This window comes from Mycobacterium parmense, assembly GCF_010730575.1.
Classification (GTDB): domain Bacteria; phylum Actinomycetota; class Actinomycetes; order Mycobacteriales; family Mycobacteriaceae; genus Mycobacterium; species Mycobacterium parmense.
Window position 1 is genome coordinate 4,108,265 of record NZ_AP022614.1, and the last position, 57,245, is coordinate 4,165,509.

50 protein-coding genes and 1 pseudogene (2 of these 51 running past the window's edge) are annotated in these 57,245 nt (G+C 68.4%); 19 read left to right on the plus strand and 32 right to left on the minus strand.

The genetic code is table 11. The features are described 5' to 3' along the window. The 3 genes from G6N48_RS18955 to G6N48_RS18965 form a co-directional block, all read right to left on the minus strand. A protein-coding gene (locus G6N48_RS18955; protein ID WP_085268661.1) for a fructose bisphosphate aldolase crosses the window boundary here: on the minus strand, positions 1-791 show its 5' portion. It extends 103 nt beyond the left edge of the window; only the first 791 of its 894 coding nucleotides appear in the window; its start codon is at positions 789-791; its stop codon lies beyond the left edge, outside the window. A gap of 98 nt (positions 792-889) precedes the next feature. Further along, positions 890-1,486 (minus strand): cytochrome b, encoded by a 597-nt coding sequence (locus G6N48_RS18960; RefSeq protein WP_085268501.1) that lies wholly within the window; start codon positions 1,484-1,486, stop codon positions 890-892. Continuing rightward, positions 1,483-2,640, minus strand: coding sequence for a catalase family peroxidase (locus tag G6N48_RS18965; protein ID WP_372511195.1), 1,158 nt, complete (start codon positions 2,638-2,640; stop codon positions 1,483-1,485). The genes G6N48_RS18960 and G6N48_RS18965 overlap by 4 nt, the downstream gene beginning before the upstream one ends. Before the next feature lie 409 nt (positions 2,641-3,049). Between G6N48_RS18965 and G6N48_RS18970 the strand changes: the two genes are divergently transcribed. The 4 genes from G6N48_RS18970 (at position 3,050) to G6N48_RS18985 (ending at position 7,128) form a co-directional block, all read left to right on the plus strand. Beyond that, a complete protein-coding gene (locus G6N48_RS18970) occupies positions 3,050-3,418 on the plus strand; it encodes an STAS domain-containing protein (protein ID WP_085268500.1) in 369 nt (122 codons plus the stop codon). Between the two features lie 192 nt (positions 3,419-3,610). After that, the gene (locus tag G6N48_RS18975) at positions 3,611-5,383 is read left to right on the plus strand and encodes an N-acyl-D-amino-acid deacylase family protein (protein ID WP_085268499.1); all 1,773 of its coding nucleotides are present in this window, start codon (positions 3,611-3,613) and stop codon (positions 5,381-5,383) included. Positions 5,384-5,393: 10 nt separating this feature from the next. After that, positions 5,394-6,683 (plus strand): aromatic ring-hydroxylating oxygenase subunit alpha, encoded by a 1,290-nt coding sequence (locus G6N48_RS18980; RefSeq protein ID WP_085268498.1) that lies wholly within the window; start codon positions 5,394-5,396, stop codon positions 6,681-6,683. Between the two features lie 124 nt (positions 6,684-6,807). After that, positions 6,808-7,128, plus strand: coding sequence for a hypothetical protein (locus G6N48_RS18985; protein WP_085268497.1), 321 nt, complete (start codon positions 6,808-6,810; stop codon positions 7,126-7,128). Positions 7,129-7,226: 98 nt separating this feature from the next. Here G6N48_RS18985 and G6N48_RS18990 read toward each other — a convergent pair whose 3' ends face one another. Next, positions 7,227-8,555: a sensor histidine kinase gene (locus G6N48_RS18990; protein WP_085268659.1), complete on the minus strand. Its 1,329-nt coding sequence runs from the start codon at positions 8,553-8,555 to the stop codon at positions 7,227-7,229. 195 nt (positions 8,556-8,750) lie between these two features. Here G6N48_RS18990 and G6N48_RS18995 point away from each other — a divergent pair, with 195 nt between their 5' ends. From G6N48_RS18995 to ctaD, 5 genes are all read left to right on the plus strand, one after another. After that, the gene (locus tag G6N48_RS18995) at positions 8,751-9,383 is read left to right on the plus strand and encodes a TetR/AcrR family transcriptional regulator (RefSeq protein WP_085268496.1); all 633 of its coding nucleotides are present in this window, start codon (positions 8,751-8,753) and stop codon (positions 9,381-9,383) included. After that, entirely contained in the window at positions 9,380-10,591 is a 1,212-nt protein-coding gene (locus tag G6N48_RS19000; RefSeq protein WP_085268495.1) for an acyl-CoA dehydrogenase family protein, read from the plus strand. The genes G6N48_RS18995 and G6N48_RS19000 overlap by 4 nt, the downstream gene beginning before the upstream one ends. Positions 10,592-10,637: 46 nt before the next feature. Further along, a complete protein-coding gene (locus G6N48_RS19005; RefSeq protein WP_085268494.1) occupies positions 10,638-11,855 on the plus strand; it encodes a GNAT family N-acetyltransferase in 1,218 nt (405 codons plus the stop codon). Positions 11,856-11,877: 22 nt separating this feature from the next. Continuing rightward, positions 11,878-12,825, plus strand: coding sequence for an NAD(P)/FAD-dependent oxidoreductase (locus G6N48_RS19010; RefSeq protein WP_085268493.1), 948 nt, complete (start codon positions 11,878-11,880; stop codon positions 12,823-12,825). A gap of 132 nt (positions 12,826-12,957) precedes the next feature. Next, positions 12,958-14,700, plus strand: a complete 1,743-nt coding sequence (gene ctaD, locus G6N48_RS19015) for an aa3-type cytochrome oxidase subunit I (RefSeq protein WP_085268492.1) — start codon at positions 12,958-12,960, stop codon at positions 14,698-14,700. Positions 14,701-14,776: 76 nt separating this feature from the next. On the opposite strand, the gene G6N48_RS19020 is transcribed toward ctaD, so the two are convergent. From G6N48_RS19020 to G6N48_RS19045, 6 genes are all read right to left on the minus strand, one after another. Then, positions 14,777-15,865 carry an ABC transporter substrate-binding protein gene (locus G6N48_RS19020; protein WP_169718428.1) on the minus strand — a complete coding sequence of 363 codons (1,089 nt, stop codon included), beginning with the start codon at positions 15,863-15,865 and terminating at the stop codon, positions 14,777-14,779. Positions 15,866-15,934: 69 nt separating this feature from the next. Then, complete coding sequence (locus G6N48_RS19025) at positions 15,935-16,732, minus strand: ABC transporter ATP-binding protein (RefSeq protein WP_232066658.1); 798 nt, start codon at positions 16,730-16,732, stop codon at positions 15,935-15,937. Then, positions 16,729-17,553 carry an ABC transporter permease gene (locus G6N48_RS19030; protein WP_085268489.1) on the minus strand — a complete coding sequence of 275 codons (825 nt, stop codon included), beginning with the start codon at positions 17,551-17,553 and terminating at the stop codon, positions 16,729-16,731. Before G6N48_RS19030 ends, G6N48_RS19025 begins: the two co-directional genes overlap by 4 nt. Beyond that, entirely contained in the window at positions 17,550-18,374 is an 825-nt protein-coding gene (locus tag G6N48_RS19035) for an ABC transporter ATP-binding protein (protein ID WP_085268488.1), read from the minus strand. The genes G6N48_RS19030 and G6N48_RS19035 overlap by 4 nt, the downstream gene beginning before the upstream one ends. A 5-nt stretch (positions 18,375-18,379) precedes the next feature. Beyond that, a complete protein-coding gene (locus tag G6N48_RS19040; protein ID WP_085268487.1) occupies positions 18,380-19,243 on the minus strand; it encodes an ABC transporter permease in 864 nt (287 codons plus the stop codon). 207 nt (positions 19,244-19,450) lie between these two features. Then, positions 19,451-19,729, minus strand: coding sequence for a hypothetical protein (locus G6N48_RS19045; protein ID WP_085268486.1), 279 nt, complete (start codon positions 19,727-19,729; stop codon positions 19,451-19,453). A 217-nt stretch (positions 19,730-19,946) separates the two neighbouring features. Here G6N48_RS19045 and G6N48_RS19050 point away from each other — a divergent pair, with 217 nt between their 5' ends. After that, the gene (locus G6N48_RS19050; protein WP_085268485.1) at positions 19,947-21,173 is read left to right on the plus strand and encodes an MFS transporter; all 1,227 of its coding nucleotides are present in this window, start codon (positions 19,947-19,949) and stop codon (positions 21,171-21,173) included. On the opposite strand, the gene G6N48_RS19055 is transcribed toward G6N48_RS19050, so the two are convergent. The 3 genes from G6N48_RS19055 to G6N48_RS19065 all read right to left on the minus strand — a co-directional run bounded on the left by G6N48_RS19055 (position 21,170) and on the right by G6N48_RS19065 (position 23,580). Continuing rightward, the gene (locus tag G6N48_RS19055; RefSeq protein WP_197745596.1) at positions 21,170-21,901 is read right to left on the minus strand and encodes a hypothetical protein; all 732 of its coding nucleotides are present in this window, start codon (positions 21,899-21,901) and stop codon (positions 21,170-21,172) included. The genes G6N48_RS19050 and G6N48_RS19055 overlap by 4 nt on opposite strands. Positions 21,902-22,106: 205 nt before the next feature. Continuing rightward, complete coding sequence (locus G6N48_RS19060) at positions 22,107-23,144, minus strand: LLM class F420-dependent oxidoreductase (RefSeq protein WP_085268483.1); 1,038 nt, start codon at positions 23,142-23,144, stop codon at positions 22,107-22,109. A 7-nt stretch (positions 23,145-23,151) separates the two neighbouring features. Then, positions 23,152-23,580, minus strand: a complete 429-nt coding sequence (locus G6N48_RS19065; protein WP_085268482.1) for a nuclear transport factor 2 family protein — start codon at positions 23,578-23,580, stop codon at positions 23,152-23,154. Positions 23,581-23,698: 118 nt separating this feature from the next. Between G6N48_RS19065 and G6N48_RS19070 the strand changes: the two genes are divergently transcribed. Next, entirely contained in the window at positions 23,699-24,262 is a 564-nt protein-coding gene (locus G6N48_RS19070; RefSeq protein ID WP_085268481.1) for a PadR family transcriptional regulator, read from the plus strand. A 16-nt stretch (positions 24,263-24,278) separates the two neighbouring features. On the opposite strand, the gene G6N48_RS19075 is transcribed toward G6N48_RS19070, so the two are convergent. Together G6N48_RS19075 and G6N48_RS19080 are read right to left on the minus strand one after the other, a co-directional pair. Continuing rightward, positions 24,279-27,200 carry an aminotransferase class I/II-fold pyridoxal phosphate-dependent enzyme gene (locus tag G6N48_RS19075; protein WP_085268480.1) on the minus strand — a complete coding sequence of 974 codons (2,922 nt, stop codon included), beginning with the start codon at positions 27,198-27,200 and terminating at the stop codon, positions 24,279-24,281. Between the two features lie 173 nt (positions 27,201-27,373). Further along, the gene (locus G6N48_RS19080) at positions 27,374-28,456 is read right to left on the minus strand and encodes a ketopantoate reductase family protein (protein WP_232066659.1); all 1,083 of its coding nucleotides are present in this window, start codon (positions 28,454-28,456) and stop codon (positions 27,374-27,376) included. Positions 28,457-28,603: 147 nt separating this feature from the next. Between G6N48_RS19080 and G6N48_RS19085 the strand changes: the two genes are divergently transcribed. Next, complete coding sequence (locus tag G6N48_RS19085) at positions 28,604-29,647, plus strand: amidohydrolase family protein (RefSeq protein ID WP_232066660.1); 1,044 nt, start codon at positions 28,604-28,606, stop codon at positions 29,645-29,647. Between the two features lie 61 nt (positions 29,648-29,708). Then, positions 29,709-30,602: an SCO6745 family protein gene (locus G6N48_RS19090; protein WP_085268658.1), complete on the plus strand. Its 894-nt coding sequence runs from the start codon at positions 29,709-29,711 to the stop codon at positions 30,600-30,602. On the opposite strand, the gene G6N48_RS19095 is transcribed toward G6N48_RS19090, so the two are convergent. From G6N48_RS19095 to G6N48_RS19125, 7 genes and pseudogenes are all read right to left on the minus strand, one after another. Beyond that, entirely contained in the window at positions 30,595-31,215 is a 621-nt protein-coding gene (locus G6N48_RS19095) for a hypothetical protein (RefSeq protein WP_085268477.1), read from the minus strand. The genes G6N48_RS19090 and G6N48_RS19095 overlap by 8 nt on opposite strands. After that, positions 31,212-31,973, minus strand: coding sequence for an ABC transporter ATP-binding protein (locus G6N48_RS19100; RefSeq protein WP_085268476.1), 762 nt, complete (start codon positions 31,971-31,973; stop codon positions 31,212-31,214). Before G6N48_RS19100 ends, G6N48_RS19095 begins: the two co-directional genes overlap by 4 nt. After that, the gene (locus tag G6N48_RS19105; protein ID WP_372511208.1) at positions 31,970-32,815 is read right to left on the minus strand and encodes an ABC transporter permease; all 846 of its coding nucleotides are present in this window, start codon (positions 32,813-32,815) and stop codon (positions 31,970-31,972) included. Before G6N48_RS19105 ends, G6N48_RS19100 begins: the two co-directional genes overlap by 4 nt. Positions 32,816-32,859: 44 nt before the next feature. After that, on the minus strand, positions 32,860-34,275 hold the full coding sequence (locus tag G6N48_RS19110) for an ABC transporter substrate-binding protein (protein WP_085268474.1): 1,416 nt from the start codon (positions 34,273-34,275) through the stop codon (positions 32,860-32,862). Between the two features lie 11 nt (positions 34,276-34,286). After that, positions 34,287-34,514: a 4Fe-4S dicluster domain-containing protein gene (locus tag G6N48_RS19115; protein WP_085268473.1), complete on the minus strand. Its 228-nt coding sequence runs from the start codon at positions 34,512-34,514 to the stop codon at positions 34,287-34,289. A gap of 29 nt (positions 34,515-34,543) precedes the next feature. Next, positions 34,544-37,203, minus strand: a pseudogene (locus G6N48_RS19120) (fumarate reductase/succinate dehydrogenase flavoprotein subunit). After that, complete coding sequence (locus tag G6N48_RS19125; protein WP_085268472.1) at positions 37,181-37,975, minus strand: GntR family transcriptional regulator; 795 nt, start codon at positions 37,973-37,975, stop codon at positions 37,181-37,183. The pseudogene G6N48_RS19120 and the gene G6N48_RS19125 overlap by 23 nt, the downstream one beginning before the upstream one ends. Positions 37,976-38,206: 231 nt before the next feature. On the opposite strand from G6N48_RS19125, the gene G6N48_RS19130 reads away from it, so the two are divergent. Continuing rightward, positions 38,207-38,473, plus strand: a complete 267-nt coding sequence (locus G6N48_RS19130; protein ID WP_085268471.1) for a YdeI/OmpD-associated family protein — start codon at positions 38,207-38,209, stop codon at positions 38,471-38,473. A gap of 27 nt (positions 38,474-38,500) precedes the next feature. Here G6N48_RS19130 and G6N48_RS19135 read toward each other — a convergent pair whose 3' ends face one another. Together G6N48_RS19135 and G6N48_RS19140 are read right to left on the minus strand one after the other, a co-directional pair. Beyond that, positions 38,501-38,992 carry a hypothetical protein gene (locus tag G6N48_RS19135; RefSeq protein ID WP_139825702.1) on the minus strand — a complete coding sequence of 164 codons (492 nt, stop codon included), beginning with the start codon at positions 38,990-38,992 and terminating at the stop codon, positions 38,501-38,503. Positions 38,993-39,135: 143 nt separating this feature from the next. After that, positions 39,136-40,020, minus strand: a complete 885-nt coding sequence (locus G6N48_RS19140) for a cyclopropane mycolic acid synthase family methyltransferase (RefSeq protein ID WP_085268470.1) — start codon at positions 40,018-40,020, stop codon at positions 39,136-39,138. 326 nt (positions 40,021-40,346) lie between these two features. Here G6N48_RS19140 and G6N48_RS19145 point away from each other — a divergent pair, with 326 nt between their 5' ends. Then, complete coding sequence (locus G6N48_RS19145; protein WP_085268656.1) at positions 40,347-40,922, plus strand: hemerythrin domain-containing protein; 576 nt, start codon at positions 40,347-40,349, stop codon at positions 40,920-40,922. 155 nt (positions 40,923-41,077) lie between these two features. Beyond that, entirely contained in the window at positions 41,078-42,397 is a 1,320-nt protein-coding gene (locus tag G6N48_RS19150; protein WP_085268469.1) for an MFS transporter, read from the plus strand. Positions 42,398-42,420: 23 nt separating this feature from the next. Here G6N48_RS19150 and G6N48_RS19155 read toward each other — a convergent pair whose 3' ends face one another. Then, positions 42,421-43,260: a formate/nitrite transporter family protein gene (locus G6N48_RS19155; protein ID WP_085268468.1), complete on the minus strand. Its 840-nt coding sequence runs from the start codon at positions 43,258-43,260 to the stop codon at positions 42,421-42,423. 305 nt (positions 43,261-43,565) lie between these two features. On the opposite strand from G6N48_RS19155, the gene malQ reads away from it, so the two are divergent. Next, positions 43,566-45,551: a 4-alpha-glucanotransferase gene (gene malQ, locus G6N48_RS19160; protein ID WP_085268467.1), complete on the plus strand. Its 1,986-nt coding sequence runs from the start codon at positions 43,566-43,568 to the stop codon at positions 45,549-45,551. A 17-nt stretch (positions 45,552-45,568) separates the two neighbouring features. On the opposite strand, the gene G6N48_RS19165 is transcribed toward malQ, so the two are convergent. Next, positions 45,569-46,324, minus strand: a complete 756-nt coding sequence (locus tag G6N48_RS19165) for a class I SAM-dependent methyltransferase (RefSeq protein ID WP_085268466.1) — start codon at positions 46,322-46,324, stop codon at positions 45,569-45,571. A gap of 49 nt (positions 46,325-46,373) precedes the next feature. Continuing rightward, complete coding sequence (locus G6N48_RS19170) at positions 46,374-47,327, minus strand: methylenetetrahydrofolate reductase (RefSeq protein ID WP_085268465.1); 954 nt, start codon at positions 47,325-47,327, stop codon at positions 46,374-46,376. A gap of 186 nt (positions 47,328-47,513) precedes the next feature. On the opposite strand from G6N48_RS19170, the gene G6N48_RS19175 reads away from it, so the two are divergent. Beyond that, a complete protein-coding gene (locus G6N48_RS19175) occupies positions 47,514-48,872 on the plus strand; it encodes a WS/DGAT/MGAT family O-acyltransferase (protein WP_085268464.1) in 1,359 nt (452 codons plus the stop codon). Here G6N48_RS19175 and G6N48_RS19180 read toward each other — a convergent pair. Continuing rightward, entirely contained in the window at positions 48,869-49,345 is a 477-nt protein-coding gene (locus tag G6N48_RS19180) for an ATP-binding protein (RefSeq protein WP_085268463.1), read from the minus strand. The two genes, G6N48_RS19175 and G6N48_RS19180, sit on opposite strands and share 4 nt — an antisense overlap. 114 nt (positions 49,346-49,459) lie before the next feature. Here G6N48_RS19180 and G6N48_RS19185 point away from each other — a divergent pair, with 114 nt between their 5' ends. Continuing rightward, positions 49,460-50,392, plus strand: coding sequence for an LLM class F420-dependent oxidoreductase (locus G6N48_RS19185; RefSeq protein WP_085268462.1), 933 nt, complete (start codon positions 49,460-49,462; stop codon positions 50,390-50,392). Positions 50,393-50,435: 43 nt separating this feature from the next. Here the strand turns inward: G6N48_RS19185 and eccCa are convergent, their stop codons facing one another. The 4 genes from eccCa to G6N48_RS19205 form a co-directional block, all read right to left on the minus strand. Further along, positions 50,436-54,650 (minus strand): type VII secretion protein EccCa, encoded by a 4,215-nt coding sequence (gene eccCa, locus G6N48_RS19190; RefSeq protein WP_085268461.1) that lies wholly within the window; start codon positions 54,648-54,650, stop codon positions 50,436-50,438. 3 nt (positions 54,651-54,653) lie between these two features. Continuing rightward, positions 54,654-56,141, minus strand: coding sequence for a type VII secretion protein EccB (eccB, locus tag G6N48_RS19195; protein WP_085268460.1), 1,488 nt, complete (start codon positions 56,139-56,141; stop codon positions 54,654-54,656). A 3-nt stretch (positions 56,142-56,144) separates the two neighbouring features. Further along, complete coding sequence (locus G6N48_RS19200; protein ID WP_179969951.1) at positions 56,145-56,912, minus strand: transglycosylase; 768 nt, start codon at positions 56,910-56,912, stop codon at positions 56,145-56,147. 239 nt (positions 56,913-57,151) lie between these two features. Then, a protein-coding gene (locus tag G6N48_RS19205; protein WP_372511207.1) for a hypothetical protein crosses the window boundary here: on the minus strand, positions 57,152-57,245 show its end. Its footprint extends 887 nt past the window's final position; 94 of the gene's 981 nt are visible here — the last part of the coding sequence; the start codon falls outside the window, past its right edge; the stop codon is at positions 57,152-57,154.

A 57,245-nucleotide genomic window follows, 5' to 3' on the forward strand; every position in this document is an offset into this window, starting at 1 on the left:
CGGCTGAAGCTGGCGATCACCCCGGTGTTCTGCGCGAGCAGCTTGTTCGCCTCGTCCCGGGAGTAGCCGCCGGAGAGGGCGAGCACCCGCATCACCTTGGGGTGGTCGACGAACACGCGGTAGTGGTTGGCCTCGGTCGGCAGGCTGAGCTTGAGCATGACGCGCTGCCCGTCGGGCACGGTGTCGAGTTGCTTGGTGATCTCGTCCCGCAGGATGTCCTCGGCCTGCGCCTTGTCCGAGATCGAGATGGTGACCTCGGGTTCGATGATGGGCACCAGGCCGTGCGACAGCACCTGGTGGGCCACCTCGAACTGCTGAGCGACCACCGCGGCGATGCCCCCGCGATTCGCGCCGCCGATCACCGACCGCTCCTTGGTGCCGAAGACGCCCTTACCGACTGCCCGCTCCAGCAGCTCGTCGAGTCCCGGCATCGGCTTCATCAGCTGCACACCGTCGGCCACCTCCGCGAGGCCCTTGTCGATCTTGAGTATCGGCACCACGCCCTTAGTCTCCCACAAGTAGGTGGTCGACGGCTTGCCCTCGATGTCGCGGTCCATCGTCTGCTCGAACAGGATCGCCGCGAGCACCCGGTCCCCCGTGAACGCCGGGGACGTGATGATCCGCGAACGCATCTCGTGGATGAGGTCGAACATGTCCTTCTCGGAGGAGTATGCGTCGTCTTGGATCCCGTACAGCCGCAGCGCCTTGGGCGTCGAGCCACCACTCTGGTCGAGCGCGGCGACGAATCCCTTGCCCGCCGTCATTCGGTCCGCCTGCTTTTCGTTCGGCATGGAACTCTCCACTCCCTCGTGGTCGTCGCACGGCCCGCTGTCAAGCCCGAATCGTGCCCGATCATATTCGGCCGATCGACGCGCGAGCAGGCAGGTCGCTACCGCGGTAGGCCTGGTCGCGGTGGCACGGGCTTGGCGGGCCACACAGCCATGCGGTCGAGAAGACCGTCGCGCAGTACCAGCGTGTGGAAGAGGACCGCGCAGACGTGCGCGGTGAACGTCAGGAAGAGCAGGAAGGCGAAGATCGTGTGGCATTGTCGCAGCACTGCGTAGACGTCGATGTCCTGTGGCACCACGCCGGGCAGGTGAAGCGGCCCGACAAGGGTGGTCGGGAGTCGCGCCGCGGACAGCATCGCCCAGCCGACCAGGGGCTGCACCAGCAGCAACGCGTACAGCAGGTACTCCGACCAGGTCGCGACCCGACGTTCGACCGCGCTCATAGTCGCCAGGAAGGGTGGCAGCCGGTGGGTCAGCCGGTTGGCGAGGCGCACCACGGCGAAGACCAGGATCAGCATCCCCAACGGGCGGTGGATGGCCAGCAGCAATGGATAGTAGGTCAGCGACGCGATCATCGTCACGCCGATGAGCAGCTGGGCGATCACCATCGGCGCCATGAGCCAGTGCAGGATCCGCGACGGCACGGCGAAACGGACCGGGGCGGAGGTGGCGCCGGTGGTCGCGGGATCGGCGGTCATCCGAGCACCCGGCCGACGTTGACCGCGCTGGGCGACGTCGGCTCCTCGGCACGGCGGGTGAAGGACCGCGCGTACACCGCGGATCGGGCCGGCGGCAGGGGATCGTCGGAGGCCGCGATGCCGTCCGGCAACACCAGCGGGTCGAAGTTGACGTCGCGCGCGTTGCCCGCTTCCTCCGTCTGGACCGCGGTGATGGTGACGGCCCCGGCATCGATGGACCGCCGCGACGCGGGCCAGGGTCTGGTGGCGTCGTTCGTCGGATCGCCCGGCTCGCCGATCGTCAGCATCAGCCGCCACGTCAGGGGCCTTCGCGCCAGCGTGCGGATGAGGTCGTCGAACAGGTAGTTCCGATCGGCCGGGGGTCCCGGCGGCGGACCCGGAATCGCGGCCGGGCCGGCGTTCTGCGGGATCACCGACCAGCGCACCGGGACGGTCACGCCGGCGGCGTTGGTGAACAAGAAGGCGTTCAAACCGTAGAACGAGCTGTCCGCAAATCCCGGGCTGGGCGGCGAGGTTCTGATGATCTTCATCGCGGCGGCGGTCTCGGGATGGCGAGCCAGGAACGCCGCCATCTTCTGCGGGTCGGGCCGGCCCGTGCCGGGCAGGGGCTTCGATGCGTAGATGCGTTCGTAGAAGCCCTGCGGCGTGCTGTCGGGAAACACCGGGATGTTGATCATCGCGGTCCGCCACTGCTGGTTGTCGGGCCCCTGGAACAGCAGGCCGAGCCCGCGGACGGTGTCGGGCTTGTCGGGCTGATCGGGCAGACCCCCGGACAACGAGAAACGGCCGATCAGCCCAACGGTGCCCGCGCGGAAAACCGCGGCGCGGCAGACGGCAGAGCCCGCCCCCGAGCTCACGAACGATCCCGTGGCGCTCAGTCCCTTCGCGTGGTTTCGCCGGAACCCGTCATGGTGGCCGTAGACGTCTTCGAAGCGGTCGGCGAACCGCGGCGGGGTCAGGGTGCCCGGCCGCAGCCAGCCGCCGGCGTAGGCGAAGCCGCCCACGTCGACCGCGGCGACACCGGCCACCACACCCATTCCCAGGCCCATCCCCAGCAGCGCGCGCCGCCGCGACAGCGCCGCGGGAAAGGATTTGCCGGGCTCGTCCGCGCGGGGTTCGCCCGCCTCTTCGAAACCACGGTCATCGGGCGTCATGCGCCACCCTCCTGCGTAATTCCGGGGCCGGGCCGCGCACCCTCGGAGAAACTCCGCTGCGAGGATTCACCCACGTCAACAGGGGCCGCGCAAGTTCTGCGGGCAGTCACGCCCCGATCACGTGGCAACGCTGGAATCGGTTCACCGACGATCGGCGACGACGCTCGTGTTGCCACGAGTCGGACGGACAGTAGCGCCGGCACCGACCGGCGCTGCGAAGTTTTCTCGCCCGATGGCCTACGATCGAGTAAACACTTGCGGCCTGCCATCTGCACGAGCGGCGCGGATGACGGAGTGTGCTCCTCCATAGGCAACGTGTTCCGCGGGGTTGAATAAACAGCCTCCGACTCGGCAGTGGCTAATGAAAGCTAGTGGTGTCCCCACCGGGACCGAATGTGAGTGATAGAGCATGGGCGAACAATCAGTCGATCCGACTGCATTTGAAGTAGGTAAGCAACAGATTGATCAGGCGGTCGTGCTGACCGTGTCGGGCGAGGTGGACATGCTCACCTCACCGCAACTGGCTGAGGCGATACACACCGCGCTGGCCGGCCGGCCGGCGGCGCTCATCGTCGACCTGACGAAAGTGGATTTCCTCGCATCCGCCGGGATGACCGTCCTGGTGACCGCGCAGGCCGAGGCCGTCGCGCCCACCCAGTTCGCGGTCGTGGCGAACGGTGCGGCCACCAGTAGGCCGATCAAACTCATGGGAATCGACAGCGTGCTCGCGCTGCACAGCACCCTCGACAGCGCGCTGAGCAGCCTCACCGGCAAATAGGCCTCGGCAGAGTCGAAACGCGGCCGGGGACCACCGACCGCTCTGATCGGCGCACCCTGCAGGGGTCCGTGAAGCTCTCTAACGGTCATTGACTGCGTCCGGCGTGACGAATACGGTCGGAAGATACGCTACTTGAAGTAGCGAAATGCCGCCCGTGTCGTGCCGACACCAATGACGACTAGGAGAGGCAACATGTTCGACCTGAAGATCCTCGGCGGCACGGTCGTCGACGGCACCGGCGCACAGCGGTATCGCGCTGACCTGGGCATCAAGGACGGCAAGATCGTCGACATCGTGCGTCGCAGCGCCCACGGCGAGCCGACGGGCGGCCTGGAGAGCGCCCCGGCCGCCGAGGTCATCGACGCGAGGGGCCGCGTGGTGGCGCCCGGCTTCGTCGACATCCACACCCACTACGACGGCCAGGTGAGCTGGGACAGTCTGCTCGAGCCGTCCAGTGGCCACGGCGTCACGACGATCGTGACAGGCAACTGCGGCGTCGGCTTCGCGCCGGTCCGGCCCGGCAGCGAGCAGTGGCTGATCGAGTTGATGGAAGGTGTCGAGGACATTCCCGGCACCGCGCTCACCGAGGGCATCACCTGGGGCTGGGAGACCTATCCGGAGTATCTCGACGCCATCGACCGGCACAGGTTCGCCGTCGACGTCGGCAGCCAGGTCGCCCACGGCGCGATCCGCGCCTACGCGATGGGCGAGCGCGGCGCCCGCAACGAGCCCGCCACACCGGAGGACATCGCGGCGATGGGCCGCCTGGTCACCGAGGCGATCGAAGCCGGGGCGCTCGGCTTCTCGACGTCCCGCACGATGGGGCATCGCGCGATGGACGGCGAACCGGTACCCGGCACCTTCGCGGCCGAGGAGGAGCTGTTCGGCCTCGGTCGCGCCATGGCCGCCGGTGGACAGGCCGTCTTCGAGCTGGCGCCACAGGGCGCCGCGGGGGAAGACATCATCGGCCCGAAGAAAGAACTCGACTGGATGCGGCGGCTGAGCGCCGAGATCGATCGGCCGGTGTCGTTCGCGTTGATTCAGGTCGACGCCGACCCGAAGCTGTGGCGCGAGATGCTGGACCTGTCCGCCGGCGCCCATGCCGCGGGTGCCCGCCTGTATCCCCAGATCGCCGCCCGCCCGTTCGGGATGATGATCGGCTTCCAGGGACATCACGGTTTCAGCCACCGGCCCACCTACCGCCGGCTGAAAGCCGAACTGAGCCGCGAGGAGCTCACGCAGCGCCTCGCCGACCCGGCGGTAAAAGCCGCGATCCTTTCCGAAGACGACCTGCCCGTCGACCCGACCCTGCTGTTCGACGGGATGTTCGCCCTGGTGCAGCACTCGCTGGGCCGCCTCTACGCGCTCGGCGACCCGCCCGACTACGAGCCGACCCAGGACCGCACCGTCGCCGCCATCGCCGACGCGCGCGGCGAGGACCCGCTGTCGACGCTGTACGACCTCATGCTCGAGCGCAACGCGACGGCGATGCTGATGCTGCCGCTGTTCAACTACGCCGACGGCAACCACGACGCGATCCGGGAGATGATGCTGCACCCCGCCGGCGTGCTCGGGCTGTCCGACGGCGGCGCGCACTGCGGGATGATCTGCGACGCTTCCTATCCCACGTTCCTGCTCACGCATTGGGCGCGGGACCGGCGGCGCGGCGAGAAGCTCTCGCTGGAGTACGTGATCCGCAAGCAGTCCCGGGACACCGCCCACCTGTTCGGCCTCACGGATCGCGGCACGATCGAGCCGGGTAAGAAGGCCGACATCAACGTCATCGACATGGACGCGCTGAAGCTGCACCCCGCCGCGATGGCCTTCGACCTGCCCGCCGGCGGCAACCGGATCCTGCAGGGGGCGAGCGGGTACGCGGCGACGATCGTCAGCGGCGTGGTGACCCGCCGCGACGACGTCGACACCGGGGCCCGTCCCGGCCGGCTGGTTCGCGGGGCCCGCTAGGGCTTCGGCGATGGAGGCCCCCGCGCGCACCCGCGACGAGGACGCCATCGGCACCCCGCCCGACGAGCCGACCCTGGTGCCGGCCGACCGCTACTACTCCCCGGAATTCGCCGCGCTCGAGGTCGAACGGATGTGGCCGAGGGTGTGGCAGCTCGCCTGCATGGTCGACCACGTCGCTCAATCCGGCGACTATTTCGAGTACCGCTGCGGGCCGTACGGGGTGCTGATCGTCCGCGGTGACGACGGCGTGCTGCGTGCTTTCCAGAACGCTTGCCGGCATCGCGGCAATTCGCTGTGCACCGGATCGGGGTCGGGACTGCGCGAACTCAAATGCGGCTATCACGGCTGGACGTGGGACCTGGCCGGCGTCCTGCGGCGCGTGCCGAACCGCAAGGGCTTCGGCGCGCTGCGCCTGTCGGACTTTCCGCTCCTGGCCGCCCGAGTGGAGACTTGGCAGGGACTGGTGTTCGTCAACCTCGACGTGGGCGCGGTGTCGTTGACCGAATACCTGGAGGCGGTGCCCGACGACATCGCCTGGTGTCGTCTCGACGACTTCCGCTGCTATGCCACGATGACCGTGGACGTCGAGGCCAACTGGAAGACGATCGCCGACGGTTATAGCGAGACCTACCACATCCAGACGCTGCATCCGGAGTTGCTGCGCTGCGTCGACGATATCCATGCGCCGCAACAGATCTGGGGTCACACCGGCAAGTCCGACCAGCCCTACGGCGTGCAGAGCCCGCGCTTCGACGGGGCGCTGAGCGACGAACAGGTGTGGGACGCCTACGTCTACACGCAGGGCGCCCTGATGGGCGCGGGCGAGGGCACCCCGTTCCCGGCCGGCGAACGGCGGCCCGGTCAGACGGTCGCCGACCTGATCGCCGACCGCACTCGCGCGTTCGCCGCGAGCCGCGGGGTCGATCTCGACTGGGCCGACACCGACCGGGTCACCCGGCTGCACCAGTACAACGTGTTCCCCAACATGACGTTGCTGGCCAACGCCGATCACCTGACGGTCATGTGTTCGCGCCCCGGCCCCGACCCGGATAAGGGCGAGCTGGTCATGTTCTTGATGACGAGGATGCCGCCCGGCGCCCCGCACGCCAAGCCGGTCGACGTGCGCACCACCGCCGAGAAGGCCGAGCCCGGGGTGGTGCTCACGCAGGACATCGCTTTGCTGGCGGGGCTGCAGCGCGGCATGCACCAGCCGGGCTTCACCCACCTGGTGCTGTCCAACGAGGAGCGGCGCGTGATCAACATGCACCGCAACCTCGAGCGCTACCTGGGCATGGCCTGACTGCGCGCGCGCAATTCGCGAAGACATCCCCGAAATCAAACCGATGCGATTTAGAATTCCCCCTGTGATGACCCCGCCATATCCCTGGGGGGAAGAACGAGGGCAACTTTCGCATCAAGTGCGGATGCGATACCAGACGCTCGGCCAGCGGCGGGCTCGCCGGCTCTGCCACCGTTTCGAGCGGGTCGGCGTTCGCACGGCGCCGGACCGCCTTCGGGCGATGCTGGCGGGCGCTCCCGTGGCAATCGCCGAAGTCACCGACATCAACTTCGCGTTGATCGCCATGCAGCTCAACCACGAGGCACGCACGGCCAAGCTCAAGCGGATGAAACGCCGGGGCGCGCGCTCCCTGCTCTTCGCGGGTCTGATCCTGGTGGTGCTGAACTTCCTGTTCTGCGTGGCCTACCTGTTGCTGAACCTGGCCCAGCAGGGCACGCCGTCCTAGTCATTGCACAGCCCGGCGGCGCCACCAACTCGATCGCCACGGCCGCGCGCCGCTGATGTTCAGCGGGGGCGACGATTCCGTTGTCGTCGGCGCAGACGTTACGCCGGTCCGCGGCCGTCGCCCGCGAGTTTCAGCAGGAGCCGGGTGCCGCCCAGCGGGCTGGTCTGCAACGCCGCTGTGCCGCCGTGCAATTCGGCCTGCTGGGCGACCAACGCCAGCCCCAGCCCGGAGCCCGAGCGCGAGGCCGTCGACCCACGGGCGAAGCGTTCGAAGACCGTGGCGCGTTCCTCCTCCGGCACACCGGACCCGTCGTCGTCGATGGCGATCTCGACCCCGTCGCTCGAACTCGCCACCGTGAGTTGAATCTTGCCGGCGCCACCGTGTTTGACGGCGTTGGCGATCGCGTTGTCGATCACCAGCCGCAGCCCGGTCGGCAACCCCACCATCAGCACCGTGGGTGAGGGAACCAGCGACACCTCGACATCGGGGTAGATGCGCAGCGCGTCGTGCGCCGCGCGGTCGAGCAGTTCGGTGATGTCGAACGGGACGAAGTCGTCGACGGTGGTCAATTCGCCCTGCGCCAGCCGCTCCAGCGCGGTGAGCGTTGCTTCGATGCGGCTCTGGGTGCGGATGACGTCGCCGATCACCTCCTGGCGCTGCTCGGGGGCGAGGTCCAGTGTGGACAGCACCTCGAGGTTGGTGCGCATGGCGGTGAGCGGGGTGCGCAGCTCGTGCGAGGCGACGGCGGCGAAGTCGCGGGCGGATTCCAGCGCGGCCCTGGTGCGTTGCTGCTCGTTGCCGATGCGGGCCAGCATGCCCTCCACCGCCTCGGCGATCTCCACGGCCTCACGCACGCCGCGGACCTGCACCTCGTCCGGGCTGGACTGCGCGCTGATGGCGCGGGCCTGCTGGGCCAGCAGCAGGAACGGGTTGACCATGATCAACGAGATCACCCAGCCGACGAGGATGGTGCCACCGATGACGCTCGCGCAGATCAGCAGCACCCGCAGGTGCAGTTCGTTGATGCGGTGCTGGGCCTCCGCGAGCGGCGCCGCGAGCGCGATCGAGGCGGGGCCGGCGGAGAACGTGCGGACGCGGTACTGCACCCCGTTGATGGTGGTGCTGGCGTAGCCGTTCGCCAGCTTGGGCAGCACGATGTTGCTCGGCACGGCGACGGTGACGCCGCCGATGCGCACCGTGCGCACGAGGTTGCCGTCCGGCATCGGATGATCCGGACTGCTGTGCTCCGCGTTGTTGAGCAGTGAGTTGATGTCGCCGAGGCTGCTGACCGAGTCCAGGCGGCGGTCGAGCTGGCTGTACTGGTCGTTGGTGACGCCGACCCACACCCAGGTGCCCAGGATCAGGACCAAGGCCACGACCGAGAGCTGCGCGACGATGACGATCGTCCGCAACGACAGCACCCGCATCGGCAGCTCCACGTGCGGCAACACGCGGATGTCCGATTGCTTCGGTGAGCTCACGGGGCCCGGCCGGCCCGGCCGGCGATCGTCACGGGGGTTCGCACAGAGCTAACGGTAGCTTCCGCCGCCGGGCCCGCGCCGCACGCGCCGCAGGGCCGGCGGATTTGCGGCACCTCCAGGTGAGTGAGTACTCTCTCACCTATGGCAGCCTCCGGACGCGATCGCCTGCTGGGCGAGGCGCTGAAGCTGTTCGCCGAGAAGGGCTACTCGGCGACGTCGGTGGCCGACATCCAGCGGGCGTCGGGTCTGGCGCCCGGGTCGGGCGCGCTGTACAAGCACTTCGGCTCCAAGCGGGAATTGCTGGAGGCCGCGGTCGCCTACCGGATCGACAGCATCGTGGCCGCGCGGGAGCAGTACGACGCCGGCGAACCGGGCAGTGTGGAGCAAGCGGTGCGCACGGCGGGCCAGCTGATCTGGAGCAACCTCAAGGACAGCGAGGACCTGCTGAAGGTCATGCTGCGCGAGCCTGACGAACTCGGCGACCTCGACGAGAAGACGTGGCAGGTCATCACCGACCACGCCTACCAGCGCTTCGCCGACGAACTGGCCGCGTCCAACCGCTCCGGCCGCACGTGCATCCCGGACCCCGAAGCGGCCGCGGCCGTCGCGATCGGGTCACTTTCCTACGCCGCAACGCTGCAGGCGCTGACCGGCCGCCTGCCCGGCAACATCGACGAAGACCGCTACTTCGAAGCGTGGATCAGCCAGACGGTCAGCGTCCTCGCGCAATACCGAACTCACCAAACCCCAAGAGATTCAGGAGCGAATTCGTGACTTTCTCCATGCAACTCAGCGACGACGTGATCGAGGTCCGCGACTGGGTGCACCAGTTCGCGGCCGAGGTCATCCGGCCCGCGGCGGCCGAGTGGGACGAACGAGAAGAGACGCCGTGGCCGGTGATACAGGAGGCCGCGAAGGTAGGGCTCTACTCCCCCGACTTCTTCGCGCAGCAAGCGGCCGAGCCGACCGGGCTGGGCATGCTGACCGCGTTCGAGGAGATGTTCTGGGGTGACGCCGGCATCGCGCTGTCGATCATGGGCACCGGGCTGGCCGCGGCGGCCCTGGCCGGCAACGGGACCCCCGAGCAGCTCGGCCGTTGGCTGCCCGAGATGTTCGGGACACCGGGCGATCCCAAGCTGGGCGCGTTCTGCTCGTCCGAGCCCGACGCGGGCTCGGATGTCGGCGGCATCCGCACCCGTGCCCGCTTCGACGAGGCCGCGAAGGAATGGGTCGTCGACGGGACCAAGACCTGGGCGACCAACGGAGGGATCGCCAACGTGCACATCGTGGTGGCATCGGTGTATCCCGAACTCGGCACCCGTGGGCAGGCCAGCTTCGTCATCGGACCCGACACCAAGGGATTCAGCCAGGGTCAGAAATTCAAGAAGCACGGCATCCGCGCCTCCCACACCGCGGAGGTGGTGCTCGACAACGTCCGCCTGCCCGAGGACGCGATCCTCGGCGGCCGGGAGAAATTCGAGGCGCGGATCGCCCGGGTGAAATCCGGCGCCTCCGCCCGCGGGCAGGCCGCGATGAAGACGTTCGAGCGTACCCGCCCCACCGTTGGCGCGATGGCGGTCGGTGTGGCCCGCGCGGCCTACGAGTACGCGCTCGAATACGCTTGCCAGCGTGAGCAATTCGGTCGCAAGATCGGTGAATTCCAGGCCGTCGCGTTCAAGCTCGCCGACATGAAGAGCCGCATCGACGCCGCGCGGCTGCTGGTGTGGCGGGCCGGCTGGATGGCGCGCAACAACCAGGACTTCGAGTCGGCCGAGGGGTCGATGGCCAAGCTCGTGGCCAGCGAGACGGCGGTCTACGTCACCGACGAAGCGATCCAGATCCTGGGGGGCAACGGCTACACCCGCGACTACCCGGTGGAGCGGATGCACCGCGACGCGAAGATCTTCACGATCTTCGAGGGAACCAGCGAAATCCAACGCCTGGTGATCTCCCGCGCCGTGACGGGGCTGCCGATCCGATAGGCACCGCGGCCGCGGCGCACGCGGGGGCGCGCGCCATGATGGCCGGATGACCACCGACATCCGCGTTCTCGACAGCGAGGACGACCTGCTGGCCGCGGCGAACGTCTTTCGCGCCGCCATGGTCGGCTTCCCGCCGCTGACCGGTCTGGGCCCCGGTCAGATCACCGAACTGCTCGAACCGGGCCGCACCATCGGGGCGTTCGTCGGCGGTCAGCTCGTCGGCACCGCGGACGCCGTGACGAGCCGGCTGACCCTGCCCGGCGGGACGATGGTGGGCCACGCCGCCGTCACGCATATCGGGGTGCTGCCGTCGTACACGCGAAAAGGCATTGCCACCAGCCTGATTCGTCACCAGTTGGGCGACATCGCCGCACGCGGCGAGGTGGTGGCCACGTTGCGGGCGTCGGAGGCGACGATCTACGAGCGCTACGGCTACGGTGTGGCCAGCTCGTCGCAGACGGTCGAGGTGCGGACCGCGCGCGCAGCGCTGCGCCCCGGCGTCGGGGCGGGCGGCCCCGTGCGGCTGCTCGACTCCGCGGCGGCCTGGGACGTGCTGCCCCGGATCTATGCCGCCCACCGGCCGTCACGCCCGGGAACCATTGACCGCCCGCCGGTTTGGTGGCGTGGGGTGCGGTTGCGCACCGAGGCGTCCCCGGGCGCGTCCTACGTCGCGGTGTACGGCGAACCCGGATCCGAGTCGGGCTTCGCCCGCTACCGCCCCACCGACACCGAACGCTGGTTCGTCGCCGACGAGCGGACCGTCGTCGTCGAGGACTTCTTCGCGCCCACCACCGAGGCCTACCTCGGGCTGCTGCGCTTCCTGCTGGGCCTCGACCTCGTCGACCGGGTGGTGTTCTGGATGCTGCCGACGGACGATCCACTGCCCTGGCTGCTGAGCGACCGCCGCGCGGTACGCGCGACCGCGGTGCACGACGAAACCTGGCTGCGCGTCGTCGACGTGAACCGCGCCCTGCGGTCGCGCCATTACGTCGGCGACGGGACGGTCACCCTGGCCGTCGATGACCCCCTGCTGCCGGGCAATTCGGCCTGCTTGGCCATCGCGGGTGGCGTTGCCGAGCCAAGCGACCGGCGCCCGCAGCTGCGCGTCGGCGTCGCGGGGCTGGCGGCCGTGCTCCTCGGGGGAGCAACCTGGCGCAACCTGGCCGTCGCGGGTTTGGCCCACGCCGCCGATCCGGCGGACCTCGCCGTCGCCGACGAATTGTTCGCGGTGCCCGACGCGCCCCACGCCGGGTTCTTCTTCTGATGCGGCGGGTACGCGAAGACCTGTGATTGTCGTCGTCGGTGCGGGGGTCTGCGGGCTGGCGGCCGCCTACGAGCTGTCCAGACGTGGCGAACGCGCGGTGGTGCTCGAGCGGGGCCGGCCGTTCGCCGAGCAGTCCGCCGGGCTGGCACGCATCTTCCGGATCGCGCATCGGCGCCCCGCGCTGTGCCACCTGGCCGTCGGCGCCCGCGCCGGCTGGCAGCGCTGGGAAGCCGAGTTCGGCGTGGGCCGGCTGCTGGGCACCGAGGGTTTCATCGCCGCAGGTGCGGACCAGGCGATGGCGGCGGCGATGACGGACGCCGGCGCGGCGTTCTCCTGGCTCCACCGGCGGCAGATCGCCGCGCGGATCCCGTTCGTGGACGCGCCGTGGGACACCGGGCTCTTCGACCCGCTCGGCGGCAGCCTGCGCATCCGCCGCGCGCTGGGCGCCCTGGCGCGGCGGGTCGCCATCCGGCCGGGCGAGGTGGCGTCGGTGGCCGACGACGGCACGGCCACGCTCACGGACGGGACGGTGCTGCGCGGTGATGGGGTGCTGATCTGCGCGGGAGTCCGCACACCGGCGCTCTTCGGCCCGCTCGGCGTCGAGTACGCCCCGCACACCCGCTTCAGCTACGAGGGCGCCGACGCCGTCGGTGCGGCCTGCCTGTCGTCGCCGCAAGGCTACGGTTTACCGCTCGGCAGCACGGGCCGCTGGGCGTTCGGGCAGGACGTGCCCGACCCCGCCACCGTGCACGCGCTGTTCCCGTCGCTGACTCCCGTGGACCGGGTGGACTGCGTCACGGTGCGCGCACCATGGCTGGACTCGGGCGGCGACGGATGGACCGCCGCGCGGCGGGGACGCGTCGTGGCGTTCACCGGCAGCAACCTGATGAAGTTCGGCCCACTTCTCGGCGAACTGCTGGCCCGGGCGGTGTGCAGCGACGAGCTGCCCAGCGAATTGACCATCAGCTGACGGCGCCGGTGCAACGGTCCGAACGCCCCGAAAGCTTGGGACGTTCGGCCCTAGGTGTGCGCGTTTGCGGCTCGGAATACTTGAGCGGCTTGTCCCTGTCGGCCTGTTTGCCAGGCCCTTTGGAGGTAGCTGATGACCGCTGAGGCGCCGATCGCCGTCGAACTGCGGGCCCGCCGGCCGTTTCCGGCGCGAACCGGGCCCACGGGCAACCTGATCTATAAAATCATCAGCACGACCGATCACAAGATGATCGGCATCATGTACATGGTCGCCTGCTTCATCTTCTTCTTCATCGGCGGGCTGATGGCTTTGCTGATCCGTCTCGAGCTGGCGGCCCCGGGGCTGCAGTTCCTGTCCAACGAGCAGTACAACCAGCTGTTCACCATGCACGGCACCGCGATGTTGCTGTTCTACGCCACACCGGTGGTGTTCGGGTTCGCCAACCTGGTCTTGCCGTTGCAGATCGGCGCGCCGGACGTGGCCTTCCCGCGGCTCAACGCGTTGTCGTTCTGGCTCTTCGTCTTCGGCGCGCTGATCGCGTTGAGCGGCTTCATCCTCCCCGGTGGTGCGGCCGATTTCGGCTGGACGGCATACACGCCGCTCTCGGATGCGGTCCACAGTCCCGGCGTGGGCTGTGACCTCTGGATTTTGGGGGTGGGCGTCGGCGGTCTGGGCACCATCCTGGGGGCGGTCAACATGATCACCACCGTCGTCTGCATGCGGGCGCCCGGCATGACGATGTTCAGGATGCCGATCTTCACCTGGAACATCCTGGTCACCAGTGTGCTTGTCCTGATTGTCTTTCCGCTGCTCACCGCAGCGCTGTTCGGACTGGAAGCCGACCGCCGCATCGGCGCCCACGTCTACGACCCCGCCAACGGCGGCGCGATCCTCTACCAGCACCTGTTCTGGTTCTTCGGGCACCCCGAGGTGTACGTCATCGCGCTGCCCTTCTTCGGCATCGTCTCCGAGATCATCCCCGTGTTCGCCCGCAAACCGATCTTCGGCTACACCACGCTGGTGTATGCCACGCTGTCGATCGCCGCGCTGTCGGTGGCGGTGTGGGCGCACCACATGTACGCGACAGGCGCCGTGCTGCTGCCGTTCTTCTCGTTCATGACGTTCCTCATCGCGGTCCCGACAGGGATCAAGTTCTTCAACTGGATCGGCACCATGTGGCGCGGCCAGTTGACGTTCGAAACACCGATGTTGTTCTGCCTGGGCTTCCTGATCACCTTCCTGCTCGGCGGGCTGACGGGCGTGCTGCTGGCCAGCCCCCCGCTGGACTTCCACATCAGCGACACCTATTTCGTGGTGGCCCACTTCCACTACACCCTGTTCGGCACCATCGTGTTCGCCACCTACGCGGGCATCTACTTCTGGTTCCCGAAGATGACGGGCCGCCTCTTGGACGAGCGACTGGGCAAACTGCACTTCTGGCTGACGTTGATCGGGTTCCACGCCACCTTCCTGGTGCAGCACTGGCTGGGAGACATGGGCATGCCGCGCCGCTACGCCGACTACCTGCCCACCGACGGGTTCCAGACGCTGAACCTCGTCTCCACCATCGGGTCGTTCATCCTCGCCGCGTCGGTGCTGCCGTTCGTGTGGAACGTCTTCAAGAGCTGGCGCTACGGCGAACCGGTTCTGGTGGACGATCCGTGGGGCCACGGCAATTCGCTGGAGTGGGCTACCAGTTGCCCGCCGCCGCGGCACAATTTCACCGAGCTGCCCCGAATCCGTTCGGAACGGCCGGCATTCGAACTGCATTACCCGCACATGGTGCCCCGGATGCGCGGCGAAGCCTACGTCGGCCGCCGCCATGTCGGGGCCATCGAGGCCCAAACCCCGGCCGCCGCTCCCCCGGGCCCCTGAGTCGCCGGTACTCCGGTCGGCGAGCGCGACGCCGCCGGCACCGCCGGTCGCCCGGTTCGCATGACCGACCCCGGAACTATTGCGCCCGAACGAATCCCACACCCTCGGCTGCGCTGACGCCCGCGTCGTGCAGCACCGCGCTCGCCGTGTCAGCCTGCACCGCACCGTCAGGCAGGGTGGCCGCGGGTATCGCCTTGATGCGGTAGAGGAACGCGGCGCCCGTGTTGATCAGATCCGCGCTCTCACCGGTGGGAACGAACGGCAGCCGCAGGCGGATTCCGTCCGCGCTGCCGCCTTGGTCGACAGGCCACTTGCGGTACAGCGCGTCGCGGAGGTCGTTGGCAGGGAAGCCCTCGGTCTGGCTTTGTGCCATGCGGACGATCTCATCGGCATTCGCCGGATCGGCCAGGTAATGCTGCGCATCCAACTCCGCTTTCAGCCAGCCTTTGGCCGCGTCGGGATGTGTGTCGGCGAATTGCTTGTCCATCAACAGGAATGCACCGTCGTGCTGGTTGGCCAATGCGCCGCTGGCAACGCGCTTGGCGAGCCCGGCATTGACCAACTTCGACGCCGTGGGTTCCCAAATGGTCGTCGCGTCGATGGTGTGGTTCTGGAAGCTGGAGGTGATCACCTCGATGCTCTGGTTCAGATAGGAGGCCGGTTTGACGCCAAGCGCGTCGAACGTGGCCTGGGCGATGCGGTCCGCGCAGCTTCCCTGCGGTGTGGCGACGGTCTTGCCGTTGAACCATGCGAGCGCGTCGCGCTGGCTGCCGAAGTTCGGCGCGTCCGGTCGGGTGAGAAAGACGCCGCACTGATCCTGTGAGAGCCCGAGGGTCGCGAAAATCCGCAGGTCTCTCGTAGTTCGTTTACTCGCACCCACAATCGCCGGCATGTCGCCCGCGTAGCCGATCTGTTGTTTTCCGGCCAGCATCTGACTCACGATGATCGATCCCTGCAGGCCGACCTGAAAGTCCACCGTTGAGCCTGCGGGCAGATACTTCTTCCAGAATTCCTTGCCCCGCAACACCACTGCGGACCAAGCCTCGGTGTAGTAGGGCTGGTAACCCACGGTGAGGTGCACGGGTCCACCGGCCGCACCCACATCGTTTCCGCCGATGTTGCCGACCGCGGCGCAGCCCGCAACGGTCAGCACCGTCGCCAGCACAACGAAGAGTGCCCTGTTCAGTCGCATTGGATTCTTTCTGTCGTGAAAGGTGGTTATTGATCCGTCAATTCATCGCCGGGACAGGTCGTGAGCAGCGGGCGATCGCAGGAGGTGCATGGCGCGGTCCTTGATGCGCTGAGCGCTTTCGTCCAGCAGCAAATCCGTGCGCCGACGCGGGTGATCCAGCTGGATCGAAAACTCCTCACGCACCCGGGCGGGTCGTTCGGTCATGACCAGCAGGCGGTCGGCAAGCAGCAGGGCCTCGTCGACATCCGTGGTGATCAACAACACCGTCCGCTGTTGCTCCCGGAGAAGCTCGGCGGTGTATTCCTGCATCAGTTCGCGGGTCATGGCGTCCAAGCCACGAAACGGCTCGTCGAGCACCAGAACCGCGGGCTCGTTGATCAGCGCCCGGGCCAGTTCTGCGCGCCGGCGCATCCCACCGGACAACTCGCCCGGGTACCGGTCGCCGAACTCCGCGAGTCCGACGCGTGCCAACATCGCGCCCGCCCGCCGCCGCGCCCCCCGTCTGTCCTCTCCGCGGGCGCGCGGCCCGAACATGACGTTTTCGCAAGTTGTCAGCCAGGGCATCAACGCGTTCTCCTGGAACAACAACAGCCGTTCGGCGGCAGGGCCGTTCACCTCGCGGCCGTCGACTCTGACCGAACCGCTCGTCGGCCTGTGGTAACCCGCCAAGAGGTAACCGACGGTTGTCTTGCCGCCGCCCGAGGGACCGATCATCGCGACGATCTCACCGGGCGCGAGGCCAAACGAGCAGTCGTCGACCACCTTCACGCACTGACGACCCTTGGGGACGTGATAGGACACCTGGTCGAACAGCACCGCCCCGGCCCGGCCGGCGGTCATGCCTTCACCCGCCGCCACGGCATCATCCGATTGCCCAACGCCCGCACCAGCCCGCTCGACACATAGCCGGCGATCCCCAGACTGATCATCGCCACCACGACCCGGGGTAAATCGTTGCCCTGATAGGCATTCCACACCAAGAAGCCCAGCCCGCCGTCGCCGGACTGCCGGCCGCCGCCGGAGATCAGTTCCGCGGCCACCACGACCTCCCACGTGATACCCATGCCGACGGCCGCGCCCGTCACCAGCGATGGCATCAGCGCCGGCAACAGCACGCGCCGGAAAACGTATGACCGCCGTGCGCCCATCGACCGCGCGGCGAGCACGTGGCGGCGGTCGATCTCCTCGGCACCGCCAACGGTGTTCAGCACGACCGGGAACAGGGCGCCCAGAAAGGTCACGAAAGTGATCGACAGTTCCTGAGTCGGCCAGAAGATGATCGCGATCGGCACCCAGGCGAGCGGCGGGATCGGCCGCAGCGACTCGAATACCGGGAATACCACGCGTTTGAACCACGGACGGGTTGCCATCAGCAACCCCAATGCGCCTCCCACGACCAGCGCCACCCCGAATCCGGCCAGCACCCTTTGCAAGGACAGCGACCAGCTGTTCCAATACCCCGGGCTGGCAGCCAGTTTCAGGAAGTCCCCGGCCACCGCCGATGGCGGGGGTAACTGCCCCGCCAGCGGCACGTCGACACCGGTCCAGCCGTGCAGCCGGGTGGCCAGTTCCCAGGACAGCGCAAAGATGGCGATGCCGAGCAGGCCCCGCCTCAGGGCCGCGGACTTCAGTCCGTGGGTCAGGTCGGACAGCGTTGTCATCGGACCAATTCCCGCTCGCCCACCTCGAACGCGCGCCTGGCCTCGTCGCGGACGGCGTCGGAGACCTCGACGACGAGTTCGCGGAACATCGCACTGGTGATGATGCCGGGGTCGCGGGGACGGTCGAGACCGACCTCGATCGTGGTCTTGACCCGGCCGGGACGGGTCGTCATGACGGTGACGCGACTGCCCAGGTAGACAGCTTCCTCGATGTCGTGGGTGATGAAAAGCACTGTGACCGAGGAGTTGTCGTAGATTTGCAGCAGCGCGTCGTGCATCGCGGCGCGCGAGATCGCGTCCATCCCGCGAAACGGCTCGTCGAGCAGGAGCACCGCCGGCTCCATGACCAGCGCGCGCAGGATCTCGACGCGGCGCGCTATGCCGCTCGACAGCTCGCCCGGGTAGCTGTCGGCCAGGTCAGCGAGCCCGACCCTTCGCAGATGCGTGCGCGCGATGTCCGCCGCTTCGCCGCGGCCGGCGCGCCGTTGCGCGACCAGACCGTATCCGACGTTGTCGGCCACGGTGAGCCAGGGAAACAGCGTGCTGTCCTGAAAGACGACGACCCGATCGGGACCGATTGCGGCGGTGGGGCGAGCGGGGCCGCACAGCAGTTCGCCGTCGAGTTCGACGCGGCCGGATGTGATGTCGGTAAATCCGGCGACCGCCGCGAGCAGCGTGCTCTTTCCGCACCCGGACGGCCCGACGATGACGTGCAGTTCCCCGGCCGCGATCTCGAGACTGAAGTCCTGCACCGCAACCACCGGAGCGCCCGCCAGTGGATAGGTCTTGCACACGGTGTCGAGAACGACGTTGCCCCCCATCGTGATCAGACGCTCCGGGCCCGGTAGGCCATCATCCTGCCGGCGACGAGCCGGATCACGGCGCTGCTGGCATAGCCGACCATGCCGAGGGTGATCATGGCGATGACGATCGTCGGGTAGCGGGTGGTCGTATACGAAGCATTGATCAGATAGCCGAGCCCGAACTGGCCCGCGATCATCTCCCCGGCGACCAGCGAAAACCAGGCGACTCCCATGCCGATCTGCAGACCGGTGAAGATGTACGGCAGCGACCCCGGGATCACCACCGTGCGCAGCACCGTGGTGGACCCGGCGCCGAGGCACCTGGCCGCTCGGATCAGGTTCTTGTCGACGGAGTGAACCCCCAGCATCGTGTTCAGCGTGACCGCATAGAACGCGGCCAGGTAGGTGAGGAAGAGGACAGAGCCCTCCCGGGTGTGAAACATCAGCATTGCCAAGGGAACCCAGGCCAGGATCGGGATGGGGCGGATCAACTCGAAAACCGGAAAACCGTACTGGCGCAATCGCGACGACCAGCCCAGCAGCAGCCCGAGCGGGATCCCCGTCGCCAGCGCCGCGGTGAATGCGATGGCGACGCGCCGAATGCTGGCCCAAATGTGCTGGTAGTAGGACGCCGTGAAAATGGACGTACCGTAGGCCGGGTTCGGGCTGACCCATTCCCTGACCACCTCGGTGGGGCCGGGAATGCCCCGAAACCGTGGCAGCGCCAGCACATCGACGGTCAGGTACCAGAAGCCGACGAACAGCGCGAAGCCGAGGATGGCCAGAAACGGCGCGGACGACGGCCGCCGACCGCGCCGTCGCTTCGGCTCGGTGCCGACGCTGCCGCGGACGGCCACGGACGTCGACTCGGTCAAAAGGACGCTCACCGGCCGCCTTTCCGAGGATCAGAGATGCCCCTTGGCTCGAGTCCGGGGCACGGCCTGGAACACGTCGCGGGGTGCTTGCGCAAACTCAGTGATCATTTCCGCGCCGGTGGCGCGCCGCAACGGTATAGATCGCGTTGACCAAAACCTGGCACCGCCCGGGCCGCCGGGAAGCTTTGCCCGCGGCGCCGTCCTGCCAGCCGGCGGAGGTCAGCCGTGTGGCGCCTCGGAGATCTTGCTGTCCGGCTTGCCCAGGGTCTGGCAGTAGGTCGCGGCGGACAGGCGCGTCGCCGTGATCTCCGCATTGTTCGGATCGTTGCCGCTCTTGTCCTTCAGCATCTTGCTGATCTCGCTGTCCTGCTTTTTCTGGTCCTGAGAGGTGAAGTCCTTGCACGTGGTGTCGCCCCCGGTGTTGATGACCTGCGACGCCGAACATGCGCTCGAGAGCAGCGCGGCGATCACGATCGTGGCCGCGGCGATGTGCTTCATTCTTTGCCTCCTGGATCCGAAGTAGTGACGTTGTACACCAAATCCGCCGATCTGAAACCATATCCCGCGCCCCGGACACCGGACAGGTGTTTGCGGTCCCAGCGGCTGCCGGCGGGTAGGTCGTTTTCTTGGCCGGGAAAGGGAATAACAATTGCAGCGGCGGGGTCTCACCGTCGTCGCCACATCGCGGGAGCGGGCTACGGGGAGGGACTCGGTCATGTCGTCGAAGGCGGACACCGGCCTGGCGGCGCGGGCACGGTCAGCGGGGGCCATCGCGGGTCGGCGGCGTGATGCGAGGCCAACGCTGTCGGTGTTCATCGGCGTGTTGGCCGTCCTGCTCGCGGTCGGGTGGGCCGCAAATCACTTCGCCGCGCTGATGCCAGTGATCGGCGGGTCCCAGCATCTGAGCGCGGCGACACTGGACGCGGTCTTCGGCATCTACGCGGTGGGTCTGCTGCCCGGGCTTCTTATCGGTGGGCCCGCGTCGGATGCGTTCGGACGTCATACCGTCGCGTGGGCAGGTACGGCGACCGTCCTGGCGGGCACAGTGGGGATGCTGGTCTCGCAGCAATCCGGCGTCCTGCTGGCGGGGCGCCTGATCGTCGGAGCGGGCGTGGGTCTGGCGATGACGTCGTGTACCGCATGGGCCTCCGACCTGCGCGGTCCCGCCGGCGCGGCCACGGCAGGAGCGGTGTTGATTGCAGGTTTTGCGATCGGACCGTTCGTTGCGGGGGTAGTCGCCTGGGCGGGGCGTTCCGGCGTCCAGATGTCGTTCGCGATCGCCGCCGCCCTTGTCGTGGCGGCGACGTCTGTCACGGTCGTGGCCGTGCTCCGATCCGGTTCCGCCACACCGGCGCGGGCCGAGGCCGCAGATTCGTCCGCGCCGGTCCGGCAGGGCGCCGCGTTGGCGTTGAGTTGGGCGCTGCCCCTGGCGCCGTGGGTATTTGCCTCGGCCACCCTGGCTTTCGTCGCAATCCCCACCCGCATCCACACGGGGCTCCCGGCGCCCATGGCCGCGGGGGTGGCCGCCCTGGTCGTCAACGGCGCCAGCGGGCTGATCCAGATCGCCGCCCGCGCGCGTGCGTGGGGAGCGCACGCCGGCACCGCCGGTGCCGCGCTGGCCGCGCTCGGCTATGCCGTGACCGCCCTGGCACCGCCGGCGATCACCCCGCAGTTGGGTCTGCCGCTCTTCCTCGTTCTCGGGTGCGCGTCCGGGCTGTCGTTGCGCGGAGGCTTGATAGATCTGGAAACTGCTGCACCTCAACATATTCGGGGCACCCTCACGGGCGTGTTCTACGCGATGACCTACATCGGCTTCGGCCTGCCGTTGCTGCTGGCCGACCTCGGTTCGCCGGCGCACGCGGCGCCGGTTCTCGGCATCATGGCGGTGCTGGCGTCGGTGACCGCGGGCAGCCGAGCGGTACGGCTGCGGCGGGACGCCTAGGCCGCCGCCACCTTGCGTCGTGCGGTGCCGGGCATCGGTACCGGGGTGTCGCCCACGACGCTCAGCCCCGCGAGACGACGCCAGGATCGGATCGCGTTGCGGGTGACCTCGACAATCCTGGTGGCTCCGTTGTCCCCGTTGGCCATCCGGTGGGCCCGCAGAGCGTTGCCGGTGACGGCGTCGAGGGTGTCCCAGTCGTCGTTCTCGACGAGCGTGGTCGACTGGTAAGCCGCCCGGACAGCGTACTTCTCGGCGCCCGCCAGTGTCTTGATCACTTCGCGGGCGGCTCGCGCGGCACTGTCCCACGCGGCTATGGACGGCGCGTCTCCCGGGGACAGCGTGCGATGAAGCTCGGCGATATCGGTGATCGCCTGCGCTGCGGCGCCCCGCGCGTACCCGATGACGCCCCACGGGGGGCTGGTCAACAGTTTGGCGACCCACGTGTGCACGACGGTGTCGGGGACGTCGGCAGTTCCGACCGTCAGCCAACCCAACTCCAGCACCAGGAGGCTGTCGGCCGGAGAGAGGTAACCGTCGGGCCCGGCCAGCGAGTCGTTGCACAGCTGGACGAACGCGGCCAGCGGGCGCGACGAAGTCGACGGGAAGTCGGTGATCTGCTCGTCTCCGTTGATGTAGGAGATCGCGTTCATGGCGCATCCCTTGCCTGATCCCGGCTGGTGAGATCCCCTTGCGAGCCTCAGCGGGTGGGTGATGCGGTCGAGGTCCATGTCGATTGCTCCCTGCGGGCTGTCGCGCCTTCGGTGACCAGGCTAGCGGCGATGCGGCGGAGCCGCTCACGCCCTGAAAGGGCATCGTATGGCGGTCCCGGTCGACACGCGAGGCGACACGAGGGGCGGTGAGCCGGCAACCCTTCGGCATGGCGACCATCGTGCTGCGCGACGCCGGCGCGTCGGCGTCTTGGCCGGTTACCCCCTAGAGCAGGCCCCGCAAGGTCTCGATCAGCTTGACCCGCTCGGCTGGTGTGCCCGCGATGGGTGCGACGTTGAGCGTGGTCACCCCGGATTCGCGGAACGCCGCCAGGCGTTCCCTGACGAACTCGCGGGTGCCGATCAAGTTCACGTCGCGCACCAGGTCGTCGGGTACGACCTTGGCGGCGCCGTCCTTGTCGCCGGCCAGGTAGAGCTCCTGGATCCGGTCGGCCTGGGGGCCGTAGCCGTACTTGGTGGCCAGGGCGTGGTAGAAGTTCTTGCCCTTGGCGCCCATGCCGCCGATGTAGAGGGCCAGATGCGGTTTGACGGAATCTCGCAACTGCTCCACGTTTTCGCCGATCGCCAGCACCGGGCCGGCGTAGATGTCGAGCTCACCGAGAGCCGCGTCCCGCTTCGCCCGACCGTCGGCCAGCGCCTTGCCCCAGACGTCCTGCGCCTTCTCGGGGAGGAAGAAGATCGGTTGCCACCCCTCGGCGATCTCGGCTGCCAGCTCGACATTCTTGGGGCCCAGCGCGGCCACCAGGATCGGGATGCGTTCCCGGACCGGCTTATTGATGAGTTTGAGCGGCTTGCCGAGGCCGGTGCCCTGCCCTTCGGGCAGGGGGATCGTGTAGTACCTGCCTTGGTGCTTGAGGGTCTCGCGGCGCCACACCTGACGACAGATGTCGATGACTTCGCGGGTCCGGCCGATCGGGGCGTCGTAGGGCACGCCGTGGAATCCCTCGATGACCTGCGGACCGGAGGCGCCCAAGCCGAGGGTGAACCGGCCGTCGGAGACGTAGTCCAGGCCCGCGGCGGTCATCGCGGTCAGGGTGGGAGTTCGGGTGTAGAGCTGAAGAATTCCGGAAGCCAGCCCCACCCGTTGTGTGCTGGCGGCCAGATAACCCAGCGCGCTCACCGCGTCGAAGGAATACGCCTCCGGGACGAAGACGATGTCCAACCCGGCGCGCTCGAGGTCGGCCACCTCGGCGGCCACGTCCTTGAAGCCGCCTGCGTAATTGATCCCCAACCCGATCCTCATGCTCTGCCTATCCTCGCGCCGTCGCGAATTGATCGGCCAGTTCGGCCGCTTCCCGCTGGATTCGGTCGAACTGCGCGCCCATCGCCTCGGACAACGCCCTGGCGCCCGACAACGGGCGCACCATCACCATGAAGTCGTCGATGAGGCCGTCGTCGTTGAAGTGCAGGAAGTCGCACCCGGTGATTTTCACGCCAGGCACTCCGGCCAAACCGGTCTCGAACACGAGCGCGTGGTCGCGGCCCGCGTCATCGTGGATCTCCCGGACGTAGCGGAAGTCTTCGAAGACCCTCAACACGCCGCGCAGGATGGCCGCGGTGAGCGGCTTTCCGACGTAGGGCTTGAACGCCACCGGGCTGGTGAATGTCACGGTGTCGGCCAGCATCGCCTGGATGGCCCCCTCGTCGCGCTCTTCGACTGCCTTGCGGAAGGGATGCATCGGGAACCTCGCCGTGGTCGTTTGGTTGAGTGGGACTGACGCTAGATGCTCCGCCGCGAAAAGTCTACTGCGCGATTAATCACTTTGTTTAATAGTCACTGGGTTGTACCCTAGGCCGATGTCCCTGCGCGACGCGGTGCTGGCCGCGCTTCTCGAGGGTGAATCGTCGGGATACGACCTCGCCAAAGGCTTCGACGCCTCGGTCGCGAACTTCTGGATGGCCACCCCCCAACAGCTCTATCGCGAACTGGACCGGCTCGCCGAGCAAGGCCTCATCGAGGCCCGCGTCGTCCAGCAGGGCCGGCGGCCGAACAAACGCATGTTCTCGCTCACCGAGGCGGGTCGCGACGCGATCCGGCACTACACCACCACGGCCCCGCGGCCCTCGGCCATCCGCGACGAACTGATGGTCAAAGTGCAGGCGGCCGACGCCGGCGACGCGCGCGCAGTCCGCGACTTCATCGCCGAGCGGCTGCAGTGGGCGACCGCGAAACTGCAACGCTATCAACGGTTGCGAGCGCGGCTGCTCGAGGGCCGCGACGAGGAGGACTACCTCGCCCATGCCGAACGAGTGGGCCCATACCTGACGCTGATGCGCGGAATCTCGTTCGAAGAGGAGAACATTCGGTGGGCCGAGCGCGCACTCACCGTCCTCGAACGGCGCCTGCCGGCCCAGGCGTGAGCGCGTGCGGCCCCGCCTAAGAAGTCGGGGTGTGCACCGCGTCGCCCGGAAACTGCCGGCCGAGCAGCTCGTCATGGCCGATCTCGGGGACGGTCTGGTCGCCGTTCGATCCACGCTTGCCCGGCTTCTTCTTCGACGGCTTCTCCGCTGCCGACTCGGACGGGTGCTCGGCCGAGCGGTGACCGTTGGACGGCCGACCAGCAGAAGCACTGGCCATGTCGATGGCCTTCTCGGTGTACACGCGATAGCCGAAATCCGGCAGGTAGCCGTGGATCTCGGGAGTGTCGAGGTCCCGCATGAACTGCAGGATCTCGCGGCTGACCACCTGGCCCGGCACCAGGACCGGAAATCCCGGCGGGTACGGCGTGACGTAGGTGGCCGAGACCACGTCTATTCCGGCGTCCAACTTCTCGTCGATCTGCTCGCCCGTCAGGTACTCGCAGTTGGCATCGTCGTAGGACAGGTAGAAGCTTTTGCGAACGTCCCCTTCGGGCGTCGGCTCGCTGCCGCTGTGATCCATGAACGCGGGATGGAAGCCGCTGAAGTCGGGCAGCGGCAACGGCATTCCGGTGAGCCGATAGACGGCCCGCTCGAAATGCTCACGCTCACCGAGGCTCATCTCCGAGATCTCCTGGTCGAGCTCACGGGCGATATTGACCAGGACTTCCACCAGGAAAGCGACCGAGCTGCGCGTGGTGCCGATGTTCGTCATGAACAGCACGCTGTTGCGCGACGTCTTGTTGATCTGGATTCCGTAGCGGTCCATCAGCTGTTGACGTTTGAACGTGTCACCGTTGTAGCCGGTTTGGCCGATGTAGAGCGTGATACGCGAGGGATCCAGCACGAACTCGTCCTGCTCCCAGGCCGCCATCATGTTGCGCAGGCCGGATCGCAGGGGCTGGGCGATGGCCGACGGCCGGAAGTCCTCCGGGATCAGATCGGACGTGCGCAGGCACCTCATGTATTTGCTGAGCAGCGGATGGTTGTCGATGGCGTCCCGCAGCTGCATCGCGTTCTCGATCTGGCGCTGCACCAACTCGACACCTTCCAGCGCGACCTGCCGGCGACCCAAGTCCAACGACGCGAGGATCTGGTAGTTCGGCGAAGTCGAGGTGTGGGCCATGTAGGCCTCGTGGAAGGCCACGGCGACCTTCTGGTCGAAATCCTGGTCATAGACATGGATCATCGATCCCTGCCGCAGCGCTGTCAGCGTCTTATGGGTCGACTGGGTGGCGTACACGCGCACGCGTGCCCTGGCGGGGTCGGGGATCAGGCGCCGCTCCAAGAGCTCGTCGTCGCTGGGCGTTCTGGCATTGTCGGCAGCAAGCTGCTCTTCGTAACGGCGCATGAGCGCGGGGTCTTGCAGGCGCTCACGCAACGCCGCCGCGGACGCCATCGCTGTGCGGCTGCGGTAGACCGGGTGAAAGCGCGCGAACGCGAACCACGCCTCGTCCCAGAGGAATACCAGGTCGGGTTTGATGGCAAGGCACTCTTCCATGACGCGCTGGACGTCATAGACGATCCCGTCGAAGGTGCAGTTGGTCAGCGACATCATCTTGACGCGGTCGAGCTTACCGGCGCGCTTGAGCGCCAACAGTTTCGACTTGATCTCGCGCAACGGCACCGCGCCGTACATCGAGTAGTCGTTGAGCGGATATGCCTCGAGGTAGACGACATTCGCGCCGGCCATCATCATTCCGTAGTGATGCGACTGATGACAGTTGCGGTCCAGCAGCACGATATCGCCGGGTGCCACCAAGGCCTGGGTGACGACCTTGTTGGCCGTCGACGTTCCGTTGGTGACGAAGTAGGTGTGCCGCGACCCGTATGCCTGCGATGCGAGCTGTTGTGACTCCCGCAGCGGCCCGGTGGGCTCCAGCAGGGAGTCGAGCCCGCCGCACGTCGCCGACGTCTCGGCCATGAACACGTCCAGGCCGTAGAAGCCGACCATGTCCTTGATCCAGTGCGAGTTGACGATCGACTTGCCTTGCGAAATCGGCAGGGCGTGAAAGACACCCGTGGGCCGGTGACTGTACTGCTTCAATGCGCTGAAGAACGGGGTGCGGTACCGCGCGGCGACCCCCTGCAGGATCGACAGGTGTAACTCGAGCATGCCCTCCCGCGCATGGAAGACCCTGCGGAAGTACTGGCCGAGGCGACCCGCGATGTCCTCCACCTCGATCTCGGTCATCATGTACAGGTCGAGCTCGGGCCGCAGTTTGGCGAGGGACACCGCGAGGATCTGCGCGCGCTCCTCGGGTGACTGGTGATCGTTGAGCTCGTGCTGCACGTCGCTGTCGACGAACTCCGACAGCGCCGACAGGTCCCGGGCCGACTGGTGGGAGAAGCGCCGCCGGATCACCACCGCCTGCAGGTTGACGTTGAGCCGCGCCGCGATCAGCGCCTCGTCCCCGCTGGACACCACCACCAGCTCGTAGACGAACTCGTCGTCGGGGCGCCGCCACTTGCGAACCTCGTTGCGCAGCGCCCGTTCCTGGTCTTCGGTCATCTTCTCGACGACGAGCACCTCGAAGTAGGGACGGTCGCGCTGGGCGGCCGGCTGGTGTTCGAGGAGCTGCCGCGGATCGGCCGGGAACATGTCGAGCTCGTCGGCACCGGCGTTGTCGACGTCTCCGGAACGGTACGACTCCGTGGTCAAGGCGCGGTTCACCTGCACCACCGCCTGGGAGAACTTGTCGTAATTGCCGGCCGCGAACAGGCGCTGGATCCGGGCGAACTGCGGCGAGCCGGGATAAGCCCAGTAGGGCTCCAGCGAACTGAGGCGAGTCAAGAGTTCCTGGCAGTTCGCCAGATACTTCTCCTTGCGCGCCCCCTCGGTGGTCGGGCGCGTCAGCCGATCGGCGGCTTCCTCGAGGCGGCACCAGGAGTCGCTGCGGACCTGCCACAGGCTGTTGTATGCGCGCAGGTGTTCGGTCATGGCCGCCCCTTTCTGGGCTTGCGGCGACTCCCGTCGGGAGCGTCGGTCAAGGGTTGCAGAACCAGCCCGCCCGCTGGTGTCCAGAAGACAAACAATGCGCGTCCGCAAGGTGACCGCGTGGACGGACGGCGGTGGCTGTGCGCGCGCCGAATCTCGCCCGGCGCGGCCGGCCCTCACACCGCGGTGGTCGGCTCGATCCCCAGAAGCAGTGCGAGTTGCGCCGCGGAGTGTGCGCCCGGCCCGGTGTTGTCCCGCACCGCGGTGCGGGCCGCGCGCGCCAAGGCCGCGTTGAGCGGTGCGGTGATGCCGGTGCGGTGCGCGATCCGGACGATCTCCCCGTTGAGGAAGTCGGTCTCCACGTCACCGGTTCGCCGGCTCAGGGACTGCCACGTGGAGTTGCCCGAGCCGGCGCTTGATCCGGGGACCGGGCGGATCACCGGTCCGTCGGCCGCACGCTCGGCGTTGGACGCCTCGAACGACACGAACTCGATTTCCGCGTGGCGCAGCACCGTTTCGCCCTCGCTGCGCAGGGCGGCCACGATCCCGGTCGCGTCGGTCCCGGGCGCGCACAGCGCACCCACCGCGTTGCCGAGGTTGCTCAACAGCTTGTTGTACTTCCACGGCGCGACGTCATCGGGAACGCGCACCACGATGCCCGCCGCCGTCCACTGCTCTGCGAGACCCCGCAGCAGTTGGGCGTCGCCGACGGTGCCGCGGGTCGCGGGCCATCGCGCGACGTGGAACTGACCGACAACGGGCCACGAACGGACGATCACTTCGCCGGGCTCCAGGTGCACGGCGGGTAGCCAGACGCACACCCCGAAGACCCGCCGGAAGTAGCGCAGCGCTTTCTCCTCGGCGGCAACGCCGTTGAGCGCGGTCATCGCCGGCAGCACGTCGCCCGCCGTCCCCACGACTCCCCGCGGGCCATGAACCGGCTGGTCCACCCATTCCTCCAGCGCGGCGTCGAGTTGCTGCGTCTTGGTCGTGAAGACCAGCACGTCACGGTCGGTCAACCGCACCTCTTCGGGGCTTGCCGCCGCGGAGACCGGGGTTCGCAAGGCGCCGTCGGGCGTTCTGAGCGTTATGCCCCGGGCCGCCAGGACCTCGGCGTGCCGGCCCCGGGCCACCAGCACCGCGGGCAATCCGGCTCGGGTCAGCACTGCCCCGACGGTGCCGCCGATGGCACCCGCGCCGACGATCACGCATCGATGGTCGTCTCGAGTCGACAATTGCCGCGCCTCCCCTTCGGTCACCAACCTCACCCGCCGCCACCGCCAAGTCTGCGTCCTTCGGCCGCCCGGCGCCGGATGTCCCGGTGTGTTCGCCCACGGGATAATGAGCGTGCGACTCGGATCCCCGGGCAGCGGCGGCCATCGCGAGGGCGGGTGCGGACGAGCGTCATGAAGGTCATCGGTTTCGAAGAGCACTACCGGCTTCCGGCGATGGTGGAGGAACACCGAAAGGAAGGGCTCACGTCGGACGCCGACCTGCTCAGGCATGCGGTTTACGGCGCGGCGGGCCCGGACGGGGAGTGGCCGCCCGGCATCAACGACCTCGGTGCGGGCCGGATCGCCGCGATGGACGCCGCGGGCATCGACGTCCAGATCCTCTCGCATTCCGTCCCCGGCCCCGAGACCCTCGAGCCCTCGGTGGCGGTGGAGTTGGCGGGGTCCGCCAATGACGCGGTGGCGGCTGCCGTCGCCAACTACCCGGAACGTTTTCGCGGATTCGCCACACTGCCGATGCGCGACCCGGCGGCGGCCGCGGCCGAGCTCGAACGCACCGTCCGCGAGCTGGGCTTCGTCGGCGCCCTGATCAACGGTCATGTCAACGGGCGCTACCTGGACGACCCGTTCTTCTGGCCGGTGTTCGAATCGGCCCAATCCCTTGACGTGCCGGTCTATCTGCATCCGACCGTGCCGCCGCGGCCGGTGATCGACGCGTACTACACCGGTTTCGATCCGCTCGTCTCGGCCAGGCTGGCGACCGTCGGGGTTGGCTGGCATGTCGACCTCGGCGTCCACTGCCTCCGGCTGATCCTCGGCGGGGTGTTCGACCGGTTTCCCTCCCTGCAGGTCATCGTCGGCCATCAGTTCGAGGCGCTGGCCTGGATAGGCTGGCGTGCGGACTACACGTTCCCTGCCACGGAGAGCGGGCTCAAACGCACCGTCAAGGAGTACCTGCGCGAGAACTTCTACGGCGGGATCCTGGCCGGCGACTTCTTCAGCCAGGATCCGGGCGCGACGGATCCCACCTGGAGCCTGTCCTTCAACGCCTACCTGGCCATGGTCAACGTCATCGGAATCGACCGCGTCGTCTTCACCGCCGACTACCCGTACGGCAACCTCGAGGCCTGCCGGCGATTCCTCGATCAGATGCCCCTCAACCCGGACGACAAAGCGAAGATCGCCCACCGCAACGCCGAACGGCTGCTCAAATTGTGAGCAGCCGTTCCGCTTTCCGGGCCGGATGATGGCGGCCGGCGGCGGATGGTTAACTGCGAACGTGGCGAGAGACCCTGGGCTGGCGCGGCGCTTCTTCGACAGGTACGAGCCCGTGCACGGCGTGACGTACTTCGCGCCGGAGGCACGCGCGGCGCTGGACGGGCTCGGTTACCGAGGCTTCTGGATGGGTTACTTCGCCGCGCGTTCGGCGCCGCTGGGCGCCGTGCCCCGGGAGGTGGTGGCCGCGACGTTCTACAACTTCGCCCCCGAGCGGGTCGCCAAGGCGCTCCCGGCGGCCTGGGAGATCGCGGGTCCCGACGCCGCGTTGCGCGCCCGCCGGGACTCCGCCGTCGCGGCGCTGCGCCGCTACGGCCTCGAGGCGGACGAAAATGTCCGTGTGGCGGCGGATTTGGCGGGCAAAGCCGCGCGCGGAGCGCCGCTCGAGGGGAGGCCACTGTTCGCCGCCAACCTGGCGCTGCCCTGGCCCGACGACCCGCTGGCGGCCCTATGGCACGCCACCACGCTGTTGCGTGAGCACCGCGGTGACGGGCACGTCGCGGTGCTGACGGCCGCCGGGATCTCCGGCCGCGAATCCAACGTGTTGCACGCGGCCGCTGGCGGGGTGCCGCGCGACTACATCGCCCGGACGCGCGATTACGACGAAGCGGCGTGGCGGCGTCAGGAGCAACGGCTGGCCGACCGGGGGCTGCTCGACGACCACGGCTCGCTCACCGCCGCGGGGCGAGAACTCAAGGACAGCATCGAGTCGACGACCGATGCCGTCGCGCTGTCGGCGCTCGACGCGCTCAGCGACGACGAGGTGGAAACGCTGTTCCGGGCCCTGACCCCCATCACCCGCGCGGTCGTGGCCGGCGGCGACGTACCCGCGCAGACCCCGATGACGCTGCGCCGCGACGAATTGCACGACGACAGCGCGCATCTCGCGCCTAGCTAGCCTCCCCGGCCACCGTGGCTGCGCCCAGCGCCTCGGTGAATATCTGCAACCGGCTGCAGGTCGCCTTGAGCCGGGCCGTCTGGGGTTCGCTGAGCGGATGCCCGAGCAATGGCTCCGCTGCCCGCAACGCCCGGTCGATGGTGGCCAGGGCGGTCTCGAACCCGACGACGTTGCGCACGTCCGCGGCGTCCGGGTCCGCCTGACGCACCGGGATCGGGTGCAGCACGGGGTCGCCGGACGGTTGGGCGGCCGCGATGTGCTCGAACAACCGGTCGAGCGATCCGTCACTGTCCAGCTCGTCGAAACGCTGGAAGCTGTCGGGAACGGGCCACGGCGCGGCGATCCCGATCCCGTCGCTCATCGCGCCGATGCGGTCCCTCCAGCAACCGAATGCTTGTGCGACGACGTAAGATTCGGCCTCGGACAGCCATGGGTAGTCGACGTGCCATGCCGCGGCTATCGCCGCCTTCGCCGCGTCGGGTTCGGTCGAGGCGACCATGACGCGGCAACCGGCCGCCGCGAACCGTTGAGCGAGAGCGGCGGTCGCGGCGACCAGCCCGCACGAGTACGCCCAGCGGCGGCTGCGGATCGTCAGGACGACGTCGACGGTCATGGCGCGCTCAGCGCCGGGCTCTGGCCCAGGTAGGCGAGGATCTCATACCGCTGCCGCTGGAAGTCCCTGCCGAACTGCGCACCCGGAGACCGCGGCTTGTCGATCGCGAGGACGTCGGCGACCTGCGCGGGCCGGGCGCTGAGCAGCACGATCCGGTCCGCAAGCAACAGAGCCTCGTCGACGTCGTGGGTCACGAACAACACCGTCATCCGTTGGGCCTCCCACACCGACACCAGCAGTCGCTGCATGTCCAGCCGGGTTTGCGCGTCCAGCGCGCCGAACGGCTCGTCCATCAGCAGCACGCGCGGCTCGCACGCGAGGGTGCGCGCCAACTGGACGCGCTGGCGCATGCCGCCCGACAGCTGGCCGGGCAGGTGATCCCGGTAGGCGCTGAGCCCGACCTGACTCAGCAACGCATCCGCGGCCTGCGCGCGGTCCCCGCGCGCCACGCCGCGCAGCTTCAGGGCGTACTGGACGTTCTTGGCGGCCGTTCGCCACGGCAGCAACGCATCCTCCTGGAACACCATCGCGCAGTGCGCGGCGTTGCCGGTCACCGCGTCGCCGTCCACGAGCGCCCGGCCGCCCATCGGGGCGAGCAGGCCGGCGAGGGCCCGCAGGATGGTGGACTTGCCGCAGCCGGACGGCCCGAGCAGCACGACGATTTCGCCGGGCGTCACGCTCAGCGAGATCTCCGCGGCCAGTTCGCCGTCGAAGCCCAACCGGAGACGCTCCAGCCGGACCGCCGCTCCGGCGTTCATCGAGCCGACCTGGGCAGCCAGTTGTTGACCCGCCGGCCGACCCGCTCGACAAGCCAGGCGGTCAGCAGCCCGAGGGCGCCGATGGACACCATGCCGACCACCACGCCCGCATAGTCGAGCAACCCGTAGCACTGCCAGGTGTAGTAGCCGATTCCGTACTGGCCCGAGATCATCTCGGCACTGACCACGCAGATCCAGGCAACCCCCATCGCCACCGACAGCCCGGAGAAGATACCGGGCAGCGCGCCGGGAAGGACGACGTGCAACAAGATCGACAGCCGGCGCGCGCCCATCGTCCTGGCGGCGTCCTCCCACACCTGCGGTAGCGCGTCCATCGCGTGGATCGTGCTGACGACGACGGGGAAGAAGGCCGCGAAGAAGGTGATGAACACGATGCCCTGTTCGCTGCTGGGAAACAGCAGGATGGTCAGCGGGACCAGGGCGATGGCCGGGATCGGCCGGAAGACTTCGATGAAGGGCCGCAACGTCATTCGCGCGGTGCGCGACCGGCCCACGAGCATGCCCAGCGCGACGCCAGCCACCGCGGCCAGGCCGAAGCCGAGCAGGATGCGTTGCAGGCTTGCCAGCAGGTCGTCGTAGTAACCGCCGGAACTGACCCGGGCGACCAGGGCGTCGTACACGCTGCCCGGTGTGGGCATCCGGTTGAACCGCAGCCACGCCACCACCTGGTGCGCCGTCAGCTGCTGCCACAGGAGCAGGAACGCGGCAACCGGCAGCAGCGGCAGCGCGACCGCCGCAATCCGCGCCCGCACGCGCGGATGCCGCCTGCCCGGCGGGCGAAGTGTCGCGTCGGACTCGCGCACCTTGGCGGCGTCGAGCATCAAAGCAGCTGTGGTATCGGCCATCTCGGGTCCTTCGTCGTTCTCTAGCTGGGCGATCGCGATTGGGACAACGCTGTCCGGTAGGTGACGGGCACGGTCTGGGGATGCTGGGCGCGGTAGGCCGCCGCGGCCCCGGGAGTGTCGAACGGTTTGTACCGCTGCGTGGTCGGGGCCGAGGTGTCGACCAGCCACACGGCGTGGTCGGCGAACAGGCGGGTGCCCGTCACGGTGTCGGGCACGTACGCCGCCCGCACCGACTGCGTGGCGGCGATCCGCCGCAGCAGGCAGGTCGGGGTCGCGGCGACCTCCGTGTGCGTCGCGCCGGCGGGCCAGAGCTCCGAAGCCTGCGCCGGGTCGTCAACCGGCAGCCCGCACCGGTCGTCGAATCCGGTGAGCCTGTCCGGGTTGACCGTGTCCGCGCGCCGGCGCTGATAGTCGGGGCCGATCTCCGCTTGCAGATAGGACTCGTCCACGAACGCACTGATATCGAAACCTGGTGACACCGAGCGCTTTCGAACAAGGAAAGGCTTGATTTTGCCGAGCGCGGCAACGAGCTGGGTTTTGATGGTCATGTCGAAGGACACCAGCCCGTTGGGGCCGTTGTAGAGGTAGACCACCTCCGGCTCGATGCGGGTGAGCGCGCTGACACGCAGCGCGGCCTGGAGGGGGTGCGCGACGATGTAGTCGGTGGTGGCCGACATGGCCTGCAGGAACGCGGTGATCACCTCGGGATGGCGGTGGGTGAAGTCGTCGCGGGCGACCACGCCGTGGAACGTCGGGACGTCGTTGTCGCCGCCGTCGTAGAGCAACTCGCCCTGCTTGCGAAAAACCAGCAGCTGCGGCCACGGGACGAACTGCGCCATCGCGTCGACCTGTTTGCCCTCGATGGCCGACGCGCCGACCGCGGGGTCCTGGTTGACCAGGTGGACCTGGCCGGGGTCGATGCGCGCCCGTTGCAGGGCGGCGGCCAGCATGCCGTCGCCGGCCGAACCGAGGCTTGTCGACACCCGCCTGCCGACCAGGTCGGCGAGCGAAGTCACCGTTGACCCGGTGGGCACGATGACCTGATTGAGCGAACCCCGCAGGTTGTAACCGGTGACGGCGATGAAGCTCGTCTGCGCGTCGCTGTAGCGGCGCGTCTTGGAGCCGTTGACCAGCAGCGGGTAGTCGCCCATCGAGCCGATGTCGACGTGGGAGGCCATCATCTGCGCGGTCAGCGGCGCGCCCGAGGCGAAGTCCTGCCACACCACGCGATATTTGACACCGTGGGCAGCCGCGACGCGGGCCAGCGCCTTCTCGAACTCCCCGCGGTCGCGCATCAGGGTGCCGGCGTTGACGGTGTTGATGGTCTTGGACTGGTATCCGACGTTGACCACGACGCTGGGTTCGCCGAGGACGCCGCAGCCGCTCAGCAGCGACGCGCAGACCGCCGCCACCACCGCAAGGATCGAGCCCCTCACCGCCGTACCCCTTACCGCAGCAGGTAGGGGATGTTGACGGTGACGGCGTCGACGGGGCAGCGGGCGGCGCAAGGGCCGCAGTACCAGCACTCGTCGACGTGCATGAAGGCCTTGTTGGTCTCCGGGTTGATGGCCAGCGAGTCCAGCGGGCAGACGTCGACGCACAGCGTGCAGCCGTCGATGCACTTGGCTTCGTCGATGGTGACCGGGACGTCGGCGCGGTTCGTTGTCAGTGCCATGATGTTCCTTTTCCTGGAAAGTTGTTGCCCTATAGGCCCATTCGTGCGTAGGCTCGGACGTCAGCGTCCGGGTCCGACGTCGCGGTGCGCAGCGCGTCGCGGATACGGGGCGACTCGGACTTGAACCCCGCCAGCGATTGCACCGCCGCCTTGCGGACATCGAGGTTGTCGTCGGCCGACGCGGCGACCAGGCACTCGGCGGCCAGCGCCTCCTCCGCGGACCCCAGCGCTCGCGCGGCGCTCTGGCGTACCTGCCAGGACGGCTCGCGCAGTGCGGCCGCGGCGACCGTGACCGCGTCCCCGGTGCAGCCGAGGGCGCCGAAGGCGTCCAGGGCGGCGGCCCGCACCTGCTCGTCGGTGTCACCGGCCAGCGTCAGCAACGCCGTCACACCACGGGGATCCCCCACGGCGGCGAACCCGCGTGCCGCCGCGAGGCGCACCGCCGACGCCGCGTCCGCGGACGCCACGGCCAGGGCGTCGAGTGAATCGATCGAGACGAAACCCAGGACCGCGGAACAGCGCACGGTCTCGTCGGGATCGTCGAACAGTGACCGCAGTTCGTCTTCTCCGCTGATCCGGTGCCGCCACAGCGCCTCGATTGCCGACGCTCGGACCCCCGGGTCGGGGCCGGCGGCGGCCCGGCGCAGGTGCCGCACGAACTCGGCGCCGGGTTCGATCACCTCGACGAGCTCGCGCAGGAGCTTCATCGCCGCGGCGCGCACCTCGTCCGAGGGGTCGGACAGCGCGGCGGCGAAATACGGTGCTGCCTGGGCCCATTCGTCGTCCTCGGTGCATTCGCTCAGCACACTGAGCGCGTTGCGGCGCACCGCCGGATCGCCGTCGGACAGGAACTCGGCGAGGTCCTCGAGGGCGGGCCCTTCCTCGGACAACTCGAGCAGTTGCAGGATCCGCGTCGACGCCGTCATCGGTGACCACCCGCCTCGGCGAGCGCCTCGGCGACGGGCTCGTCCGGCACGCCATCGGGCCGCTCGAAGCCGGCCACCGGCACGATGTAGGGAGCCACCGGCCGCGTCAATGTCTCGATCTCCCCCGCGCCGTTGCGCCGCAGGTTGAGATGACAGAACCACTCGGCATCGTTGCGCTGCGGGAGGTCGCGGCGCTGGTGATACAGGCCCCAACGGCTTTCGGTGCGAGCCAGCGAAGCTCGGGCCGCCAGCTCGGCACAGTCACGGATGAAACTGACCTCGGCGCAACGCATCAGCTCGTGCGGGGTGCGCGCACCCATCGCGGCGATCTCCGTGCGCATGCGGTCGAAGGCCTCCAGGCCCTTCTGCAGGTACGCCGCCGTCTTCGGCGGCGCCAGGTAGTCGTTGACGAAGCGCCGCAACTTGTATTCGACCTGCGGCTGGGGCGGCCCGTCGGGGTTGTGCAGCGGACGGTAGATCAACTCGTGGGCCGCGGCGATCTGATCCTGCGGAAGTTCCGGCATGGGCGCCGACGGTCCCGACGCGGCGGCCTGCTCGCCGGCGATCTCGCCGAACACGAACGCGCCGATCATGTAGTTGTGCGGCACCAGCGCCATGTCGCCGGCAGCGTACAGGCCGGGCACGGTCGTGGCTGCGTACTCGTCCACCCACACGCCGGAGGCGGAATGGCCACTGCACAAACCTATTTCGGAGACATGCATCTCGACGTCGTGCGTGCGGTAGTCGTGGCCGCGGTTGCTGTGGAAGGTTCCCCGCGTCGGCCGTTCCGTGGTGTGCAGGATCCCTTCGATCTGGGAGATCGTCGAGTCGGGTAGATGGCTGAGCTTCAGGTAGATCGGACCGCGGGCGCTTTCGATCTCCCGGACCACCTCGGACATCATCTGGCCCGACCAGTAATCACAGTCGACGAAGCGGTTCCCCTCGGAGTTCACCTGGTAACCGCCGAACGGGTTGGCGACGTAGGCGCACGCGGGTCCGTTGTAGTCCTTGATCAGCGGGTTGACCTGGAAGCACTCGATGCCCGACAGCTCCGCCCCGGCGTGCAGAGCCATGGCGTAGCCGTCGCCGGCGTTGGTCGGATTCTCGTAGGTGCCGTAGAGGTACCCGCTGGCCGGCAGGCCGAGGCGGCCGGCGGCCCCGGCGCACAGGATCACCGCGCCGGCGGCGACTGTCACGAATTCCCCTGTGCGCGAATTGAATCCGACCGCGCCGACCGCGCGGCCGCCGGCGGTCAGCACACGCACCGGCATGACGCGGTTTTCGATGGTGACCTTCTCGCGGACCTTGCGCGCCCGCAGGCAACGGTACAGAACCTTCTTGATGTCCTTGCCCTCGGGCATCGGCAGCACGTAGCTGCCCGAGCGGTGGACCTTGCGCACCGCGTACTGATTGTGTTCGTCCTTTTCGAACTTCACCCCGTAGCGCTCCAGTCGCTGCACCATCGCGTACCCGCGGGTGGCGGTCTGATAGACGGTGCGCTGGTTGACGATTCCGTCGTTGGCGACCGTGATGTCCGCGACGTACTCCTCGGGCGACGCCTTTCCCGGGATGACGGCGTTGTTGACCCCGTCCATGCCCATGGCCAGCGCGCCGGAATGCCTGACGTTGGCCTTTTCCAGCAGGATGACCGACGCGCCGTTCTCGGCGGCGGTGAGCGCGGCCATGGTGCCCGCCGTCCCGCCGCCGATCACCAGCACGTCGCAGGACATCCTCTGTGGATCAACAACATTCGGTATGTGCACGTTCTCTGTCCCTCCGTGTCGTCAGATTGCCGAGCTGCATGTCCGCCGATCGGCGGACGTGTCCGGCGAGCGCGATGCGGTCGCCCCTGATGCGCAGGTATTCCAGGTCGATCGGCCGCCCATCTTCGGTGAGGGTGAGCCGCTCGATCAGCAGAAGCGGTGAGTGGACCGCGATGCCCAGGGCGTCCGACACGGTGGGGTCGGAACCGACGGCCTCGATGGTGAGGCTCGCCTCGCCCAGACGCATGTCGAATGTCTCCTCGAGCAACCTGAACACGTCGGTGTTCGCCAGATCGAGTCCCAGCAGCGGTGTTCCGTATTCCTCGAGCAGGTAGGTCGCGTCGAGCGACACCGGTTCGCCGGCGACGGCACGAATCCGTTCGAGGAACACCACCGGGGCACCGACCGGGATCTGCAGACGTTGCGCGACCGTCGTTTGGGCGCTGGTGACTTCGGCGCGCAGCACCGTGTTGGCCACCGATATGTCCGGTGTCTGGAACTCCTCGGCAAGCCCCTGCAGTCGGCTGAGATCCTGCGTCCGCTTGGTCGCCACAACGAACGTGCCGGCGCCCTGGCGGCGTTCGACAATTCCTTCGGCCCGCAACAGATCCAGCACGTAACGGATCGTGTTGCGGCTCACCGCGAACTCGCGACTCAAATCGCTTTCCGGCGGCAGCGGCCCGGGGCCGTAGCCGTCGCCCAGGATGCGGGCGCGCAATCCGTCACGGACGCGTCGCGCCGTTTCCCGTGATCGCTCCGACTTGCCAGGCACGAGTGTCAGCTTTGAGGCGGTTTATTACGGCGCCGTCACTGCCGGTTGCATGAGAGTTAAGCCACTTGCCGTAGCCCCACCGGGCCTGTGAGCAGGCGATATCCGGCGCGATCGGCGCATTCCGCCGCCCCCTGAAGTGCTGCCCCACAGACCTGCGGGGGTTCACCTGGCTTCGGTCCGGTGCCCGCGCGCGTCGAGTCCGCGTCCCGGCGATTGGCTTAATCTTGGCCGGTGAGCGGTGAACGGGTGCCCGGCGGAGTAGTGCACAAACTCCCCGCGGACCTGCGCGAGTCGTTGATCGGCAATGCGGCGGCCCTGGCCGCGTGGAAAGACATCACCCCGCTGGCCCGCAACGAGTTCATCTGTTGGGTCGAGGACGCCAAGCAGCAGGCGACGCGGGTGCGCCGCATTCGCCGGACCCAGGAAGAACTCGAGGAGGGAAAGCGCCGGCCGTGCTGTTGGCCCGGGTGCAAACATCGCGAACGCACCCGAAGTTAGGCGACGGCGAGCCGGGCCGGCGGCGCGCTAGCCGGCGTAATCCATCGGTGGCCCGCCGCCGTGTCCCAGGTCGCGGCCGGCCACGGCGGTCGCCAGCGCCTTGCCGCCCTCGAGAGTCCCGACGATGTCCACATGCTGATCCACGGCGAATTGCATTGCGGGCGTTCGCAAATGGCTGCCGTCGCTACCGATCACCGCGGTGTTCGGGGTCACGACGTAGGTCTGGGTGTACCCGTTGGCGCTCCGCGCCGTCACCGAGTTCGCCGACACGGCTATCAGCGTGCCCTCTTGACTGACCGTTTGTGTGCCCTGGGGTTGCGCCGGGCCGGTCACCGAGGCACCGTCCGCAGGACATTCGGAATCCGCGGCGCTCACCATCAACGCCGCCAGGCTCGCCGCGCACAGCAACGAAGCCGACCCGACGTGACATGTCGTCGCGGCGAGCGCGATCCGGTGCCGCGCGCGCGGCCCGATCGTCAGCCCACGTTGCTTTCCCGGCATTCGGTGCCTGGAACCCATGCCCGCTCCTCCCCGCCGTTCGCAGCCGAGAGAGCGCTGCCCAGCGCCAGCCTCTGCAGGCGCGCGGTCTGGGAATTCCCGCGGGCCCGGGGCGGCAAACCAACGTCGCCGCCGCCCGGCCGGGGGCCGCACCCGTCGGCTTGTCAGCCTTTGGCGAGCGTGAACTGCGCGACGTCGGTGTAACCCTCGCGGAAAAGGTCGGCGCAACCCGTCAGGTACTTCATGTACCGGTCGTAGACCTCCTGGGACTGGATCGCGATCGCCTCGTCGCGGCGCCCCTCGAGGGCGCCCGCCCAGGTGTCCAGCGTGCGGGCGTAATGCGGACGCAGCTGCTGCACCCTCTTGACCGCAAAGCCGGCGCGTTCCGCGTGCTCTTCGACGGTCTTGGCGCTGGGGAGGTCTCCACCCGGGAAGATCTCGTCCATGATGAATTTCATGAACCGCAGCTTGGTCATGGTGATGGGGAGTCCGCGCTCGCTGAACTCCTCTCTGCTGGGCTGGATGATGGTGTGCAGGAGCATCACACCGTCGGCAGGCAGCGCCTCGTAGGCCATCTTGAAGAAGTCGGCGTAGCGGTCGCGCCCGAAGTGTTCGAACGCGCCGATCGACACGATTCGGTCCACCTTCTCGTCGAACTGCTCCCAGCCCTGCAGCAGCACCCGTTTCGTGCGCGGGCTGGGGTGCTCGTCGAGGCGCTGCTGGACATGCGCCTGCTGGTTGCGGCTCAGCGTCAAGCCCACGACGTTGACGTCGTACTGCTCGAGCCCGCGAACGATGGTGGTTCCCCAGCCGCACCCGATGTCCAGCAGCGTCATCCCCGGCCGCAAGCCCAGCTTGCCCAGGGACAGGTCGACCTTGGCGATCTGCGCCTGTTCCAGCGTCATGTCGTCGCGCTCGAAGTAGGCGCAACTGTAGGTGCGGGTCGGGTCGAGGAAGAGCGCGAAAAACTCGTCGGACAGGTCATAGTGCGCCTGCACGTCCTCGAAATGCGGCTCCAAGCTGAGGGTCTCGCTGGGTTTTTCGGGCAAGGCACAACCTTCGACGTTGACTTTAATATTTTGGACGGCGCGATCGAAACGGGTCGCCGCGCTGGTATGCCAGTGTATCCGCCCGTTGACGGGGCACGTGGTGGTGACGTGCGGACGCCCGCCGCCGCGCCGGCACCACGACGAGCGCGGGCGAGGTTGCTGTCGAAAATCGCTGCGCCGTAATCCGATTCAGCCGAATGCGGCCCGGGGCTGACGCCCACGACAATTTCGCAGCGGGACTGCCCGGATTTGCTGAGTTGACTGGTTGTAGCGCGTGGGACACGATGGCCGCACGCGCGGGCGGTCACGATAGGGTGGGGATCGGAATGGCTGACATCACCATGTTGATCCTCGCCGACCACGATTGGTTTCGCGAACAATTCGCCCAGCTGGACTATCTGCAGGCGCAGACGCCGGTCGACCGGGGCGCGCTCGCGCGGGTGTGGCGCCCCCTCGCCGACAAGCTCGACGTGCACGCCTACATCGAAGAGAAGATCTTCTACCCGCAGCTGTTGAAGCGTGGCACCGCCGACGCCGAGGGCGAAACGCTCGACGCCATCGGGGATCACAATGACATTCGCGACGGGGTTCGTGACGCCAACGCGGCCCAGCTCGGCACCGAGGAGTGGTGGGCGGCCGTCGGGCGCACGCGGGTTGCCAACGACGAGCACATGGGCGAAGAGGAACGCGAGGGACTGTCCGACTTCCGTCGCAATGCGCCGATCGGTCTTCGCGAAGCGCTCGGAGAGCAGTACAGCGAATTCATGCGCCGCCATCCGACCACCGAGGGTCTTCAGATCGAAGACCGCGACCCTCAGGCCTACGTCGACAGCATCGAAAACGGCGAACGCTCCCAACCGGCCGACTTCTCCCTGCGCATCGGCAGCCTCAAGGGCAAGTGACGAGCCGTGACCGGGGCGAAACCGACGAAAAGTGTGGTCAGGGTCGCAGCCGGTTCGGTCCGGGAATGTTGTGGGTACGCGACCTGTCGATGAATAATCGTCGCCGCCGGAGGAAGTGGCTACGCAGGGAGATCCGGGTCGCTGATCCCACAGCCATGCGTCGGACCATCGCGGGAACCGCGATCGGCAACTTCATGGAGTGGTACGACTTCGGCGTCTACGGCTACATCGCCACCACCATCGCCCAGGTGTTCTATCCGGGCAACAACGTCAACGGCGTCCATCTCATCGCCACCTTCGGCACCCTGGCCGCGGCGTTCGTGGTGCGCCCGCTCGGCGGTGTGATCTTCGGTCCGCTCGGCGACCGGATCGGGCGCCAGCGGGTCCTGGTGATCACGATCCTGCTGATGACGGTGGGCACGACCACCACCGGCCTGCTGCCCGGCTACGACCAGATCGGCATCTGGGCACCCATCCTGCTCGTCGTCGCCCGTGTCTTCCAGGGATTGTCGACCGGCGGCGAGTACGTCGGAGCCATGACCTACCTCGTCGAGCAGGCTCCCGACCGCAAACGCGGCATGATGGTGGGCTTCCTTCCCCTCGGCAACCTGGTCGGTTTCGTGGTTGCCGGCCTGTTGGTGTCGAGCATGCAAGCGCTGTTGCCCAACAGCGCCATGGTGGCCTGGGGCTGGCGGATTCCGCTGCTGCTTGCCGCGCCGTTGGGTGCGGTTGCGCTGGTCATGCGGCTGCGCCTCAAGGAATCGAACGCCTACCAGAACGTGAGCGCCGACGAGTCCGGCGGCGGCCATCAGTTCCGGCACACGATCGTGGAGCAGCGCAGGCCCCTGCTGATCTGCATGGCCCTCGTTTTGACCTCACAGGTCGCCGACTTCATGCTGACCGGATACCTGCCCACCTACCTGAAGGTCTTCGTCCGGGTCGACCACACCGCGGGGCTGGTGATGATAGTGACGACGCTGGCCATCCTGATGGCGGCGGTCGTGTTCGTCGCGATGCTGTCGGACCGCATCGGCGTCAAACCGATCATGTGGACGGGCTGCGGACTGTTGATCGTGGGTTCGATCCCGGCGTTCCTGTTCATCCAATTCGGCCGCATCTACCCGGTGATCTTCATCGGCGTGCTGCTGATCGGTCTGATGGAGCTCTGCTTCGACAGCACCACGCCGGCTACCCTGCCGGCGCTGTTTCCCACCAGGGTGCGCTACGGGGCGCTGGCGATCTCCTACAACGTCTCGATATCGGCGGTGGGCGGCACGACCCCGCTGATCGCCCAGGCACTGATCTCGGCCACGGACGACCTCATGGTGCCGGCCTACATGCTGATCTTCGCGGGCGTGGTGGGGGCGATCACGCTGTTGTTCACGCCCGAGGTCGCCGGCCAGCGCCTGCCGGGATCGGGGCCGGCGGTGGAAAGCGAGCAGGATGCTCGCGAGCTGGCCAAGGGAATGACTTAGGCGGTCCACCGCCGATCGGACCGCTAATCCGACTGCTGATCCGACGCTGCCTCCACGTCGGCGCGCTCCTCGAGCAACCGGTCCTTGCTGCGCAACAGCCGCAGCAGCGTCACGAAGATGAGCCCGCCGGCGACGTTGCCCACGACCGTGTAGCTGAACCAGCGCAGCCAGTCCAGGTAGCCGAAGGGGGCGACGTGGGTGTCGAGCGCACCGAAGATCAGCAGCGAGTCGAGGATCGAGTGGAACATCCTCAGCCCCGCCAACAGAAACGCCCCCGCAATGGCGGCGGCTATTTTGCCGGGCACCGAATCGGTCCCGTGCTGCATGCGGGTCATCAGGGTGATCGTCATGCCGCCGAGCACCGACAGCGCCAGCGTCTGCGGCGACAACGGGGCGGTGGCGAAGTGGGCCGCCGTTTCGATGGTCTGGGCGCGCAACTCGGGGAAGCCCGTCATGATCAGCCCCATGATCACCCAGCCGCCGACGAGGTTGGCGAACAGCGTGCCGCCCCACAGCTGAGCCAGTTGTCGCAGGCTCGCGCGTTTGGCGGCCACGGTCACGACGGGCACGATGAAGCCCTCGGTGAACAGCTCGCTGCGCCCGAGCAGGAGGGCCAGGAAGCCGATCGAGAACGCCAGGCCCGCGACCAGGGGGCGATGGGTGACGGAAAGCACCGACAGGTAGGCGAGCACACCCAGGGCCACCTCGGTGCCGCCGAAAAAGCCGGTGACCAGCACCACCCGCCAGCCGCGGTGCAGGCGCTGGGTGCCCTCGTTCAGCATTCTGCTGAAGGCGTCCTCGAGCTCGTCCTCGATCGGGCTGTCATATTGGCCGAGCTGACGTTGAATCTCACGCGCGGGCATCTTGGGTTCCTCACTGGCAAACGTCGGCGAACTGCACGAATACCCGTTTCCCGGACGCCGCTGCGCCGGGCCGGCCGTTAGGTAGGACACAGCACATTGCCGGCCCGGCGACGGCACGGTGAAAAACCCGGCCCGGTAACGGTTTTGGTGCACCCGCGGCCGCCATTTCGCTTGCCGTGTGAGAAACCCGGGCCCGGGTATACCTGGCTTGTGTTCGCACCGAGGCGCCGTCTGCGCGCTCCTTCCGCTTACCCGGTCAACCCGCGAGGGGCTCATCCCGTCGCCGTGCCCATGCGGGCACGGGGATGACCCGGCCCAAGCCGGTCCCCGACGACCTGCGGAAGGTGGCCGCCGCGCACGGGGTGGCCACCTCCTACCGCAACGAGCGGCGCGAGCCGGTCGAGGTCGACGCCGACGTGGTGATCCGGGTGCTCGGCCTGCTCGACGTCGAGGCCGGGACCGAAGCCGACCGGCGGCGCGAAATCGCCAGGCTGGAGAAATGCGACCGGGCGCGCACGGTGGCCCCCACCGTCGCCGTGCGGACGGACGGCCAAGCCCGGCCGCTGCCCGGGGCCGCCCTCTTGGTCGGTGAGGACGGCACCCACACCGAGGTACGCGACGAGCTGCCCGCCGGGCTGGCACCGGGCTGGTACCGGCTGCACACACGGGACGGGCAGGAGGCGACACTGGTGGCCGCCCCGCCGCAAGTGCCCCCGACGCCCGGCGCGTGGGGGTGGATGCTGCAGCTCTACGCCTTGCGCTCGGCGCGCTCCTGGGGGATCGGCGACCTCGGCGACCTGCGCGAGTTCGTGCACTGGACCGCCTCCCAGCACGGGGCTGGCGCAGTGCTGCTCAACCCGCTGCACGCGCCCGGTCCGACCCATCCCGTGCAGCCTTCGCCGTACACGCCGTCGAGTCGACGATTCGCCAATCCGCTGGCGTTACGCGTCGAGGACCTGGACGCCTATCGGCGAGCGGACCCGGACACCCGCGCGGAGGTGGACGCGCTGCGGGTTTCGCCCGACACCCCGCGGATCGACTACGACCTGGTGTGGGCGGCCAAGCGGTCGGCGCTCGAGCTGCTGTGGCGCGCCGAGGGCCGGCCGTCGCCCCTGGATGCGTCGCACGCCGCGGGGTTGCGAGATTTCGCCACGTACTGCGCGCTGGCCGAGCGGCACGGCGGCCGCTGGACCCGCTGGCCCGAGCCGCTGCGCGACGTCAACGGATCCGCCGTCGCGGACGCCCGCCGGCAGCTGGCGCCGAGGGTGGCGTTCCACGCCTGGGTGCAGCAACGGTGCGCCGAGCAACTGAGCGCCGTGCGCGACGCCGCGCGAGACGCCGGCATGGCGCTGGGCGTGCTGCATGACCTCCCTGTGGGCGTGGACGCCGACGGCGCCGACGCCTGGGCGCTGGCCGACGTGCTCGCTCCAGGGGTGAGCGTCGGGGCGCCGCCGGACAACTTCACCCCGCGCGGACAGGACTGGGGACTGCCGCCGTGGCGGCCGGACCGCCTGGCCGCCACCGGCTACGCCCCGCTGCGGGACATGCTGCGCGCCGTGCTCGGCCACGCCGACGGCCTGCGGATCGACCATGTCGCCGGCCTGTGGCGCCTATGGTGGATCCCGCCGGGCGACGGCCCCGACCGGGGCACCTACGTCCACTACGACGCCGACGTCATGCTCGCGGTCCTGGCGCTGGAAGCCCACCGCGCGGGCGCCGCCGTCATCGGCGAGGACCTGGGCACCGTCGAACCGGAGGTCACCGAGGCCTTAGCCGGCAACGGGATGCTGGGGTGCGCCGTGTCGTGGTTCACCCGCGACCAATCGGCGCCCGGCGAGCCCCTGCTTCCGTCCGCGCGCTGGCCGTCACGGGCGGCTGCGAGCCTGTCGACGCACGACCTGCCCACCGCGGCGGGCTTCCTGCGCGGCGAACACGTGCGTGCGCGCGCAGACCTCGGCCTGCTCAACGACGTGCCGGCCGAGCAGGCCACCGCCGACCGGGAGCGGGCCGAGTGGCTGGCGTTGCTGCGCTCGGAGGGGCTGCTGACGGAACCCGATCCGGGCGAGGCGGCGATCATCGCCGCGATGCACCGGTTCCTGGCGTCCACGCCGAGCCGGCTCAAACTGATCTCGCCCTACGACGTGCTTGCCGAGCCCCGGCAGCCGAACCTGCCCGGCACGGTCGACGAGTACCCCAACTGGCGGTTGCCGCTGCCGCAGACACTCGAAGAGCTGCGCGCCGACCCGAGGGTCGCCGCGATCACCGCCTTCTTCCGGCCGGCCGCGCACTAACCGCCAACGTCTTCGTCCTACGCGCGCCGCAGGACCAGCAACTCGCCGGTGATCGCTCCCTCCTTGAGCAGCCGCCCCATGCCTGCGCTCTGCTGGTCGGCCAGTTGCCAGGCCTCCGTCTGGCCGTAGCGGTCGGCGAGCGCGTCGGTGACGGCGTCGACGCGTTCGTTCCAGTCGTCGGGAATCTCCGGTAGGTCGGCGGTGCGAAGCCAGTGCTCGACGTCGAGCGCGGAGTCCTGCACGAGTTCGCGGAGCCCGTCAGGGCTCGGGAAGTGGTTGCCCTCGGTCATGTCGTCCGAGATGTCCCCGCGGGCGACGAACACGAGCAAGCCGATGGCCCCGTCCGGCGACACCGTTCGCCGCAGCTCGCGCAGGAGTTCGATCTGGTCCGCCGTCGTGCACAGCACCCCTAGCGACCAGGCGGCGTCGAAGCTCGAGTCCGCCAGGGGCAGGCGCGACGCGTCGGCCTGGACCACCGGGAAGCCGAACAACCGCCTCGCCGCGCGGCACGCTCCCGCTTCGGGCTCGGCGAGGACCGGCAAGACCTGGCCGGCTCGCGCTGCATACGCCGCGGGACCGCCAACGCCCGCGCCGCAGTCCAACAGACGGTCACCGGCAGCCAAGCCCATCCGGTCGATCAGCCAATCCAGGGCGGCGGGGCTTCCGCTTCCGCGGCATCCGGCGGGCACGTGATAGTCCGGGCCGAGGTCCTCCGCCACCTCCGCCGTCCATTCCGCGACCGTACCGAACTCGGCCTCCATCGCTTCTGTCATCTCGCCTCCGTCTCCCCATCGCTTCGCTCTGCATCGTCAGAGCCGGACGTCATCTCGCCTCCGTCTCCGCGCGGATGCGGCGCCCGACCTCGGCCTTGATCTCGGCGCCGATGTGCGCGCCCGAGGCCGACGCAAGGCCGGAGACGTTGACGCCCTCGACGCCGTCGATCGACAGCAACGCGCGCGCCTCGGCGACCGCCGCCGCGATCCCGGCGGCCACCGGATCGGCGGCGCCCAGCACCTCCTCCGTCACCGCGGGATCCAGCTCCAGACCGGGCAGGCCCTGGAGAACGGCGGCCGACACACCGTCGGTGAACACCGCGACGGCGGCGATCACGGGAAGTGACAAGCCCTGCGAACGCGCCGACTTCATGAAGTCGGCGATCATGCCGGGAAACGGCACATGGTTGAGCACCGCCAGGCCCGCGCCGGCTCGCTGCTTCTCCACCAGCCGGGCCGGCCTGGCGTGCACCGGCGGGGCGGTGGGGGTTTCGGGCGCCGCGGGGGTGACTCCGATCGAGGCGGCCAACGAAATCAGGCGCGGGCCGTCGAGGTCGAAGGTCTGCGTGACGTCTGGCCGCACGTCGTAGCCGCGTCCGTCACCGGTCACGCACAGCACGGTGTCGACGCCGACGGTCTGCAATCCGCGCAGCTCTTGCTCGAGCACCACCCGGTTGCGGTCGCGGCACGACAACGTGATCCACGGCGTCACGCCCGCGTCGAGCAGCAGCGACCCCATGAGCGTGGGCGGAAAATCCGGCTTGTTCTGGTGCTCGCCGACCAGCACGGCGTCGCACCCGGACGCCAGGACGGTGGCCGTCGCGGCAACGTCGTGTCGGTCGAAGGGCGTGCAGCTGAAATCGGCCAACACCAGCGGTGCACGCACGGGCCGCTGCGCGGCCCGATCCCCCGACCATGGCACGACGTCACCGAAGACACAGGCTCCCGGGCGCATCTCGCATTGCCCGTCGGGCCGCACGCCGCCGCACGGCCCGAACTCCATCCGCTTCGGACAACCGGTATCCGTCGGCAACCTCGGCCCCCTCGCGCATCGCTTTGCGCTGGCAAGTACCCACACCGTCGTGCCCGCAAGCGTCGCGCGCAAGGGGCGCCGACTGCAGGTGTGACCGGCGTCTTATTTGGCAATAGAGACAGAACACGTTTCAGAGCCGACGAAAGCGGGGCGACCATGAAGCCGATATCGCCAATGGACGCGCTGTTCCTCATCGGCGAATCACGCGAACACCCCATGCACGTGGGCTCGCTGCAACTGTTCCAACCGCCGCCCGACGCCGGGCCGCACTTCGTCCGCGAGTCCTATCAGGCGATGCTCGAGAGCACCGAGGTGCAGCCCACCTTCCGCAAGCATCCGGCCTTCTTCGGCGGCATCACCAACCTCGCGTGGTCGTTCGACAAGGACGTCGAGCTCGACTACCACCTTCGCCGTTCGGCGCTGCCCGAGCCGGGACGCGTGCGGGACCTCCTGGAGCTGGCGTCCCGGCTGCACGGCAGCCTGCTCGACCGGCACCGACCACTTTGGGAAGCGCACCTGGTGGAAGGGCTTGAAGACGGGAGGTACGCCGTCTACACGAAGTTCCACCACTCGCTGATGGACGGGGTCTCGGCGCTGCGGCTGATGCAGCGGGCCTTCACTGCGGACCCGACCGACGACGAGGTGCGGGTGCCGTGGAGCATCGGCCCGCGCAAACGGCGGCAGCGGCAGAGCGGTTCGTCGCTGCTGCAGCAGGTGGGCCGCACCGCCGGCTCGACGCTCGCGCTGGCGCCGTCGGCGTTGAAGCTTGCGCGGGCCGCACTGCTCGAGCAGCAGCTGACCTTGCCGTTCCGGGCACCGCGCACCATGTTCAACGTTCCGATCGGCGGCGCGCGGCGGGTGGCCGCACAGTCCTGGTCGATGGACCGCATCCGGGCGGTCAAGTCCGCGGCCGACGTGACCGTCAACGACGTGGTCCTCGCCATGTCGGCGGGTGCGCTGCGCGCCTACCTGCAGGACCAGGGTGCGCTGCCGGAACTTCCGCTCACCGCGATGGTGCCGGTGAACCTCCGCAAGGACGACGACGACCGGGCCGGCAACATGGTCGGGACGTTCCTGTGCAACCTGGCCACCAATCTCGAGGACCCTGCGCGACGGCTCGAGGTCATCAGCACGTCCATCCGCGACACCAAAGAGGTGTTCTGGCAGCTGCCCCCGGTCCAGCAACTGGCGTTGTCGGCATTCAACGTCGGCGGTCTGTTCTTCGGACTCATACCCGGCTACCTCTCGGCCGCCTCGCCGCCGTTCAACATCGTGATCTCCAACGTCTCGGCCGGTCGCCGCGAGCCGCTGCACTGGCGTGGCGCTCGCCTGGACGGCAACTACCCGCTGTCGATTCCGCTCGACGGGCAGGCGGTCAACATCACCGTCACCAACAACGCCGACAACCTCGACTTCGGTCTCGTCGGATGCCGCCGCAGCGTCCCGCACCTGCAGCGGCTCCTGGGCCACCTGGAGACGTCGCTGAAGGACATGGAACGCGCCGTCGGCGTCTAGGCGGACAATCTCAACCCGAAGCCGCCGGCAGGCGCGATGCCCGGGCGGATCGCGTAATCCAGGCACACGGTGGTGCCGGTCGGGCGAGCGTTGATGGTGCAGTGGTCGGCAAGCGCGTGCATGAGCCTGATGCCGCGCGAGGCCAAAGCATCGCCCGGGTGGGTCGGGCCCGGCCTGTGCCAGGTGCCGCGGTCGCTGACGCAGACGCTGACCGACCGCGCGGCGGGGTCGTGGCTAGCCTGGAGCCTCATGGTGCCGACCGTTGGATGGGCGCGGTACGCGTGTTCGACGCAGTTGGCCAGCGCTTCGTTGACGCCCAGGACGATGCTGTCCCGGATGTCGGCCGAGGCTTCGGTCTCGGCCTTCAACCAACGGTGCAGGGCGCGACGCCATTCGGCCGCAGTGGCAGCATCGGCGGCGCCGGCGCACGACAACCGCTCGGGGGTGGCGACCGGGGGCGGGTGCACAATCATGGAATTTGCATACCCAGTCGGGGTGGGAATGCCAACGCGGGTGCCGTCTCGTTTCGGACACAACCGGGTAGACCCCCGAAACCGTCCTGCCCACCAAGAGATGAGAAGGGTCCCATGGAATTCCGAGTTTTCGTCGAACCACAGCAGGGCGCCAGCTACGCCGACCAGCTTGCCGTCGCCCAGATCGCCGAGCAGTTGGGCTTCGCGGCGTTCTTCCGGTCCGACCACTTCCTGGCGATGAGCGGTGACGGGCTGCCCGGTCCCACCGACTCGTGGGTGACGCTCGGCGCCATCGCGCGGGAGACGTCGCAGATCCGCCTGGGCACCCTGGTGACGTCGGCGACGTTTCGTCAGCCGGGGCCGCTGGCCATCGCGGTCGCCCAGGTCGACCAGATGAGCGACGGGCGCGTCGAACTCGGCCTGGGCAGTGGCTGGTTCGAGAAGGAACATCAGGCATACGGCATCCCCTTCCCGCCGGTGCGGGAGCGGTTCGACCGGCTCGGCGAGCAACTGGCCGTCATCACCGGGCTGTGGAGGACCCCGCCCGGCGAGACCTTCGACTACACCGGCCGGTACTACACGGTCACCGGCTCGCCGGCCCTTCCCAAGCCCGTGCAGAGCCCGCACCCGCCGATCGTGATCGGTGGGGTGGGCGCCAAACGCACACCCGAATTGGCGGCGGCGTATGCGACCGAGTTCAACCTGCCCTTCGTGCCGATCGACGTGGCCCGAATTCAATGTGGGCGGGTCGCCCAAGCCGTTGCCGCGGCGGGGAGACCCGCCGAGTCGATGGTCTACTCGAGCGCCTTCGTGCTCTGCGCCGGTCGCGACGACGCCGAGGTGCGGCGCCGCGCCGCGGCGATCAACCGGGAGGTCGACGAGCTGCGTTCGAACAGTCCGCTGGTCGGCACGCCCGGCGAGATCGTCGACAACCTGGGGGCTTGGGCCGGCCTCGGCATCGAGCGCGTGTACGCCCAAACGCTGGACCTGTCCGACCTGGGGCACCTCGAATTGTTCACCGGCGAAGTGTTGCCGCAGCTGCGCTAGTGCGCCATCCGGTCAAATTCCTGCGCGTTCGCGGCTCAGAACACTAGGTCTGCTGCACCGGGGCCACCGACGGCAGCCCGACCAGCACACCCTCGACGTCGCCGTCCGCACTAACCAGCAAACCGCGCCCCGGAGGCAGTGCCAGAGCCCGGACTGACCGGTTGATCCTGTTCTGCGGGTCGTTGTCCATGAACAGCTGGGCGACTTTCGCCGTGTTCTGGAATCGCATCCACGGATCCATCTGCAGCGTTGCCCAATTCGCACTGTTGCGGGTTGTGAACACGTGCAGCCCGATTTGACGCGCCCGCTCGATCAGCTTCCACAGCGCCGCGCCCACCGGCGGTTTGGGCGGATAGCTTTGGTCCGCCCGCAAATCCTGAACGTCATCGATCAGCACGAAGTGCCGTGGCCCCTCCCAGGGCTTGAGGCCACGCAACTCCTCCTGGCTCAGCCCCTTCGGCGGCAACCGAGGCAGCAGGATCTGTTGCGCGAGTTCCGTGATCACCTCGTCGATCTCGTCCTGGTCGTAGGCATAGGCGCGCACATATCCGGGACCGTGCAGGTCGCGCAGTCCGTGCGGTGCGGTCTTGGGGTCGATCAGCGTCAGCTGCGCCTCATCCGGGCTGAACCGGTTCATCACGGCCTCGCCGATGGCGACCAGCGACAGGGTCTTGCCGCAGCCCTGCCGGCCCAGGATCATCAGCCCCGGGCTCTCCCGCAGTTTGAGCGGAACGGGGCCCAGATCGTGACGCTCGCCGATGGCGAACGCGATCGACAGGTCGTCGCCGCTCCGGTGGGCGGCATCGAAGTCGAGGATCGCCTTGAGGGCAACGCGCTGCGGGAGCCGTTGCAGCGTAGCGTGTTTGGTCACGCCGGCCACGTCCGCGATCCGGGCGCCGACATCGGTGATGCTCACCAACATGCCGGTGGCCGGATCGGCGAGCGCCGGCATGCCGACGCGCAGCTCGTGCAAGCTGTCGGTCAGGCCGAATCCGGACCGGTTCAAGGTGCGCCGCGCCGCCTCGCGCGATTCCAGCGACGAGTGCCCCATCTGGCTTTCGCTCGGATCGGCCAGCCGCAATTGGATACGCGCCGTGGCATTTTGGAGCAGACTCTGCCGCTGCCCGTGGATCCAGCCCCCGGCGGAGCACATCAGGTGCACCCCGTATTCGGGGCCGCGGCTGCTCAGTGTGATCATGCGGTCGCCGAGCATGGTGTCCTTGGAGTACAGGTCGTCGTAGTCGTCGACCACCACGAAGACGTCACCGAACGGGTCGTTGGGGTCGGTGCCCCCGAGGCCGTCGCTGCCCACCCCGAACCGGCGCTCGCGGAAGCCGTCGAGGTCGATCTTGAGCCGCCGGAACGCGTCCTCCCGCGCGTCGATCAGCGCGTCCATGCTGCTCAAGATGCGCTCGATGCCCTCGCCGTCCTTCGGCGACACGATGTCGGTGACGTGGGGCAGCGAGGCGACCTGGGCCAGCGTGGCCCCACCGATGCAGAAGAACGTCACCCGCGCGGGACTGTACATCGCCGCCGCCGAACACAGCAGCGTCATCAGGGTCGTCGTCTTGCCGCGCTGCTTGGCCCCGACCACGATGATGTTGCTGCGCAACGCGTCCATCGCGTACACGACCTGCTTGGACTCCTCGGGGATGTCCATGACGCCCACCGGGAACAGCAGGCCCGGATTGCGGCCGTAGTCGACGTGCCACGGCTTGCCGCGCAACGCCTCGACCAGGACGTCGACGGGCGCGGGCTCCTCCAGGGGTTCCAGCCACGGCCGGCGGGGTGACCGGTGCGGCACGTTGTGCAGCGACTCGCGCAGGACGTCGACGATCTTTTTCCTCTTGAAACCGTCCTCGTGGAAAAGGAATTCGTCGGGTTCGGCGTCGACCGCTGCGGCGGCTTCGAGTGCGGCCGCGTCGGCGGCGTCGAGCGGCTGGTACTGCCAGTTGTAGAGCCGGGGCTTGGTCAAGGTCATGTCGACGGTCCTGGCCACTTCCTTGGTCTTTGGCACCACGAACGGCGCCGACAGATAGAAGCAGCGGAACGGCTCCAGGTCGCGCGGCCCGACCTTGAGCAGCGCGAAGCCGTTCTCCTTCGACGGCAGGTGGTAGGCGGCGTCCGATCCGATCACCTCGCGGCTGTCGTCACCGGACTCGGCCCGCAGCGCGATCCTGAAAGCGATGTTGGACTTCACCTTCTGCAACGACGACAGGTCGAGGCGCTGCCCGCCCAACATGAAGAAGACGTTGGCGCCGCGGCCCTCCTGGCCGATGTGGATGATCAGGTTGATCCACTTCTCGTGATTGGCGAACAGCTCGAGGTATTCGTCGACGATGACGAGCAGGACCGGCACCGGCGGCAGGTCGCGCCCGGCGAGCCTGATCTCCTCGTAATCGTTGGCGTCGCGGGCGCCGACCGAGGTGAAAAGCTCGTAGCGCTGTTTGATCTCGCCGTCGATCACCCTGCGCATCCGTTCGGCGAGGTGCCGCTCGTCCTTGCCGAGGTTGGACAGCGCCGCCACGACGTGCGGGATGCCCAGAATGTCCTGGGCCGCCGACTCGAACTTCATGTCGACGAAGATCACGTTGAACGTCTCCGGCGAATGGGTCAGCGCAATGCCGTAGACCAGCGACAGGAAGAACTCCGATTTGCCCGAACCACTGGTGCCGATGACCACGGAGTGAAAACCGAAGCCGCCGAAGTCCTTTGCGCGGAAGATGATGCTCTGCAGCTCGCCGTTGGGCTTGGCGCCGACCGGGATCTCGCACCACCGCTCGTCGCCGCGGCCCCGGCGTTCGGCCCACAGCCGGTCGACGTCGAGCTCTCGGGGGTCGGCGATGCCGAGTGCCCGCAGCAGTTCCGCCGCGCCGCCGGCCGAATCGGCGATCTCACTACGGCTGGTCGGCGACCAGCGCGCCATCGCCCGCGCGTACCGGTAGGCCCGGTGCACCGACAGCTGGTCCGCGTGGGCGAAGAACTTCCCGCGGACCCGCAGCAGCGGCGCCGCGCGTGTGTCGTCGTCGTCGGGGTCGGAGGCGTTCGAGAGGGCCTTTGTCCGTCGGTCGGAGGGCCCGTTCGGTGCGCCGTGTCGCTCGGCCATCTCGAACACCTGATCCTCGGCGAAGCCGACGCCGGTTCCGACCCGGGAGGCGATGCGCAGCACCGTGATTCCCGCCTTACCGACCTGCCCCACCACGCTCTCCCAGGCGTCCGGACTGCCGGTGTTGTCGTCGACGATCACCAGATGCGGCCCGAGGTCGGCCCCGTCGGAACCCGTTTCCAGTGTGGAGGACATCGCGGTGGGGCTGGCCGCGGCCTGCGGCGCCCACGCACCACGCTTGCCCTTCATGTGGAGCTCGGCGCCCAGGGCCTCCTCCAGTTCCTCGGGCGTCGCGAAGATCAGCCGCCGCCACCCGCAGGCGTCGAACAACTCGTCGTGCAGGGTGTGGGGCAGCCACACCATCCACGACCAGGCCTCGGGATTGCGGGTCACCACAAGCAGTTTCACGTCGTGGGGGTTGTGGAAGACCGCCAGCGAGCACAGCACCGAGCGCATGAGCGACCGCAGCCTGTCCAGGTCCTCGCCGACGAAGCTGAATCCGGGGGCAGAGCGCAGGTTCACCACTTTGGCGATGTCGCGAATCTTGCGCTGCTCCAGTATGAAATCGCGCAGCGCCTGCCCCGTCACCGGTTCCAGTTCCTCGTCGGAGGCGATGTCGGGCCACGTCACCGACAGCACCGAGTCCGGCGCGTGCTGCACGCCGGTGCCCAGCCGGACTTCCAGGAAGTCGACGTCGCGCCGGCCGCGTTCCCACATCCGCGGGCCGCCGATGATGGCCCCGAGGCCGCGGGGGTCGGAGTGCACGGAGTTCTGCCATTCGCGTTGCGCGCAGACGGCGGTCTGGATCTCGTCGCGGTTGACATCGAGGTCGCGCAGGTAGCGGCGGCGGCCCTTCTCCATTTCGCCCCAGGTGATCTTGCGCGCCCGGCCGAACCGGCCGGAGAACGCCAGCATGCTGAACGCTCCGATTCCCATCAGGGGGAAGAAGCCGGTGGACAGGCTTCGCACGCCGGACACGTAGAGCATGACGATGGTGCCGATGAGCGCCACGATCAGCGCGGGCACGCCGATCATCACCCAGATGTTGCGCGGCTCCCGTTCCGGCAGCGCGATCGGGGCGTTGGGCGCCACCCGAACCGGCTTGGGCGGGTCGATCTTGACGCGGTGGATCGGGAACGCCCTCTTAGACATTGACTAGCCTCCGGCTTTCGCTGATGTCGTCACCACTGCCACCTGACCGAGCGTCGGTACCGTGTCACGAGCCAAAAGTGCTGCCTGCCTTGACAGAGCCGGTCCTGCGGCGAAGGTCCGCAACAATGGCCACGGCGCCTGCACCGCCGCCCCGGGGTCGAGGCCCAGCGCGCGTAGCGTCGAGTCGTCGGCGGCGATCCCGAATCGCACGCCGTTGTCGGACACCCAGAACAGCGACTCGCGGGAATCGGACGTGATCACACCGCTTGTCGACGCCACGAAGTTCGCCGCACCGGGCAGCACCAGCACCTGGTTCGCCACCACCGAGGCCGGGTCGCGGTCGTCGCGGACCAGGTGCACGATCCGGTCGTCGGTGTACGACGGCACCGGCAGTCCGCGGCCGTTGTAGATGGTGACGCGCGCCTGCGGATCCGTCGAGCCCTTCTCCCACCCGACGCAGGTTGTCGGATTCGCCGCCGTGTCGACGAAATTCAGCCGGCCGGTCGGGTAGTACTCCACCGCAAGTGAGTTCACCTCGGGGATGTTGACCAGCACGTCGGGAGTCACGGCGCGTGGCGCCGTAGACCCGTAGGAGTTGGCGCTGCGCAGCAGGTCGGCCACGAAGCTGGTGACCTTCTGGACGCCGTCAGGCAACAGCACGTAGAACTGGCTGCCGCCGCCCGCGGTCTGAGCCTGCAGCACCGCACCGACCTGGGAGCCCGCGACCCACTTCGACGGCGTGCCCGCCTGCGGAACCTGCGGGACACGCAGCGGCTCCGTCGCGGGCAGCGCGTCGTGCAGCGCCCGCGAAATCGCGACGGGGGATGTCACTCCGGGGTCAAGGCCCAAGCTGAGGGTGACAGCCCTGTCGGCCGGATCCACCTGGGAGCGTTTGCCTCCCCAGATCACGTAAGTGGTGCCTTCGAAGGTGACCAGCAACCCCGCGTCGTCAGGCATCGGCGCGGCGCGGCCGCCGCTGGTGAGCGCGCCCGCGATCGAGGTGACGAGCGGCTTGTCTGTGCTGCGTGGGCGCCCCGCGGTGTCGCACACCGCCCACGCCGAGGTCGCCCCGCGATGCACCGGCATGGCCGCGGGTGCTCCCGGGATGCCGATCAGCGGACCGGTCGGATACTTTGCGATCTCGGCGGGCTTCACCCACGTCGGTTGTCCCGCCGTTCCGGTCGCCAGCCTTGCCGACGTCAGGTTCAGCGCCGGGTAGAGCCTGCCGTCGATGCGCGCATAGAGCGCGCCGGAGTCGCGGTCCCCGATGATGGCCGAATCACCAACTATGCCAGTCGGTTTGAGGACATTGAGCAACATCATCCAACCACCGGCGATGGCCACCAGGACCATGGACAACACCAGCGCGGCGGTCTGCTTGCGGTCGTCGTGCTTCATTCGAACCGAGAAGCGGGTCGTTGCCGCCCGGAGTCGGCGGTTGTAGAAGAGGTGGCCCGAATTCTGGTCGCGGTTGGACAGGCTCAGCGGCATTTCTCAATACCCCTTGGGTGCTCGGCGAGGGTCGGCCTGCTGAATACGGTCGGCGAGATCGGATGCGTCGGCGGCGACGCCGTAGCGGCCCCGGGCATAGTTGATGAACGCGCACGCTTGTGCGACCAAGTTATGGATGTCGGAGGACGTTCCGGGTTGGTGGAAGGCCGCGAACGTCGGCGCGATGAACTGCCAGGCGCCCACGCTGGGCTGCCCGGCGGCGGGGTTGAGGGCGTCGGCGTGGTAGCTCGATTCGCGGCGAGCCACCAGGTCCATCCCGCGGACCCATCGCGCGCGGGCCACAGGGTCGTGAATTCCTTTGATATCCAATGCTTTGCCGATCGCAGCCAACACCGCAGGCCGGCCGGATCTCGTCGGCGGCGGGTAGTGCAGCCGACGGAGGCGCAGCGCCAGAATCCTGGCCCGGGCCCGCGAGGCAGCGATGTGCCGGTGCGCAGAACGCAACCTGGCCGCCATGCGGGCCGCGGCCTCACGTCGGCCCAACGGCGTGGCAGCCGACGGTGCCTCGACTTCGGCCTTCGCGGCTTGCAGCAGCGCGCGCGTCGCGGCGCTGGCGCGCCCGTGATCGGTTCTCGCGGCCGTCACGAGTTGAGCGAGCGCCCGGTCTGCCTCGGCAGCCTCGTGTAGTTGACTCGAGAGGTGCCCCGTCGCCCGCGCGCGCGTCTGCGCCGACGTATCGACGACGGATTGCCCGACGTTGCCGGCGAAGAGGCTGTGGCCGCGGGTCAACGCCTTCACCGCCTGAGCCATGAACGGATCAGTCAACGACTCCCCCTGAGCTGTCGACGTGCGCTCGGCGCGTTGCATCCTTTTCGGACACTCGAGTTACTCCCACACCCTCCGGTCTCTGCCTCGGCCGCATCAATAGCATGCCCGAAAGCAATTCGGCAGACGGCCGCTTTCGAGCACTGAGGGTATCGCTCGCTGAACTGCCCGACTACTCACCTTGGGTGCCCGAGATGCAATTCCACGCCGTACGCGAACTCCGGCTACTCTTTGGCTTCGTCCTCGCTCGGCATGATGACGATCCGCCGATTCGGCCTGTTGGTGACGACGGTCGGCTTGCCTTCACCGGGCTTGGTG

Excerpts from the sequence above, each read along its gene's own strand:
- G6N48_RS19170 (WP_085268465.1), bottom strand. The coding sequence starts at position 47,327 with ATGGAGTTCGGGCCGTGCGGCGGCGTGCGGCCCGACGGGCAATGCGAG.
- G6N48_RS19135 (WP_139825702.1), bottom strand. The coding sequence starts at position 38,992 with ATGGGTTCCAGGCACCGAATGCCGGGAAAGCAACGTGGGCTGACGATC.
- G6N48_RS19065 (WP_085268482.1), bottom strand. The coding sequence starts at position 23,580 with ATGCATCCCTTCCGCAAGGCAGTCGAAGAGCGCGACGAGGGGGCCATC.
- G6N48_RS19180 (WP_085268463.1), bottom strand. The coding sequence starts at position 49,345 with ATGATTGTGCACCCGCCCCCGGTCGCCACCCCCGAGCGGTTGTCGTGC.
- G6N48_RS18970 (WP_085268500.1), top strand. The coding sequence starts at position 3,050 with ATGGGCGAACAATCAGTCGATCCGACTGCATTTGAAGTAGGTAAGCAA.
- G6N48_RS19095 (WP_085268477.1), bottom strand. The coding sequence starts at position 31,215 with ATGACCGTCGACGTCGTCCTGACGATCCGCAGCCGCCGCTGGGCGTAC.
- G6N48_RS19185 (WP_085268462.1), top strand. The coding sequence starts at position 49,460 with ATGGAATTCCGAGTTTTCGTCGAACCACAGCAGGGCGCCAGCTACGCC.
- malQ (WP_085268467.1), top strand. The coding sequence starts at position 43,566 with ATGACCCGGCCCAAGCCGGTCCCCGACGACCTGCGGAAGGTGGCCGCC.
- eccCa (WP_085268461.1), bottom strand. The coding sequence starts at position 54,650 with ATGTCTAAGAGGGCGTTCCCGATCCACCGCGTCAAGATCGACCCGCCC.
- G6N48_RS19005 (WP_085268494.1), top strand. The coding sequence starts at position 10,638 with ATGACCACCGACATCCGCGTTCTCGACAGCGAGGACGACCTGCTGGCC.
- G6N48_RS19165 (WP_085268466.1), bottom strand. The coding sequence starts at position 46,324 with ATGACAGAAGCGATGGAGGCCGAGTTCGGTACGGTCGCGGAATGGACG.
- G6N48_RS18960 (WP_085268501.1), bottom strand. The coding sequence starts at position 1,486 with ATGACCGCCGATCCCGCGACCACCGGCGCCACCTCCGCCCCGGTCCGT.
- ctaD (WP_085268492.1), top strand. The coding sequence starts at position 12,958 with ATGACCGCTGAGGCGCCGATCGCCGTCGAACTGCGGGCCCGCCGGCCG.
- G6N48_RS19150 (WP_085268469.1), top strand. The coding sequence starts at position 41,078 with ATGCGTCGGACCATCGCGGGAACCGCGATCGGCAACTTCATGGAGTGG.
- G6N48_RS18995 (WP_085268496.1), top strand. The coding sequence starts at position 8,751 with ATGGCAGCCTCCGGACGCGATCGCCTGCTGGGCGAGGCGCTGAAGCTG.
- G6N48_RS19070 (WP_085268481.1), top strand. The coding sequence starts at position 23,699 with ATGTCCCTGCGCGACGCGGTGCTGGCCGCGCTTCTCGAGGGTGAATCG.
- G6N48_RS18975 (WP_085268499.1), top strand. The coding sequence starts at position 3,611 with ATGTTCGACCTGAAGATCCTCGGCGGCACGGTCGTCGACGGCACCGGC.
- eccB (WP_085268460.1), bottom strand. The coding sequence starts at position 56,141 with ATGCCGCTGAGCCTGTCCAACCGCGACCAGAATTCGGGCCACCTCTTC.
- G6N48_RS19060 (WP_085268483.1), bottom strand. The coding sequence starts at position 23,144 with ATGAGGATCGGGTTGGGGATCAATTACGCAGGCGGCTTCAAGGACGTG.
- G6N48_RS19035 (WP_085268488.1), bottom strand. The coding sequence starts at position 18,374 with ATGGGGGGCAACGTCGTTCTCGACACCGTGTGCAAGACCTATCCACTG.
- G6N48_RS19145 (WP_085268656.1), top strand. The coding sequence starts at position 40,347 with ATGGCTGACATCACCATGTTGATCCTCGCCGACCACGATTGGTTTCGC.
- G6N48_RS18990 (WP_085268659.1), bottom strand. The coding sequence starts at position 8,555 with ATGCGGGTGCTGTCGTTGCGGACGATCGTCATCGTCGCGCAGCTCTCG.
- G6N48_RS19175 (WP_085268464.1), top strand. The coding sequence starts at position 47,514 with ATGAAGCCGATATCGCCAATGGACGCGCTGTTCCTCATCGGCGAATCA.
- G6N48_RS19105 (WP_372511208.1), bottom strand. The coding sequence starts at position 32,815 with ATGCTCGACGCCGCCAAGGTGCGCGAGTCCGACGCGACACTTCGCCCG.
- G6N48_RS18980 (WP_085268498.1), top strand. The coding sequence starts at position 5,394 with ATGGAGGCCCCCGCGCGCACCCGCGACGAGGACGCCATCGGCACCCCG.
- G6N48_RS18985 (WP_085268497.1), top strand. The coding sequence starts at position 6,808 with ATGCGATACCAGACGCTCGGCCAGCGGCGGGCTCGCCGGCTCTGCCAC.
- G6N48_RS19115 (WP_085268473.1), bottom strand. The coding sequence starts at position 34,514 with ATGGCACTGACAACGAACCGCGCCGACGTCCCGGTCACCATCGACGAA.
- G6N48_RS19155 (WP_085268468.1), bottom strand. The coding sequence starts at position 43,260 with ATGCCCGCGCGTGAGATTCAACGTCAGCTCGGCCAATATGACAGCCCG.
- G6N48_RS19050 (WP_085268485.1), top strand. The coding sequence starts at position 19,947 with ATGTCGTCGAAGGCGGACACCGGCCTGGCGGCGCGGGCACGGTCAGCG.
- G6N48_RS19075 (WP_085268480.1), bottom strand. The coding sequence starts at position 27,200 with ATGACCGAACACCTGCGCGCATACAACAGCCTGTGGCAGGTCCGCAGC.
- G6N48_RS19085 (WP_232066660.1), top strand. The coding sequence starts at position 28,604 with ATGAAGGTCATCGGTTTCGAAGAGCACTACCGGCTTCCGGCGATGGTG.
- G6N48_RS19100 (WP_085268476.1), bottom strand. The coding sequence starts at position 31,973 with ATGAACGCCGGAGCGGCGGTCCGGCTGGAGCGTCTCCGGTTGGGCTTC.
- G6N48_RS19030 (WP_085268489.1), bottom strand. The coding sequence starts at position 17,553 with ATGACAACGCTGTCCGACCTGACCCACGGACTGAAGTCCGCGGCCCTG.
- G6N48_RS19045 (WP_085268486.1), bottom strand. The coding sequence starts at position 19,729 with ATGAAGCACATCGCCGCGGCCACGATCGTGATCGCCGCGCTGCTCTCG.
- G6N48_RS19025 (WP_232066658.1), bottom strand. The coding sequence starts at position 16,732 with ATGACCGCCGGCCGGGCCGGGGCGGTGCTGTTCGACCAGGTGTCCTAT.
- G6N48_RS19055 (WP_197745596.1), bottom strand. The coding sequence starts at position 21,901 with ATGGACCTCGACCGCATCACCCACCCGCTGAGGCTCGCAAGGGGATCT.
- G6N48_RS19200 (WP_179969951.1), bottom strand. The coding sequence starts at position 56,912 with ATGGCTCAGGCGGTGAAGGCGTTGACCCGCGGCCACAGCCTCTTCGCC.
- G6N48_RS18965 (WP_372511195.1), bottom strand. The coding sequence starts at position 2,640 with ATGACGCCCGATGACCGTGGTTTCGAAGAGGCGGGCGAACCCCGCGCG.